Consider the following 56,923-nt stretch of genomic DNA (forward strand, 5'->3'; position numbering starts at 1 on the left):
ACAACATTCAGAAGACGGTAGCGGAGTATTACAAGATTAAGGTGGCGGACCTGCTGTCTAAACGCCGCTCCCGTTCGGTGGCGCGCCCTCGTCAAATGGCGATGGCGCTGGCAAAAGAGCTGACCAACCACAGTCTGCCGGAAATCGGCGACGCGTTTGGCGGCCGCGACCATACCACCGTCCTGCACGCCTGTCGTAAGATTGAGCAACTGCGCGAAGAAAGCCACGATATCAAAGAAGATTTTTCCAATTTAATCAGAACATTATCCTCGTGACGCTATGAAATTTACCGTAGAACGTGAACATTTATTAAAACCGCTGCAACAGGTGAGCGGCCCTTTAGGTGGTCGTCCGACGCTACCGATTCTTGGCAACCTGCTCCTGCAGGTGACTGATGGCGCGCTGTCGCTGACCGGTACCGATCTGGAAATGGAAATGGTCGCGCGCGTGGCGTTGATTCAGCCGCACGAAGTGGGAGCAACAACCGTTCCGGCGCGTAAATTTTTTGATATCTGCCGCGGCCTGCCAGAAGGCGCGGAGATTGCGGTACAGCTGGAAGGCGAGCGTATGCTGGTGCGTTCCGGGCGCAGCCGCTTCTCGCTCTCCACGTTGCCTGCTGCGGATTTCCCTAATCTTGATGACTGGCAGAGTGAAGTTGAATTCACCTTGCCGCAGGCGACGATGAAGCGACTGATTGAGGCAACGCAGTTTTCGATGGCTCACCAGGACGTTCGTTATTACTTAAACGGCATGCTGTTTGAAACCGAAGGTAGCGAACTGCGCACGGTAGCGACCGATGGCCACCGTCTGGCGGTCTGTTCGATGCCGCTGGAAGAGTCGCTGCCGAACCATTCGGTGATCGTGCCGCGTAAAGGGGTGATTGAGCTGATGCGTATGCTCGACGGTGGCGACACGCCGCTGCGCGTGCAGATCGGCAGCAACAACATCCGTGCTCACGTTGGTGACTTTATCTTCACCTCGAAGCTGGTTGATGGCCGTTTCCCTGATTATCGCCGCGTATTGCCGAAGAATCCGGACAAGCATCTGGATGCCGGCTGCGATATTCTCAAGCAGGCATTTGCCCGCGCAGCGATTCTCTCGAACGAGAAATTCCGCGGCGTGCGCCTGTACGTCAGTGAAAATCAGCTGAAAATCACCGCTAATAACCCGGAGCAGGAAGAAGCAGAAGAAATTCTGGATGTCACCTATGCCGGGACTGAGCTGGAAATCGGCTTTAACGTTAGCTATGTGCTGGATGTGCTCAACGCGCTGAAGTGTGAGAACGTACGTATTTTGCTGACCGATTCCGTATCGAGCGTGCAGATTGAGGATGCGGCTTCCCAATCCGCAGCCTATGTCGTCATGCCTATGCGCTTGTAAAGAATATCGGGCTATCTTACTTGTTATTCTGGCTCCGGGCAGTGCTCGCAATCCTCACGTACTTTAGTACGCTCCGGTTGCTGCGCGCTGGCCGTAACCAGACTAACTGCGCCGATAACGCCCTGGTTATGAGCTGATATGTCGCTATCCCGACTTCTAATCAAAGACTTCCGCAATATTGAAAATGCGGATCTCGCTTTATCCCCCGGCTTTAACTTCCTGGTTGGCGCCAACGGCAGCGGTAAAACCAGCGTGCTGGAAGCTATCTATACGCTCGGCCACGGTCGGGCGTTTCGTAGTTTGCAGATTGGCCGCGTGATTCGTCACGAGCAAGAGTCGTTTGTTCTGCACGGCCGCCTGCAGGGTGAAGAACGTGAAGTTTCCATCGGCCTGACCAAAGATAAACAGGGCGACAGTAAGGTCCGTATTGACGGCACCGACGGCCATAAAGTGGCAGAACTGGCGCATCTGATGCCGATGCAGCTGATTACGCCCGAGGGCTTTACTTTACTCAACGGCGGCCCCAAATACAGAAGAGCCTTCCTTGACTGGGGATGCTTTCACAACGAAGCCGGATTCTTTACCGCCTGGAGCAACCTGAAGCGTCTGGTGAAGCAGCGTAACGCCGCGCTGCGTCAGGTCAGTCGCTATGCCCAACTGCGGCCCTGGGATCTGGAATTGATTCCGCTGGCGGAACAAATCAGCCGTTGGCGCGCCGAATATAGCGCCGCTATTGTCGAAGACATGGCGGATACCTGTCGGCAGTTTTTACCGGAGTTTGCCCTCACCTTTTCTTTCCAGCGCGGCTGGGAGAAAGAAACGGATTATGCCGAGGTGCTGGAGAGAAATTTCGAGCGCGATCGTATGTTAACCTACACCGCCCATGGCCCGCACAAAGCGGATTTCCGTATTCGTGCCGACGGTGCGCCGGTGGAAGATACATTGTCACGCGGGCAGCTTAAGCTGCTGATGTGCGCCCTAAGACTGGCGCAAGGCGAGTTCCTGACCCGTGAGAGCGGGCGGCGCTGCCTGTACCTGATAGATGATTTTGCCTCGGAACTCGACGACGCGCGGCGCGGGCTGCTTGCCAGCCGTTTAAAAGCCACGCAGTCGCAGGTTTTCGTCAGCGCCATTAGCGCTGAGCACGTTCTGGACATGTCGGACAAAAATTCGAAGATGTTCACCGTGGAAAAGGGTAAAATAGCGGATTAACCTAAGATAAAATGAGCGAGAAACGTTGATGTCGAATTCTTATGACTCCTCCAGTATCAAAGTCCTGAAAGGGCTGGATGCGGTGCGTAAGCGCCCGGGTATGTATATCGGCGACACGGATGACGGCACCGGTCTGCACCACATGGTATTCGAGGTTGTGGATAACGCTATCGACGAAGCGCTCGCAGGTTACTGTAAAGATATCGTTGTCACCATCCACAGCGATAACTCCGTCTCCGTACAGGATGACGGCCGCGGTATTCCGACCGGTATTCACCCGGAAGAGGGCGTATCGGCGGCGGAAGTGATCATGACCGTCCTGCACGCAGGCGGTAAATTCGACGATAACTCCTATAAAGTTTCCGGCGGCCTGCACGGCGTAGGCGTTTCCGTGGTTAACGCCCTGTCGCAGAAACTGGAACTGGTTATTCAGCGCGACAATAAAATTCACCGTCAGATTTATGCCCACGGCGTGCCGCAGGCCCCGCTGGCTGTGACCGGCGAGACCGAAAAAACCGGTACTATGGTGCGTTTCTGGCCGAGTTATGAAACCTTCACTAACGTTGTTGAATTTGAATATGAAATTCTGGCAAAACGTCTGCGTGAGCTGTCGTTCCTGAACTCCGGGGTTTCTATTCGTCTGCGCGATAAGCGCGACGGTAAAGAAGATCATTTCCACTACGAAGGCGGTATCAAAGCGTTCGTGGAATATCTGAATAAAAATAAAACGCCAATTCACCCGAATATTTTCTATTTCTCCACCGAAAAAGACGGTATCGGCGTTGAAGTGGCGCTGCAGTGGAACGATGGTTTCCAGGAAAATATCTACTGCTTTACCAACAACATTCCGCAGCGCGATGGCGGTACCCACCTTGCGGGCTTCCGTGCGGCGATGACTCGTACCCTGAACGCCTACATGGATAAAGAAGGCTACAGCAAAAAAGCGAAAGTCAGCGCCACCGGTGACGATGCGCGTGAAGGTCTGATTGCCGTGGTTTCCGTGAAGGTGCCGGATCCGAAATTCTCCTCACAGACTAAAGACAAGCTGGTCTCCTCTGAGGTGAAATCGGCGGTAGAACAGCAAATGAACGAACTGCTGAACGAATACCTGCTGGAAAACCCGTCTGACGCCAAAATCGTGGTCGGTAAAATTATCGACGCGGCGCGCGCTCGTGAAGCTGCACGCCGCGCGCGTGAGATGACCCGCCGTAAAGGCGCGCTGGACCTCGCGGGCCTGCCGGGCAAACTGGCGGACTGTCAGGAACGCGATCCTGCTCACTCTGAACTGTACTTAGTGGAAGGGGACTCTGCGGGCGGCTCTGCGAAACAGGGGCGTAACCGTAAGAACCAGGCGATCCTGCCGCTGAAGGGGAAAATCCTCAACGTTGAGAAAGCGCGCTTCGACAAAATGCTCGCCTCTCAGGAAGTGGCAACGCTTATCACCGCGCTGGGCTGCGGTATTGGTCGCGATGAGTACAATCCGGACAAACTGCGCTACCACAGCATCATCATCATGACCGATGCGGACGTTGACGGCTCGCACATTCGTACGCTGCTGTTGACCTTCTTCTATCGTCAGATGCCGGAAATCGTTGAGCGCGGCCACGTCTACATTGCGCAGCCGCCGCTGTACAAAGTGAAGAAAGGCAAGCAGGAACAGTACATTAAAGACGATGAAGCGATGGATCAGTATCAAATCTCTATCGCTCTGGATGGCGCAACCCTGCACACCAACGCCAACGCTCCGGCCTTAGCCGGTGAGCCGCTGGAAAGGCTGGTTGCTGAGTATAACGCCACGCAGAAAATGATCACGCGTATGGAACGTCGTTATCCAAAAGCGCTGCTGAAAGAGCTTATCTATCAGCCGACGCTGGCAGAGGCTGACCTGAGCAACGAACAAACGGTGACCCGCTGGATTAACACCCTGGTGAGCGAGCTGAATGAGAAAGAGCTGCACGGTAGCCAGTGGAAATTTGATATCCGCGAGAACGCTGAGCTGCAGCAGTTTGAGCCTATCGTCCGCGTTCGTACCCACGGTGTGGATACCGACTATCCGCTGGATCACGAGTTTGTCACCGGGCCTGAATACCACCGTATCTGCGCGCTGGGCGAAACGCTGCGCGGCCTGATTGAAGACGATGCCTTCATCGAACGCGGCGAGCGCCGCCAGCCGGTTGCCAGCTTCGAACAGGCGCTGGACTGGTTGGTGAAAGAGTCCCGCCGTGGTCTCTCTATCCAGCGTTATAAAGGTCTTGGCGAGATGAACCCGGATCAGCTGTGGGAAACCACGATGGACCCGGATAGCCGCCGTATGCTGCGTGTGACCGTGAAGGATGCGATTGCCGCCGATCAGCTGTTTACCACCCTGATGGGCGATGCCGTTGAACCGCGCCGCGCCTTTATCGAAGAGAACGCCCTGAAAGCGGCGAACATCGATATTTAATCGTGGCACCGTAGATATCTGCCCGGTTGTGTTTTTGCGCAGCCGGGCGTTTTTTTGCCTGCAAAAGAGGAATCTCCCTCTTTATTCCATCCCCCTTTTCCCCGCTTTCTGTTGCTGTTTTTTGAGCGGAATCGCGTTAGCATGAGTAAGGACTCATCTTACCCGGGGATTTCATGGCTATTAAACTGATTGCAATTGATATGGACGGCACGCTGCTGCTGCCAGACCATACCATTTCACCTGCGGTGAAAACCGCGATTGCCGCAGCCCGCGAACGCGGCGTCAATGTGGTGCTGACCACCGGTCGCCCTTATGCTGGCGTGCACAGCTACCTGAAAGAACTGCATATGGAGCAGCCGGGAGATTACTGCATCACCTATAACGGAGCCCTGGTACAGAAGGCGAGCGACGGCAGTACCGTTGCGCAAACCGCGCTGGGCTACGATGACTATCGCTATCTGGAGCAGCTTTCCCGCGAAGTCGGTTCCCATTTCCATGCGCTCGATCGTAATACCCTGTACACCGCTAACCGCGATGTGAGCTATTACACGGTGCATGAATCCTACGTGGCGACGATCCCGCTGGTCTTCTGCGAAGCGGAAAATATGGATCCGAACATCCAGCTGTTGAAAGTGATGATGATCGACGAACCGGCGGTTCTGGACCAGGCCATCGCTCGCATCCCGGCGGAAGTGAAAGAGAAATATACCGTGCTGAAAAGCGCGCCGTACTTCCTTGAAATTCTTGATAAGCGCGTCACTAAAGGCACCGGCGTGAAATCGCTGGCCGATACGCTGGGTATCAAACCGGAAGAGGTGATGGCGATTGGCGATCAGGAAAATGACATCGCGATGATTGAATATGCTGGCGTCGGCGTGGCGATGGACAACGCGATTCCTGCGGTGAAGGAAGCGGCGAACTTTATCACCAAATCCAATCTGGAAGACGGTGTCGCATATGTCATTGAAAAATATGTACTAAATTAATATCTCTCATACCTGAAGGCCCGCGTTTATCGCGGGTTTTTTTATGCCCTGAGTTTACCTCGCAAAAAAATCCTCAAATCACATTGTCGTTTTTGTGATCTAAATTGTAGTACAACATAATAAAATCGTACTACATTATGTTCGTGGCGATAATGAGTGCTATCACGTTAGTACTACAAAGTTGCGGTCAAATCCGCCTGTCGCGGTAAAGTAGAGAGGTACATCCAGAGCACAAGGACTCTCCATGACTCTCAATAAAACCGATCGCATCGTCATCACGCTGGGCCAGCAGATTGTCAGCGGTAAATACGTTCCCGGCTCCGCGCTGCCAGCGGAAGCGGACCTGTGTGAGGAGTTTGAAACCTCGCGCAATATCATTCGCGAAGTGTTCCGCTCATTGATGGCTAAGCGACTGATTGAAATGAAACGCTATCGCGGCGCGTTCGTCGCTCCGCGCAACCAGTGGAATTATCTCGATACCGACGTTTTGCAGTGGGTGCTGGAAAGTGATTACGACCCACGACTGATTAGCGCGATGAGCGAGGTACGTAACCTGGTCGAGCCGGCGATAGCCCGCTGGGCGGCAGAGCGTGCGACCTCAAGCGACCTGGCGCAAATCGAAGAAGCGCTTAACGACATGATAGCTAACAACCAGGACCGGGAAGCGTTTAACGAGGCGGATATTCGCTATCACGAGGCCGTGTTGCAGTCGGTGCATAACCCGGTGCTGCAGCAGCTAAATGTAGCGATCAGCTCGCTACAGCGGGCGGTATTTGAAAGGACCTGGATGGGTGATGCGGCCAACATGCCGAAAACGCTCCAGGAACATAAGGCGCTGTTTGACGCCATTCGGCATCAGGACAGCGAAGCGGCAGAGCAGGCGGCGCTCACCATGATCGCCAGCTCAACACGAAGGTTAAAGGAAATCACATGACATCTCGCTACATCGCAATTGACTGGGGATCGACAAACCTGCGCGCCTGGCTTTATCAGGGCGACCAGTGCCTGGAGAGCAGGCAATCGGAAGCAGGTGTGACGCGTTTGAATGGACAATCCCCCGCAGCGGTGTTTAGCGAAATAACCGAGGGCTGGTGCGATAGCGCTACCCCGGTAGTGATGGCGGGAATGGTCGGTAGCAACGTGGGCTGGAAGGTTGCTCCCTATCTACCGGTTCCCGTTCATTTTTCCGCCATTGGCGAGCGATTAACGTCCGTCAGAGACAAAGTCTGGATTATTCCCGGACTCTGCGTCACTCGCGACGATAACCACAATGTGATGCGCGGTGAAGAGACCCAACTCCTTGGCGCGCAGTCGCTAGCGCCTTCTTCCGTCTATGTAATGCCCGGCACCCACTGCAAATGGGTGCAGGCTGACCGCCAACAAATCAACGACTTTCGCACGGTGATGACAGGTGAGCTGCATCATCTGCTGCTGCGCCACTCGCTGGTGGGCGCCGGGTTACCAGAACAGATCTCCGCCCCGAATGCTTTTACCGCCGGGCTGGAGCGCGGCCTCCATTCGCCAGATATTCTGCCTCAGCTTTTTGAAGTACGTGCTTCGCACGTGCTGGGCTCATTTCCGCGCGAACATGTCAGCGAATTTCTCTCCGGCCTGCTGATTGGCGCGGAAGTTGCCACCATGAGTAGCCGCTTCGGTGACCTACAGGTCACCATTGTTGCCGGAGATGCGCTGGCAAACCGCTATCAGCAGGCGCTGACCGCAATCGGCCGTCAGACAACAGTGGTGTCAGGTGATACCGCATTTCAGACAGGAATAAGGAGCATCGCTCATGCAGTGGCAAACTAAACTACCGCTTATCGCCATTTTGCGCGGTATTACACCGGAAGAGGCGCTGGAACACGTGGGGGCCGTGATTGACGCCGGATTTGATGCCGTTGAAATCCCACTCAATTCACCGCAGTGGGAAAAAAGCATTCCCGCCGTTGTTGATGCTTATGGTGATAAAGCGTTGATAGGTGCGGGCACCGTGCTAAATCCAGAGCGGGTAGACCAGCTTGCGCAAATGGGTTGCAAGCTTATCGTTACTCCCAACATTCAGCCCGAGGTTATTCGCCGTGCAGTGAGCTACGGCATGACGGTTTGCCCCGGATGCGCGACGGCGACAGAGGCCTTTGCCGCGCTGGACGCCGGTGCTCAGGCGCTGAAAGTGTTCCCTTCCTCGGCTTTTGGCCCTGACTATATCAAAGCGCTAAAAGCTGTTTTGCCGCCGGAGATTCCCGTTTTCGCCGTGGGCGGCGTAACGCCGGAAAATCTGGTCCAGTGGATAAAAGCAGGCTGTATTGGTGCCGGATTAGGCAGCGATCTCTATCGCGCCGGGCAATCCGTAGAGCGAACCGCACAGCAGGCAGCAGCATTTGTTAAAGCGTATCGAGAGGCAGTGCAATGAAAATAACTAAACTCACCACGTATCGTTTACCCCCACGCTGGATGTTTTTAAAGATTGAAACCGATGAAGGCGTGGTTGGCTGGGGTGAACCCGTGATTGAAGGACGCGCGCGAACCGTAGAGGCCGCGGTGCATGAGCTCGGTGATTATCTGATAGGTCAGGACCCGGCGCGGATTAACGACCTGTGGCAGGTGATGTACCGTGCGGGCTTTTATCGCGGCGGGCCGATCCTAATGAGCGCCATCGCCGGTATTGACCAGGCGCTATGGGATATCAAAGGTAAAGTGCTGAATGCGCCGGTCTGGCAGCTGATGGGCGGCCTGGTACGAGACAAAATCAAAGCCTACAGCTGGGTCGGCGGCGATCGTCCGGCAGAAGTGATTGATGGTATCAAGAAACTGCGCGGAATTGGTTTTGATACCTTTAAATTAAATGGCTGCGAAGAGCTGGGACTTATCGATAATTCCCGCGCGGTAGATGCGGCGGTAAATACCGTGGCGCAAATTCGCGAAGCTTTTGGTAATGAAATTGAATTTGGCCTTGATTTCCACGGCCGCGTTAGCGCGCCAATGGCAAAAGTATTAATTAAAGAACTGGAACAGTATCGTCCATTATTTATTGAAGAGCCGGTTCTGGCGGAACAGGCTGAATACTATCCGCGTTTAGCGGCGCAAACCTCGATTCCTATCGCTGCAGGCGAACGAATGTTCTCACGCTTCGAGTTTAAACGCGTGCTGGAAGCCGGCGGCCTGGCTATTTTGCAGCCGGACCTGTCGCACGCTGGCGGTATTACCGAGTGCTATAAAATCGCCGGAATGGCGGAGGCTTATGACGTGGCGCTGGCGCCGCACTGCCCGCTGGGACCTGTTGCATTGGCTGCCTGCCTGCACGTTGACTTTGTTTCCTATAACGCCGTATTCCAGGAGCAAAGCATGGGCATTCACTATAACAAGGGGGCGGAACTGCTCGACTTTGTGAAAAATAAAGAAGACTTCAATATGGAAGGCGGCTTCTTTAAACCGTTAATGAAGCCCGGGCTTGGCGTAGAAATAGATGAAGCGCGGGTGATTGAATTAAGTCAAAACGCGCCGGACTGGCGTAATCCGTTGTGGCGGCATGAGGATGGTTCTGTCGCTGAATGGTAAATGCGCGTCATACTTCGCACTGGTGGTGCGTTGGCTGCATTTTCTTACCCCGGTCACATACTTTTGTATGCTCCCGGGGATGCGAAAACTTGCCGCCTTCCCCCAGCACGAATTATTTAGCGCATTGCAGTTGAGTTATTAATAAAAATTTTAACACACCCTCTGTAAATTACCGGGCATGGTGAGCGGTCTCGCTATGCCCAAAATCTGGAGACAGATTGCGATGGATATTTCAGTTACAGCTGCAAAACCCGGGCGTCGCCGTTATTTGACGCTGATTATGATCTTTATTACCGTGGTGATTTGTTATGTTGATCGCGCCAACCTTGCCGTGGCATCGGCGCATATTCAGGAAGAGTTTGGTATAACCAAAGCGGAAATGGGGTACGTATTTTCGGCTTTTGCGTGGCTTTATACGATTTGCCAGATTCCTGGTGGGTGGTTCCTGGACCGCGTCGGCTCACGGCTGACCTACTTTATCGCCATTCTGGGCTGGTCGGTGGCGACGCTATTCCAGGGGTTTGCTACTGGGCTGATGTCGTTAATTGGCCTGCGCGCTATTACTGGTATTTTTGAAGCGCCAGCGTTTCCGACAAATAACCGTATGGTGACCAGCTGGTTTCCAGAGCACGAGCGCGCATCAGCCGTCGGTTTTTATACCTCAGGGCAGTTTGTCGGATTAGCATTCCTGACGCCATTATTAATCTGGATTCAGGAGATGCTGAGCTGGCACTGGGTATTTATCATCACCGGCGCTATCGGTATTGTCTGGTCATTCATCTGGATTAAGGTCTATCAGCCGCCGCGTCTGACGAAAAGCGTTAGCAAGGCTGAGCTGGATTATATTCGTGATGGCGGTGGTCTGGTGGACGGCGATGCTCCCGTTAAGAAAGAAGCACGTCAGCCGCTGACCAAAGCCGACTGGAAGCTGGTGTTCCACTGTAAGCTGGTAGGCGTTTACCTGGGCCAGTTTGCGGTTACCTCAACACTGTGGTTCTTCCTGACCTGGTTCCCCAACTATCTGACCCAGGAAAAGGGGATTACGGCGCTGAAGGCAGGCTTTATGACCACGGTTCCGTTCCTGGCCGCTTTTGTTGGCGTGCTGCTCTCCGGTTGGCTGGCGGACAGGCTGGTAAGAAAAGGCTTCTCGTTAGGTGCCGCGCGTAAAACGCCTATTATCTGCGGCCTGCTGATCTCCACTTGTATTATGGGGGCCAATTACACCAACGATCCGGTATGGATTATGGTACTGATGGCGTTGGCGTTCTTTGGTAACGGCTTCGCCTCGATTACCTGGTCTCTGGTCTCGTCGCTGGCGCCGATGCGGTTAATTGGGCTGACGGGCGGTATGTTTAATTTCGTCGGCGGACTGGGCGGTATCACCGTTCCGCTGGTGGTGGGTTACCTGGCTCAGGACTATGGTTTTGCCCCTGCGCTGGTCTATATATCCGTGATTGCGCTGGTTGGCGCGCTCTCCTACATCCTGCTGGTGGGCGATGTTAAACGAGTAGGTTAAATCTTTCCGATACTATACCCTGATGCGAAAGTCTCGCATCAGGGTATCTTTATGAAACAAGTCACCTTTGCCCCCCGCCATCATCAGCTTACCAATACCCGCACCTGGACTGCAGATAGCCAGTGGCTGGTTTTTGATGTCCGTCCGTCCGGTGCCTCATTTACCGGCGAAACCATTGAACGCGTCAATGTTGAAAGCGGCGACGTTGAAGTGATCTATCGTGCGACAAACAGCGCGTACGTTGGCGTGGTGACCGTTCATCCATCGGTAGATAAATATGTCTTTATCCACGGCCCGGAAAACCCGGATGAACACTGGCATTACGATTTCCACCATCGTCGCGGCGTAGTGACTTATCAGGGAGAAACGCACAATCTTGATGCGATGGATATCACCGTGCCGTATACGCCAGGGGCGCTGCGCGGTGGCAGCCATGTGCACGTCTTTAGCCCAAACGGCGAGCTGGTCAGCTTTACCTATAACGACCATGTGCTGCATGAACGCGACCCAGCGCTGGATTTGCGCAACGTTGGCGTGGCGGTGCCCTATGGCCCGGTCACGCCGCGTGGGCAGCATCCGCGAGAATATGGCGGTAGCCACTGGTGCGTACTGGTCAGCCGGACAACACCGACGCCCACCCCGGGTAGCGACGACATCAACCGGGCCTACGAAGAGGGCTGGGTCGGCAACCAGGCGCTGGCGTTTATCGGCGATACGTTATCGGTAAATGGCGATAAAGTACCGGAGCTGTTTATTGTTGATCTGCCTAAGACCGAACAGGGCTGGAAGCAGTCGGGCGATGCGCCGCTGGCAGGGACTGAAGCGACGATGCCCGCGCCTCCGGCTGGCGTTGTTCAGCATCGCTTAACGTTTACTCATGAGCGCCGTTACCCTGGGCTTGCGAATACGCCGCGCCACTGGGTGCGAGCTAACCCACAGGCAACGGATATCGCTTTTCTGATGCGCGACGATGACGGAGTGGTTCAGATGTGGCTCATTTCGGTACAGGGCGGCGAACCGCGCCAGTTGACGCATGGCCGTTCGGATATCCAGTCGGCGTTTAACTGGCATCCGTCTGGAGAATGGCTGGGCTTTGTTGTGGAAAATCGCATTGCGCTTTGCAATGCGCAGAGCGGGGAAATCACCTTCCTGACCGACGCGCATGAAAATCCGCCATCGGGCGATGCGATCGTCTTTTCGCCAGACGGCAAACAGCTTGCCTGGATGGAGGAAGTGGACGGTTACCGCCAGCTATGGGTAACCGCAACAGCGCGTTGAATTATGGGTTAGGCATCCGCGCTGGCGGGATCACCGAATTGGTCGCCAGCGTCTCTTTTTCGCTCTTTTCTACGCGCGATTTGACCGAGCTATCGGTACGGAACATATCCCACGGCAGCAGCAGCGTGTCCATCACGGCAGTCAGCGGCATATCCAGGGCCACGAGGGATTTAGTCCCCCAGTTAGCGTCGCTGTCCCCGAGCATTTGCGCGCTGGCGCGCGTTCCCGGATAGGTTCCTTCTTTACCGCCGGTATGTGACATCACGCTGGAGCAACCGCCCAAACTTATCATCCCGCTGAGCAGGACCAGCTTTAACAGACCGTTTTTCATTATTCTTCCGTCATCGTTACGGGCGTTGATAGAACCTTCTACGTACATATCGGTTATATCGGGCCATTCCATGGATGCATAGTGCCATTGCGCCGCACTGTGGCGGGCGTCGCACTTTGCCTTTTGTGCTGTCACTCCAGTCTAAGCAATAGACCACAAACTGCAAAAAAAAATTGCCCTGTTGGCCTTGAAAACACCATGGATATACCCATTTTAGGAATGTGTCCCGCAGAGAATACGCCGAATGGGTATTCTGGGTAATAACGACCTGTCCATGATGGAAGGTCAGATAATTCTCGCTGATTTCAGGAGCTATGTATTATGCGTAATTTCGATCTCTCCCCGTTGTATCGCTCTGCTATTGGTTTCGACCGCCTTTTCAATCTGTTAGAAAATAATCAAAGCCAGAGTAATGGCGGCTACCCTCCGTACAACGTTGAATTAGTCGACGAAAACAACTACCGCATCGCGATTGCCGTTGCCGGTTTTGCTGAGAGCGAACTGGAAATTACCGCTCAGGATAATCTGCTGATCGTAAAAGGCGCTCACGCCGCTGAGCAAAAAGAACGTACTTATCTGTATCAGGGGATCGCTGAACGCAATTTTGAGCGTAAATTCCAGCTCGCGGAAAATATCCATATTCGCGGCGCCAACCTGGTAAACGGTCTGCTGTATATTGACCTTGAACGAGTTATTCCTGAAGCGAATAAACCGCGCCGTATCGAAATCAACTAATTTCGTCGGGCCGCTAACGTGGCCCGGTATTAATGTAAAAATCTGCCCGCCGTCAGGGGGCAAATGCGAATCCACAGGATTTGCAGATATCTACTCGCTTCTTAGAAGGAGAAACACAATGCGTAACTACGATTTATCCCCACTGCTGCGTCAATGGATCGGTTTTGACAAACTGGCCAACGCCCTGCAAACCGCCGGTGAAAGCCAGAGCTTCCCACCCTATAACATTGAGAAAAGTGACGATAACCACTATCGCATTACCCTTGCGCTGGCTGGTTTCCGTCAGGAAGATTTGGATATTCAGCTGGAAGGTACGCGTCTGACGGTAAAAGGCGCGCCACAGCAGCCGGAAAAAGAGACCAAATGGCTGCACCAGGGGCTGGTTAACCAGGCCTTTAGCCTGAGCTTCACGCTCGCTGAAAATATGGAAGTCTCCGGGGCAACCTTTACCAACGGCCTGCTACATATCGATTTGACCCGTAACGAGCCGGAGCAAATAGCCGCGCAGCGCATTGCTATCAGCGAGCGTCCCGCGCTGGATAGCTAATTAAGCGAACCACTCATAAGGCCCCGATTTTCGGGGCTTTTTTGTGCGTGGGAGCTCATAAAATGCCCTTGCTGCAACAGATGTTTCAGTTTAAAAAATAATCATATTTTATAGGCTCACTGAAACAAAGGATATGTAATGAACGAACAGCAGCCATTCGAAGCGATTAAAAATAGAGATGAGGCGGGAAGAGAGTACTGGTCTGCCCGAGCATTAGCAAAACTGCTTGAATACTCGGAATATCGCCACTTTAATCCTGTGATTATTAAAGCAACTGAAGCATGTGCGAATAGTGGACATGCTATTAGCGACCATTTCGAGGAGATCCTCGCTATGGTCCAAATTGGTTCCGGTGCACAGCGAGAACTTAAAGATATAAAGCTCTCCCGCTACGCCTGCTATCTGGTTGTACAAAATGGCGATCCGTCAAAACCGGTGATTGCCGCAGGGCAAACCTACTTTGCGTTGCAAACTCGTCGCCAGGAGCTGGAAGACGATCAAACATTTAAATCTCTACGAGAGGATGAAAAGCGGCTATTTCTGCGCAATGAACTCACAGAGCATAATAAACATCTGGTTGAAACGGCTCAGCAGGCTGGCGTGGAGACAACGCTGGATTTCGCTATCTTTCAAAATCATGGCTATAAAGGCCTCTACGGCGGTCTGGATCAAAAAGCGATTCATGAGCGTAAAGGCCTAAAGAAAAGCCAAAAAATCCTCGATCATATGGGGTCTACTGAACTCGCAGCTAACCTGTTTCGCGCCACTCAAACGGAAGAAAAACTACGCCGGGATGAGGTTGATACGAAGCAACTGGCTAATCAAACCCACTATGAAGTTGGGCAAAAGGTGCGTCAGACTATCAAAGATCTTGGCGGCACTATGCCGGAAGCGCTTCCTTCTCCGGAGAAAAGTATTCAGCAGCTAAAAATCGCCGCGAAAAAGAAAGATGCTCCTGAGCCGTAAGCCTGATCCCGTGATTATTGTGCGCCAGGCGGCATACAGCCCATTCGCTACCGGTCATAATCCTCTTTGTTCGTAATGTTATTCACAGGGAAGAAACTATGAGTGATATAGCATTGACCGTTAGCGTCCTGGCGCTGGTGGCGGTAGTCGGATTGTGGATCGGCAATGTAAAAGTGCGTGGTGTCGGCTTTGGTATCGGAGGCGTGCTGTTTGGCGGCATCATCGTCGGCCACTTTGTGGATCAGGCGGGCATTGCCCTCAGTAGCCCAATGCTGCACTTTATTCAGGAATTCGGCCTGATTCTCTTCGTGTATACCATCGGTATCCAGGTGGGTCCGGGCTTCTTCGCCTCGCTGCGCGTCTCCGGCCTGCGACTTAACCTCTTTGCAATTCTGATAGTGATTCTCGGCGGCCTGGTCACCGCGGTCCTGCATAAACTGTTCGATATACCTCTCCCCGTGGTGCTTGGTATCTTCTCCGGGGCCGTCACCAACACCCCTGCGCTGGGTGCCGGGCAGCAGATTCTGCGCGACCTTGGCGTACCTTTTGATACCGTCGACCAGATGGGGATGAGTTATGCGATGGCTTACCCGTTCGGCATCTGCGGCATACTGCTGACCATGTGGCTGGTCCGGCTGTTTTTCCGCATTAACGTCGAAAAAGAGGCCCAGCAGTTTGATGAGAACAGCGGCAACGGTCACGCTCATCTCCAGACTCTCAACGTGCGGGTCGAAAACCCCAACCTGAACAATATGGCGATTCAGGATGTCCCGATGCTTAACAGCGATAAGCTGATTTGCTCGCGACTCAAGCGTGAGGAGATGCTGATGGTGCCTGCGCCGAATACCCTGATTCAGCTTGGCGACCTGCTGCATCTGGTCGGGCGACCAGAGGATTTACACAACGCTCAACTGGTGATTGGTAAGGAGGTTGCCACCTCGCTCTCGACGCGTGGTACCGATTTAAAAGTTGAGCGCGTGGTGGTGACCAACGAAAAGGTGCTGGGCAAAAGAATTCGCGACCTGCACTTTAAACAGCGTTATGACGTGGTTATTTCACGGCTTAATCGTGCCGGGGTTGAGCTGGTTGCTACCAGTAGCTCCAGTCTGCAATTTGGTGACATTCTGAATCTGGTGGGCCGCCCTGAGGCGATTGACGCAGTTGCCGCCGAGCTTGGCAACGCCCAGCAAAAACTCCAGCAGGTGCAGATGCTGCCGGTGTTTATTGGTATCGGTTTAGGCGTGCTGCTGGGCTCTATACCGCTGTTTATTCCGGGTTTCCCGGCGGCGCTGAAGCTGGGTCTGGCCGGCGGGCCGCTAATTATGGCGCTGATTCTCGGGCGTATCGGCAGTATCGGTAAGCTGTACTGGTTTATGCCGCCCAGCGCCAACCTCGCGCTACGCGAGTTGGGCATTGTGCTGTTCCTGGCGGTGGTTGGGCTGAAATCCGGCGGCGATTTTGTGGCGACGCTGATTGAAGGCGACGGTATGAGCTGGATTGCCTACGGTATCTTTATCACCGCCATACCGCTACTGGCGGTTGGTATTCTGGCGCGTATGTTGGCGAAGATGAACTATCTGACCCTGTGCGGTATGCTGGCCGGTTCAATGACCGACCCGCCGGCTCTGGCATTTGCCAACAACCTGCATGCCACCAGCGGCGCGGCGGCGCTCTCCTATGCCACCGTTTATCCGCTGGTCATGTTCTTACGCATTATTACCCCGCAGCTACTGGCGGTGCTGTTCTGGGGAATGGGTTAACGGATTTTCCGCGTGGACGCGCCGCAGATGGTAGTCCACCTGATACACGCTGGCGTTACGGAACATCACCGAGTAGTTAAGAAACTCGCCGCTGTCGCTGTAGGAAAGGGAGGTAATGCGCAGCAGCGGCGTTTGTTCTGGTACGTTCATCGATTGCGCCAGCTGCTTGTCCGCCAGCACTGGCGACAGCGTTTCATAGTTACCGCTGATGGTTATCCCGCACTCCTTCTCGATATAATCAAACTTCGATCCCTCCAGATGCACCAACGACAGATTACGAAACAGCTTTACCGGCATATAGCTGTCTTCCAGCATTAGCGGTTTGCCATCGACATAGCGCACCCGGCGCGAGAAGTAGATCCGTTCATCAATTTGTATCCGCAGCAGGCTGGCGATAGCCGGAGGTGCGGGCATCACCTCGAAAACCAGTACCCGGCTCACTACCTCCTTACCATGCTTGCGTAGTACCTCGGCCAGCCCGGTCAGATTGGTGGTTTCGTGATGTAAATCTTTGCGGGCGACATAGGTACCGGAACCGTGCCGACGCACCACCAGCCCCCAGGTGACCAGCAGATCGATGGCTTTACGGATGGTCATGCGCGCGACGCCGAACTCTGCCGCCAGCTTTTTTTCGCCTGGAAGCGGGCTGCCGATATCGAAATCGGAGGAATTCAGCCGCAGACGCAATCTGTCGGCAATGGATTTATAGATCACCAGTAGACCTCTATTCACTATGTTGAAAACGATGATGAATGGACGATTTTCTATAAAAATTAAATTAATACATAAAGATAAAAACTATTCGTCATGGTGATTTCATCAGCTGAATTCAGAATGTCTAATTTTTTATAAAAAAGTAGACAACATTGACGTAATTAAAACCATGAAAGCGATCACGAATCGCAACGGCGCCGCATGTTGCCGTTCGGGCAAATTTCTATCCTCGTTTCAGGCCAGTACAAATAGTTACCCTGAATAATTCACCGCTGTACGTGGAGTCTGACGGGTATGAATAAGGCCACTCACCCTACGAGTTGTTACATGAGGATTTTCAAATGCTCAGTCAAATACAACGCTTTGGCGGCGCCATGTTTACCCCGGTTTTGCTCTTTCCTTTCGCCGGGATCGTGGTGGGTATCGCCATTATGCTGCGCAACCCGATGTTCGTCGGCGAAGCGCTCACCGCACCAGATAGTTTATTTGCTCAGATCGTTCACATCATTGAAGAGGGCGGCTGGACCGTCTTTCGTAATATGCCGCTGATTTTTGCCGTCGGTCTGCCGATCGGCCTGGCGAAACAGGCTCAGGGCCGGGCCTGCCTGGCGGTACTGGTGAGTTTTCTCACCTGGAACTATTTCATCAACGCCATGGGGATGACCTGGGGCCACTTCTTCGGCGTCGACTTTTCCGTTGAACCGACGGCAGGCAGCGGCCTGACGATGATGGCTGGGATTAAAACGCTCGATACCAGCATTATCGGCGCGATCGTTATTTCCGGGCTGGTGACCGCCCTGCATAACCGCTATTTCGATAAACCGTTGCCGGTTTTCCTCGGCATCTTTCAGGGCTCCTCGTTTGTGGTGATTGTCGCGTTTCTGGCAATGATCCCCTGCGCCTGGCTCACCCTGCTCGGCTGGCCAAAAGTGCAGATGGGCATTGAATCGCTACAGGCCTTTTTACGCTCTGCCGGGGCGCTGGGCGTCTGGGTCTATATCTTCCTCGAACGCATCCTGATCCCGACCGGTTTACACCACTTTGTCTATGGTCCGTTCATCTTCGGTCCGGCAGTAGTGGAGGGCGGCATTCAGGTCTACTGGGCGCAGCATTTACAGGAGTTCAGCCAGAGCACTGAGGCGCTGAAAACCCTGTTCCCGGAAGGCGGATTTGCGCTGCACGGTAACTCAAAGGTCTTTGGTTCGGTGGGCATTGCGCTGGCGCTTTACTTTACCGCCGCGCCGGAAAACCGCGTCAAAGTCGCCGGGCTGCTAATTCCTGCCACTTTGACCGCCATGCTGGTGGGGATAACCGAACCCCTGGAATTCACCTTCCTGTTCATCTCGCCGCTACTGTTTGCCGTTCATGCGGTACTGGCGGCCACCATGGCGACGGTGATGTATATCTGCGGCGTCGTGGGCAACTTTGGCGGCGGCCTGCTTGACCAGTTCCTGCCGCAAAACTGGATCCCGATGTTCCACAATCACGCGTCGATGATGTTTATCCAGATAGGCGTTGGCGTGTGCTTCACCGCGCTCTACTTCGTCATCTTCCGCACGTTGATTTTGCGCCTGAACCTGAAAACACCTGGCCGCGAAGACAGTGAAATCAAGCTCTACAGCAAGGCCGATTACCAGGCCGCTCGCGGTAAAACCAGCGCCGCAGGGGCGACGGATACCAAACTGGGCCAGGCCGCAGGCTTCCTGCAGGCATTGGGCGGGGCGGGCAATATCGAGAGTATCAATAACTGCGCCACCCGGCTGCGCATCGCGCTGGTCGACATGGCGAAAACGCAAAGTGATGACGTGTTTAAAGCGCTGGGTGCCCACGGCGTTGTGCGTCGCGGCAACGGGATTCAGGTCATTGTCGGCCTGCATGTTCCCCAGGTCCGCGACCAGCTTGAAACCCTGATGAAAGATTCTCTACAGACCGAACAAACCACCATGACGGAGGCAGTATCATGAAAAAATTCTCAGTTGTTATCGCAGGCGGCGGCAGTACTTTTACCCCGGGCATCGTACTGATGCTGTTAGCAAACCAGGATCGCTTCCCGCTGCGGGCGCTGAAATTTTACGACAACGACGGCGCGCGTCAGGAGACCATCGCCGAGGCATGCAAAGTGATCCTCAAAGAGCAGGCGCCGGAGATTGAATTCAGCTACACCACCGATCCGCAGGCGGCCTTTACCGACGTTGATTTCGTGATGGCGCACATTCGCGTGGGCAAATATCCGATGCGTGAAAAAGACGAAAAAATCCCGCTGCGCCACGGCGTATTGGGCCAGGAAACCTGCGGCCCAGGCGGTATTGCCTACGGTATGCGCTCTATCGGCGGCGTACTCGAGCTGGTGGATTACATGGAAAAATATTCGCCGAACGCCTGGATGCTCAACTACTCCAACCCGGCGGCGATTGTGGCGGAAGCGACCCGTCGCCTGCGTCCGAACGCTAAAATTCTCAACATTTGCGATATGCCGATCGGCATTGAAGGGCGGATGGCGCAAATCGTCGGCCTGAAGGACCGTAAGCAGATGCGCGTGCGCTACTACGGGCTAAACCACTTTGGCTGGTGGACCTCAATTGAAGATCTGCAAGGTAACGATCTGATGCCGAAGCTGCGCGAACATGTGGCGAAATATGGCTATGTTCCGCCATCTAACGACCCGCACACCGAGGCGAGCTGGAACGACACTTTTGCTAAGGCGAGAGACGTGCAGGCGCTGGATCCGGATACGATGCCGAATACTTACCTCAAGTATTATCTGTTCCCGGACTACGTGGTGGCGCACTCTAATCCGGAACGTACCCGCGCGAACGAAGTGATGGATCATCGTGAGAAAAACGTCTTCAGCGCCTGTCGGGCGATTATTGAAGCGGGTAACTCTTCCGCAGGCGATCTGGAAATCGACGAACATGCTTCCTATATCGTCGATCTGGCGGCGGCTATTGCCTTTAATACCCAGGAACGCATGCTGCTGATTGTGCCGAACAACGGTGCGATTCATAACTTTGATGCCGATGCGATGGTGGAAATTCCGTGCCTGGTCGGCCATAACGGACCGGAGCCGTTAACGGTTGGCGATATTCCGCATTTCCAGAAAGGGATGATGAGCCAGCAGGTGGCGGTAGAAAAACTGGTGGTGGATGCCTGGGAACATCGTTCTTACCACAAGCTGTGGCAGGCGATTGCGTTGTCGAAAACCGTGCCGAGCGCATCGGTTGCCAAAGCGATTCTTGATGACCTGATTGCGGCCAACAAAGAGTACTGGCCGGAACTGCATTAATCCTGCTGACCGGCATCCATGGGGTGCCGGTCATTCATTTTTAGCACCTCTGAGGGCGCGTAGCCGAAGCGGCGTTTAAACGCCTTGCTGAAATGAAAAGAGTCAAAGAAGTTCAGCATCCCCGCAACCTTACTTACGGTATTTCCCTCCTGCTTCAATAACGACTGAGCCAGTTCCAGTTGGGCATTCAGGTAATACTCTTTTGGCGTTTTTCCGGTATAGCGTAGAAACAGGCGTCGTAGCCAGGGCTCGCTGCACTGCATGGCGTTAGCCATGTCGGCCACGCTCCAGCGCTTCTGCGGATTGGCGTGCAGAGTGGCAATCAGATTTTCCAGCTTTTGCAGCTGACGATCTTTATCGCCATTCTCGGCAATCAGGCAAATCCACTGATAGATTATTTTCGTCAGATAGGCGACGGCCAGGTTATTCTTCAGCGGATCGCGGTCTGCAATCAGCGCCGCCACTTCGTTGAGTTCTTTATTAAAAGTATCGCCCTGATAAATAGTGCCGACCTGTAATATCGGAATCGGCATCAGCGTGGTAGGAATAAATTCCATCCAGTACTGCTCCCAGACTAATCCAACGCAGTGATAGGATTTAATCTCGATGGGTTTTAAAAATATGACGCAGTTCCCATTCAGCGTAATTTCAGAGTGATCTTTTAAATATATTTTTCCGCATCCCTGAACGGTATATATCGCCACCCAGGAGTTGGCGATAAGCGGTTTCTTTTTATCACGAGGCCAGCTGACCCGATAGCTTTCATCGGCAAGGGTATGCCATAGGGAGAGCAGTGAAATCCCGCTTGAGATCACATTTTCTTCCAGAACTAACGGAATGTTATACGTAGTTTCGTTTTTTACATGCGAAATTTGTATTTTTCCATTCATTTTAATTTCTCGTCGGCCAATCATGCCTGCAACCTGATGAGGTGAATTTAGCAAAAAATAGCCGCTCAGGGATACAGTACATCTCATTTTATATAAATCATCGCCTTACCTGGATAAAACGCTATTACCTATGTACCTGATAGCGCCGGGATATAATGACAAACAAGGGCTACAAGATGAATGCTATACAAATTTTGAGCTTTGTCGGTTTTACACTGCTGGTGGCTATCATTACCTGGTTCAAGGTAAGAAAAGCGGATACCGGCTCGCAGCAGGGCTATTTCCTTGCTGGTCGTTCGCTGAAGGCACCGGTCATTGCCGCCTCGCTGATGTTAACCAACTTATCGACCGAACAGCTGGTTGGGTTATCCGGACAGGCCTATAAAAGCGGCATGTCCGTCATGGGCTGGGAAGTGACTTCGGCGGTGACGCTGATCTTCCTGGCGCTGATCTTCCTCCCCCGCTACTTGCAGCGCGGCATTGCTACCATCCCTGACTTTCTTGAGGAGCGCTACGATAAAACCACGCGTATTATCATCGACTTCTGCTTTCTGATCGCCACCGGCGTCTGCTTCCTGCCTATTGTTCTCTACTCCGGCGCGCTGGCGTTAAATAGTCTATTTCATATCGGTGATTCATTAGGTTTAACCCAGGGAGCCGCAATCTGGCTGCTGGTGGTTTTATTGGGCCTGGCAGGGATTCTCTATGCCGTTATCGGCGGGATGCGCGCAATGGCGATTGCCGACTCCATCAACGGTATCGGCCTGGTGATCGGCGGCCTGATGGTCCCGGTATTCGGACTGATGGCGATGGGCAAGGGCAGTTTTTTACAGGGTATTGAGCAGCTAACCACGGTGCATGCTGAGAAACTCAACTCCATCGGCAGCAGCACAGATCCTTTACCCATTGGGGCTGCGTTCACCGGTCTGATTCTGGTGAACACCTTCTACTGGTGTACTAACCAGGGGATTGTGCAGCGCACGCTGGCGTCAAAAAGCCTGGCGGAAGGGCAGAAAGGGGCGCTGCTGACGGCGGTTCTGAAAATGCTCGACCCGCTGATTCTGGTGCTCCCGGGTTTAATCGCTTTTCATCTCTATCAGGACCTGCCGAGTGCGGATATGGCCTATCCGACGCTGGTCAATAAGGTGATGCCGCTTCCGCTGGTCGGCTTTTTTGGCGCAGTGTTGTTTGGCGCGGTTATCAGCACCTTCAACGGCTTTTTAAACAGCGCCAGCACCCTGTTCAGCATGGGGATTTATCGGCGCATCATCAACGAAAATGCCCAGCCGGAACAGCTGGTGCGCGTTGGGCGTAAATTTGGCCTGTTTATCGCAGTGATCTCGGTGATTGTCGCGCCGTGGATCGCCAATGCGCCGCAGGGCCTGTATAGCTGGATGAAACAGCTCAACGGTATTTATAACGTGCCGCTGGTGACGATCATCATTATGGGCTTCTTCTTCCCGCGCATTCCTGCGCTGGCGGCTAAAGTGGCGATGGGGCTGGGTATCGTCAGCTACATCACTATCAACTACCTGGTGAAGTTTGATTTCCACTTCCTCTACGTGCTGGCCTGCACCTTCTGCATCAACGTGGTGGTGATGCTGATTATCGGCTTTATCAAACCTCGCGCGACGCCGTTTAAATTCCGTGATGCGTTCGCCGTGGATATGCAGCCGTGGCGGCACGTGAAGATTGCTTCGGTGGGCATCCTGTTCGCCATGATCGGCGTTTACGCAGGACTCGCTGAATTCGGCGGCTACGGCACTCGCTGGCTGGCTGTGACCAGTTACTCCATCACCGCGGCAGTCGTTATTTATCTGATCTACAGCAGTTGGCGGGAACGTCGCCCCGTTACGGCCGCCTATGCTACCGACGTTAAGGAAAAACCATGAGTCGCCCTAATTTCCTGTTCATTATGACCGATACCCAGGCCACTAATATGGTGGGCTGCTACAGCGGTAAGCCGCTGAATACCAATAATATTGATAGCCTTGCAGCGGAAGGGATCCGCTTCAATTCCGCCTACACCTGCTCGCCGGTATGCACCCCGGCGCGCGCCGGGCTGTTTACCGGGATTTACGCTAATCAGTCCGGCCCGTGGACCAATAACGTCGCGCCGGGAAAAAACATCTCCACCATGGGGCGCTACTTTAAAGATGCGGGCTACCACACTTGCTATATCGGCAAGTGGCACCTTGATGGCCACGACTATTTTGGTACCGGCGAGTGCCCGTCGGAGTGGGATGCCGACTACTGGTTTGATGGCGCGAATTACCTCGCGGAACTGACCGAGGAAGAGATTAGCCTGTGGCGCAACGGCCTGAACAGCGTAGAGGATTTACAGCGGCACGGTATCGATGAAACCTTCACCTGGGCGCACCGCATCAGCAACCGGGCGGTTGATTTTCTCCACCAACCCGCGCGCGCCGACGAGCCGTTCCTGATGGTGGTTTCCTATGACGAGCCGCACCATCCGTTTACCTGCCCGGTGGAATATCTGCAGAAGTATCAGGACTTTTATTACGACCTCGGGCCGAAGGCTCATGATTCGTTGAGCAATAAACCGGAACACCATCGGTTATGGTCGCAGGCGATGCCGTCTCCGGTAGGTGACGATGGGCGCTATCACCATCCGCTCTATTTTGCCTGCAACGACTTTGTCGATGACCAGATTGGCCGGGTGATTAACGCCTTAACCCCGGAGCAACGGGACAACACCTGGGTGATTTACACCTCCGATCACGGCGAGATGATGGGGGCGCATAAGCTCATCAGTAAAGGCGCGGCGATGTATGACGACATTACCCGTATCCCGCTGATTATGCGCCCGCCGCAGGGAAAACCCGCGCAGGTCGACACGCCGGTCAGCCATATCGACCTGCTGCCGACGATGATGGCGCTGGCGGGTATCGATAAGCCGGATATCCTGCCGGGGGAAAACATCCTGCAAGCCGAAACGCCGCGCGGCGTGATGGTGGAATTCAACCGTTATGAGATTGAGCATGACAGCTTTGGCGGTTTTATCCCGGTACGTTGCTGGGTAACGGATGAGTACAAACTGGTACTCAATCTGTTTACCACTGATGAACTGTATGACCGAAAAAACGACCCGGATGAGCTGTATAATCTGATTGATAGCTCCGACTTCGCCGACGTTCGCTGCCAAATGCATGATGCGCTGCTGGACTATATGGATAAAATCCGCGATCCGTTCCGCACTTATCAGTGGAGCCTGCGCCCGTGGCGGACGGAAGCCCAACCGCGCTGGATGGGTGCTTTCCGCCCGCGCCCGCAGGATGGCTACTCGCCGGTGGTCCGTGACTACGATACTGGCTTGCCGACCCAGGGTGTGAAGGTTGAGGAGAAGAAACAGAAGTTTTGACGAATTTCGCCACTGCTGAAAACTGGTCTGGTAGCCCGACCCTAAGAGGCTATCAGGCCTGAACTTTCTCTGAAATGGGGCGATTATTAATGCCTTCCGCTTTACCTCTCAGGTAGAATCGCCGGTATTTTACGCAACCGGGAACCCATCAAGGAGTCATGATGAAAATATCCCGCCTTGGCGAAGCGCCGGACTACCGTTTCTCGCTGGCCAACGAACGTACCTTTCTGGCATGGATCCGCACTTCGCTCGGATTTCTGGCCGGAGGGGTCGGGCTGGACCAGCTGGCGCCGGATTTCGCCACGCCGCTGATTCGCGAAGTTCTCGCCCTACTGTTGTGCCTGTTTGCCGGTGGTCTGGCGATTTACGGCTATTTGCGCTGGCTGAGCAATGAAAAGGCGATGCGGCTCAAGCAGGACCTTCCCTACACCCGCACGCTGCTGCTGATCAGTATTCTGCTGACGATAGTTATCGTGGTGGTCATGGTGCTGGTGCTTTATGCCGGATAATCGCCGGGCGCGTCGCGAGAACGACCCAGGACTGCAGCCGGAGCGCACGTCTCTGGCCTGGTTTCGCACACTTTTAGGCTATGGCGCGCTGCTGGCGCTGGCGATTAAGCACCAGTGGCATCAGGCGGGGCTACCGTTCTGGATCTCACTGTGCATACTGCCGTTTGTCGCCATCATTCTCTGGCGCTATACCCGCAGCCGCAATTTGATGGATGTTGAGCAGAGTGATTTCGTTCAGCGGCAGGCGGTTCGTGACAAATTTTTGATCGCATTCGCAGTACTTTCCCTGTCGTTATTGTTTGCTGTAACCCATATAAGACAGGTGATTTTGTTTATTAAGGATGTGACATGACAGGATGTCAGGCTGACTATGGTGACGATCAGCACTGCGGCAACTGCAAATCTCTGGTGGGCGATATCCCGGTGCAGGAAGTGGTTATCCATCGTCAGGATTGTGAAAACCCCGAGCGTGTCTACCTTCAGTTGAGCGCGAAGGGCGCCGTGGCTATCAAGTTTATTCCTCATTTACAACCTGCTGACGCCCGGTTATGGGGGGATTTTCTCTGCGCGGTGTTTGCTATTTGGGTTAAAGAAGACGCGAACCGCATTGTGGTGCCGCTGTTTGAGGCCACGCTACGCGCCTGGCGCGGTGAGGCGGTGCGTTATGCTAACAATCCGCCGGGTCCGGCCTGCGCGGGCTGCGCCTGGCTAAGATTATGCGGCGGCGGCTGTCCGCAACTGCGTCTGGAGGATGGCTCCAATGCGCTATGCGAAGGGTACCGCCAGTTTTATAGCTGGAGCGCCCCCTATATGCGCGTCCTGCGCGATTTACTCAACCAGCATCGCTCACCGGTTGAACTGATGCATCTGCTGCGCTAAAAAAATGGCGACGAAAGCACCTCTTCGTCGCCATTTTGTTTACCCGTCGACTGGCTTAACGTCCCTTCGCCAGATACTGCGCCATCTCCTCTTCCGGTACCATACCGCCGCCGGTCGCCCACACCAGATGGGTGGCGTTCTGCATTTGCTCAGCGGTGAAACCGTGCATCTGCTGATACGCCCGGCTGGCGCACACCCGCTGCGGCCCGGCCATTCCCGCCAGGGCGGACGGCTCCAGGCGAATACCCTCTTCCTCGGCTAACCAACCCAGCATGTCGTACATGGTCTGGTCATCGAGAGAATAGAACCCATCCAGCAGGCGCTCCATTGCCCGGCCGACGAAGCCTGATGCGCGGCCTACCGCAAGACCGTCGGCGGCGGTCAGATTATCGATACCCAGATCCTGAACCGAAATCTCATCATGCAGGCCGGTATAGACCCCCAGCAGCATACAAGGCGAGTGGGTCGGCTCGGCGAAGAAGCAGTGCACGTGGTCGCCGAAGGCCAGCTTCAGGCCAAAGGCCACTCCACCGGGGCCGCCGCCAACGCCGCAGGGCAGATACACAAATAGCGGATGTTCGGCGTCGACAACGCGTCCTTCGCGGGCAAACTGTGTTTTTAATCGCTCACCAGCCACGGCGTAGCCGAGGAACAGGGTGCGCGAGTTCTCATCATCAATAAAGAAGCAGTTCGGGTCCGATTCGGCGGCTTTACGCCCCTGCTCGACCGCCACGCCGTAATCCTCTTCGTACTCCACAACCGTTACGCCGTGGCTGCGCAGTTTGGCCTTTTTCCACGCACGGGCGTCGGCGGACATATGTACCGTCACCTTAAAGCCGATGCGCGCGCTCATAATGCCAATCGACATCCCCAGATTGCCCGTGGAGCCGACGGCAATGCTGTACTGACTAAAGAACTGCCTGAATTCTGGGGTCAGCAGCTTGCGGTAGTCGTCCGAAGTTTTTAACAACCCTGCGTTGATAGCCAGCTTCTCCGCGTGGGTCAGCACCTCGTAAATACCGCCGCGGGCCTTAATGGAGCCGGAAATCGGCAGATGGCTGTCTTTTTTCAGCAGCAGGTCGCCGCAAATCGTCTGGCTAAAGGCTTGTTCCAGCCGCGCTTTCATTGCCGGGATAGCCACCAGCTCAGACTCGATAATACCCCCGGTCGCGGCAGTTTCCGGGAAGGCTTCCGCCAGATACGGCGCAAAACGATCGAGCCTGGCGTGGGCGTCCTGAACGTCTTCTGTTGTCAGGCCAACGTAGGGTAAACCTTCCGCCAGCGACGTTGTTGACGGGTTAAACCAGGTGGTTTCTTTCAGGGCAATCAGCTCCTTCAGCAGAGGAAACTGTGCGATTAAAGTAGTCATGTCAGCGTTTTTCATATTACGTCTCTTTGCGCTCAGATGATGAAAGAAAGCAGGAATGTACCGGCCAGTGCAAGCAGCGAAGCAATAAAGGTCGCCGTTGTATAGTATTTGAACGTCTCGTTGAGGCTTGCGCCGCAATACTGTTTAACCAGCCAGAACAGCGAATCCGTTACGATAGTGCAGCCAATCGCGCCTGAGCCGATGGCGATAGCGATGATTTCCGGGCTCACGCCGGGATAGAGCGGCAGCATTGGTGCGACGATGGCGGTTGCGCCCATCATCGCCACGGTAGCGGAACCGACCGCGGCATGCAGAATCAGCGCCACCAGCCAGGCCAGCAGAATCGGGTGCATATCCAGATTCGACAGAATGACCGCCAGCGTATCGGCCAGGCCGCTGGTTTTCAGAATGGCGTTGAAGGCCCCGCCAGCGCCGATAATCAGCAGAATATTAGCAATCGAACCGAAGCAGTTTTCCGTATGCGTCAGCAGGGTGCCCATCCCCATATCCTGGCGGATGCCCAGCACGTAATAGGCGACAAAGACGGCGATAAACATCGCGGTGATCGGGTTGCCGATAAACTCCAGCAGCATGTACAGCGTGCCGCCTTTAGTCATGTTCAGTTCGGCAACGGTTTTCACCAGCATCAGACCGATTGGCAGCAGCACCGTAAACAGCGTGGCGCCGAGCGATGGCAGAGTCTCTTCTTTACGCACTTCGAGGTTAGAAAACTCAGCCGGAACCGCTTTAAACGGCAGGCGGTTGCCGAGCAGCCGCAGGAACAGCGGGCCGCCGACCAGTGAAGCCAGCAGGCCCACCAGCAGACCGTAAACGATAACGGTACCGATATCCGCGCCCAGCTTGTTGGCAACGAACAGCGCCGCCGGATGCGGAGGCACCACGCAGTGGACTGCCATCAGCGCCGTACACAGCGGGATTGCCAGCTTAAGCAGCGACGTGTTGGTCTTTTTGGCGATGGAAAATGCCAGCGGGATCAGCAGAACGACGCCCACTTCAACGAATAGCGTGATCCCGCAAATCAGGCCCACCAGCACCATAATGACATCCGCCGACAGCCAGCGGCAGCGTTGGAGCGTCAGGCCGATACGTTCCGCCGCGCCGGAAACCTCCATCATCTTGCCGAGAATGGTCCCCAGCCCAATCACCGCCGCCAGGAAGCCCAGCGTACCGCCGATCCCGCTCTCAATGGCGTTAACCATATCCAGCGGGCTCATCCCCATCATGGCGCCAACGAAAAAACTCGCCAGCAGCAGCGCCAGGAATGGGTGAAACTTTAGTTTGACGATAGTTAATACAATCAACACGATGCTGATAAGCAGCGTGCTCACAACCCAGATCTGAGATTCCATACCCCACCTCGCCTGTGAATAATCTGTGGTTATTGAACAGAAAAACAGCATGCGCTGACAAACGATATAAATGGCGTTTCAGATGAATTAGATTGAATCAAAATGGTGATTTGGCTCTAAATTAGCGGTCTTAATGTGCTATGAATCACTTTTATTCACCTTTGGTGCAAGGTCAGGGCGAAAATTTTCTTACAATCGACGCCAAAAAGCGAAGGAGCAAGAAATGGAGACGCTAAAAGATCTGGGCAACCGGCTGCTTAACGGCTGGCAGCTGTCGAAGCTCTATACCTTTGAAGTCGCTGCCCGGCATGAGTCGTTTGCCCTGGCGGCGGAAGAGCTGTCGCTGACGCCGAGTGCGGTCAGTCACCGTATCAATCAGTTGGAAGAAGAGCTGGGAATTCAGCTGTTTGTGCGATCGCATCGCAAGGTGGAACTGACGCATGAAGGCAAGCGGGTGTTCTGGGCGCTGAAATCCTCGCTGGATAGCCTGAATCAGGAGATTCTGGATATTAAAAACCAGGAACTGTCGGGGACGCTAACGGTCTACTCGCGCCCTTCCATCGCCCAGTGCTGGCTGGTTCCGGCGCTGGGCGATTTTACCCGCCGCTATCCGTCGATATCGCTCACCGTGTTGACCGGCAACGATAACGTCAATATGCAGCGCGCAGGGATCGACCTGGCTATCTACTTTGATGACGTACCTTCATCGCAGCTAAGCCATCATTTTCTGATGGATGAGTCCATCGTACCGGTTTGTACGGCGGATTACGCGCGCCGGCATCAGCTCCAGCAGAATCCAGGTAATCTTCGCCACTGTACGCTGCTGCACGACAGGCAGGCCTGGAGCAACGATTCCGGTACCGATGAATGGTTCAGCTGGGCGCAGCAGTTTGGTATTGATTTGCCGCAATCGTCGGGGATTGGCTTCGATCGTTCGGATTTAGCCGTTATTGCGGCGATGAATCACGTCGGCGTGGCGATGGGACGTAAACGGCTGGTACAAAAGCGCCTCGACAGCGGGGAGCTGATTGCGCCGTTCGGCGACATGATGCTGAAATGCCACCAGCACTATTACGTGACGACCCTGCCGGGCCGTCAGTGGCCGAAAATCGATGCGTTTATCAACTGGTTGCAGAGCCAGGCGCAATGATGATGCCTGAGTTTCCGGCCACATCTCACCGTTACCTTTGGCTCATCCTGCGGGCGATGCGCTCAAGCTTAATCATTAGCAGCAGCGTGACGCCCACCAGCACGATGGTCAGCGCTGAACCATCGGCAATGTTGCCGCGGTCGGTGAGGCTAAAAATAGTGACCGGCAGCGTCGTCCAGCCCGGTGGATAGATCATCACCGTTGCGCCCAGTTCACCCATCGACAGCGACAGGCTCAGCGCCAGCGCGGAGATCATCCATGGCGTCATCAGCGGCAGCGTAACGTAGCGCAGGCGATACCACGGCGATGCCCCAAGACTGGAGGCGACGTTTTCGATATCGGCGGAAATCCGCGCCAGTCCTGTGGAAACGTTGCTGAAGGTAAAGGCGGAAATCAGTACGAAGTGCGCCGCCAGCACGATCCCGAAGGTGCCGTTCATCTGTAGCGGCCCCTGGCTGAAAGCCACCAGAATACCTAAACCCACGGATACCGAGGGAATAGCGCTCGGCAAATAGAACATCAGCCCAAGATATTTTTGCAGCTTTGCGTTGTACTGGCGCAGGGCCAGCGCTGCCCACATGCCGCACAGCAGGGCGAACAGGCTGGCGCAGAACCCCACCATCAGGCTGGAAAAGAGTGAATCCCATGCCGCGCCGCGAAACGCGTTAACAAAATGCCCAAGGGTAAAACCGGACGGCAGCAGCCCGTTCCACTGCTGGCTCAGGCTGGACATCAAAATCACCGCCAGCGGCAGAAAAAAGAACCCGGCAAACAGCGTCACCGCCAGCGCGCCCGCCGCAGTGCGGCCTTTACGCGACCAAATCAACATCGTTAGCTCCTCACGCCGGTACGCGCGGCGGCCAGCCGATAGAGTATAAATAACCCCAGCGATAGCAGAATATTAATCAGCGCAATCATGCAGGCCACGCTGTAGTCCGATTCAAGAATGGCTTTGCTGTAAACCATCATCGGCAAGGTATTGACTCCCTTAGCGCCGATAAACAGCACAATGCCAAACTCGTTGGTGGTCAGCAGAAGACACAGGCTACCGCCTGCCATTAGCGCCGGGAGCACCGCCGGGAAAATCACCTGCGCGATGACCCGCAGCGGATGAGCGCCGAGAATGCTCGCCGCCTCAAGCTGGCTTTTATCAATCTGACGCAGTCCGGCCATCAGCGGGCGCATCACCAGCGGCGTGAAGACGGTGATTTCTGCAAGAATAACTCCCTGAATTGAATAGAGAAAATCGACAGGCGGCAGTTCGAAAGCAAACAGCGACATCAGCGTGCCGTTCAACAGCCCCGCAGAACCGTAGATAAAGGTGAAAGCAAGGGTGATGAGAAAAGTCGGCAAGGCGATAAAGGTATCAATCACCCGACTAATCAGCTGGCTGCCGGGAAACGGGATAAACACCAGAATCAGCGCCAGCACGCTGCCGAGCAGCAGGCAGCCCAGCGTGGCGCAAACCGCGATTTGCAGCGTATTGAGCAACGCGCTAATAAAACGCCGGGATCCCACCACCTGCCAGAAGGTTTCCAGGCCCAGATGACCGCGGGTATCGCGCAGCGCCTGTTCAGCGATCAGCAGCAGCGGGTAGAAAAATAGCGTCACCAGTACCAGCAGCGGCGGCAGTAGCCACAGAAGAGGCCGCAGGTTCAGGGGGGAGCGCACAAGCGTGAGCGTTTGCGACATCATTACACCTCGATCAGGACCGCATCATTGGGTTCAAAATAGAGCGCCAGCTTGTCGCCCGCTCGCGGCAGCGGATCCACGTGGGTCATTACGATGCGTACCGCTTCCCCCGCGACGTCGCATAACAGGTGGGTCAAATCCCCCTGCCAGTGCACCGACGTCAGGGTGGCGTTAAGTCGGTTGCTGGTGGCCGTTCGCGGCGCGAGGCTCATATGTTGAGGACGAATACACAGCAGCTTATTGTTGCCGTGCTGACCGCCATGGCTGAAGGCATTAATCAGCCCGCCGCCGCAGCTAACGCTGACCAGCCCCGGCCCCGAGGTATCTTTCAGCGCCGTCGCCTGCAGAATATTGGCGCGCCCGAGAAACTCTGCGGCAAAGCGGTTGGGTGGATAGTGGTAGAGCGGGTGCGTTTCGCCGTGGGCAATCAGCGAACCGTCTTTCATAATGCCAATTTTGTCCGCCAGGGTCAGGGCTTCGGTCTGATCGTGGGTGACGTAGAGAATCGTCAGCTCCGGCAGCTCGCGGTGCAGGCGGGCAATTTCCTCCACCATGTTATGGCGAATTTGCGCATCCAGCGCCGAGAGCGGCTCATCAAGCAGTAATACTCTCGGACGAACGGCGATAGCGCGGGCAATGGCGACGCGTTGCTGCTGGCCGCCGGAAAGCTGGTGCGGATAGCGGCTGGCGTAATCCGTCATGCCGACGATTTTCAGCGCTTCTTTAACCCGTTCAGCGATCAGCGCTTTCGGTTGCTTCTGTGCCCGCAGGCCAAAAGCAACGTTATCTTCCACCTTCATATGCGGGAAAAGGGCGTAGTTTTGCACCACCATGCCGAGGCCGCGTTTATACGGCGGCAGGTGGGTAATGTCGGTATCGCCAAGCAAAATCCGACCGCCCGCAGGCTGCACAAATCCGGCAATCGCTCGTAGCACCGTGGTTTTCCCGGAACCTGAGGGGCCGATCAGCGCCAGCACTTCGCCCGGTTCAATGGTCAATGTCAGCGGCTTCAGTACCACGTTGCCGTGGTAAGAAACGCGCAGTGAGTCGAGAGTAATCCCGGTGGTTCCCGCCAGCGACGGGGAGTGGGAAGCGGTCGTTTTCATCAACATCATGCTTACTCGCTGTCCGTCACTTTGTGCCAGCGGGCAATATCCGCCGACAGTGAAACCGCCACGTCGTCCCAGTCAGCCTCCCAGCTCTTCACGCCGTCGAGCGCCGCTTTCGCCGCTTTGAAGTTGTTATCTTCCGGCGCGACATCGCTGCGTACCGGCAGCCCCCAGGAGAGCGCGCTGACGCTGGCCTGAGCCGGTTTATCGAGCAGGAAGTTAATCAGCTTTTTGCCGTTTTCACCGTTCGGTGCGTTCTGTACCAGGCCGACGGTGTAGGGCAGCGCCAGCGCGCTGCGTTCGCCTTTGGCATCCGCTGGCCAGAAGATTTGTACGTTCGGGTTACGTGCCATCTGAGACAGGTTCATTTGCAGGTCACCGTTAGCGACGTACAGCTCGCCTTTGTTGACCAGCGCGGTCAGCTTGCCGGTGGAAGCCGACGGGCCGACGTTGTTCGCCTGAAGTTTACCGAGATAGTCGAAGCCCGCATCTTTACTCCCCAGACTGTGGAACGCCTGCAGCATCACGGCGGTGCCGTCGCCCGCCTGTCCCGGCGTGGAGTATTGCAGTTTGTTTTTGAAGCGATTATCGAGCAGATCCTGCCAGCTGGCCGGGGCAGTCTTCAGCAGCTTGCTGTTATAGATGAAGGTCAGGTAGTTGTTAACCAGCGGCGAGTAGCGGTCGTGGACGCCGGGGATCTGTTCGCTGCCCTGCGGCTTAAATTCGGCTAGCAGCTGCTCTTTGGCGGCGCGCTGAATAAACGGCGGAACCGTCACCAGCACGTCAGCCTGCGGGTTGGTGCGCTCTTTCGCCAGGCGCTCGACAATCGCCCCGGATCCGCCTTCAACGTACTGCACTTTGATACCCGTTGCTTTGGTGAAGGCATCGAACTGATTTTTGTACCAGCTGTTGTCACCGTCGTGCAGACCGTCGGCGGAATAGACGGTCACCACACTATCGGCCCAAACCGGGGCGCTGGCGAGCGTGATAACAGATAGCAGAGCAAGTTTGGAGAGTTTCATCTTATCAGCCTCATCGGATGGTGATTTTTATGGTCTATACCAGATTGATTTTTACGCTACCGAGGGTTTGTGACAAAACGATGAATGAAGTGTGTCGAAAGGGTTAAAAACAGGAGGGCGTTGCATTTCCCGGAGGCGGCGCTTGACGCGCCTGTCCGGGCTACCAAACCAGCAGGCTGCTGTGAACCTGTAGCCCGGTCAGCGCAGCGCCACCGGGAAGCATGATGCAGAGGATTTGAACGCGGAGGCCGATCCCGGAGGCGGCGCTTGACGCGCCTGTCCAGGCTACCAAACCAGCAGGCTGCTGTGAACCTGTAGCCCGGTCAGCGCAGCGCCACCGGGAAGCATGATGCAGAGGATTTCAATGCGGAGGCCGATCCCGGAGGCGGCGCTTGACGCGCCTGTCCGGGCTACCAAACCAGCAGGCTGCTGTGAGCTTGTAGCCCGGTCAGCGCAGCGCCACCGGGAAGCATGACGCAGAGGATTTTAACGCGGAGGCCGATCCCGGAGGCGGCGCTTGACGCGCCTGTCCGGGCTACCAAACCAGCAGGCTGCTGTGAACCTGTAGCCCGGGTAAGGCGTTAGCCGCGACCCGGGGAAAACCCACGTGCGGAGCCAATAAAATCAATGCGTATCGACTTCAATACGCAGGCTATCGTGACGCCAGTACTCGATATCGTAATCGAGAATTCGACCGTGCTGATCGTAGTTGAGGCGGCGCAGCAGCAACGCCGGACGCCCTTCCATCACCCCCAGCGCTTCGGCAGCCTGCGGCGGCATAGAGGTCGGCCAGAACGACAAATGCATGCTGGTATATATCAGGCCATAGTGGGCCTGATAAATCTCAGTCAGGCTGCCGTTAAGATCGTGGCGCAGCAGCTCCGGAACCCTGGCGGGCAGACAGTGGTTTTCACAGTAGCAAATTGCCCGCCCATCGGCATGGCGCAGACGAGTGAGCAGGTAAACCTGATCAAACGGTTGTAGCGCCAGCGGTGTCATCACATCCAGCGGAACCGCGGCTAAACGCCCGTCCAGCAGCACCGTTTTCGGCTCCCGGCCCTGCTCCAGACACAGCTTATGGAAGTTGGTATTTTGCGTCGGATCCAGCCACAGACGCTCCGGCGTTACGAACCAGCCGCGGCGGTCGGCGCGGTAGATTACGCCGCTGGCCTCAAGCTGCGCCAGGCTCTCGCGCACCGTAATACGGGTCGTGTTGAACAGCGCGCACAGCTCGCGCTCGGATGGCAGCTTGTCGCCGCTCTTCAGCGCGCCGTTTTGAATACGCGCCTGAAGCTGCGCCTTGATCAGCAGATACTGCGGAGTCTCGCCAGAGGGTGATTTCATGTTCGCTCGCGGCTAAATTTGATGCGGCCATTATACATAACCAGATGAATTTTTTGTTGCAGCACCACTTTCCCTTTGACCTTTTCAGGCGACGATCGTCATTATAAAAAATATCTGGTATAGACCAAATGGTGAAAAAGATGACCACCCGCAATTATCTGCTGCTGACCCCCGGCCCGCTGACCACCTCCCGTACGGTAAAAGAGGCCATGCTTTTCGATAGCTGTACCTGGGACGACGACTACAACCTTGGCGTGGTTCAGGCCATCCGCCAACACCTGGTTGAGCTGGCGACGCCAGCCGCGGGCTACACTTCGGTGTTGCTGCAAGGTAGCGGTAGCTACGCGGTTGAGGCGGTGCTCGGCAGCGTTATCGGCGCACAGGGCAAGGTGCTGATTATCAGCAATGGTGCTTACGGCGCGCGCATGATTGAAATGGCTGAACTGATGAACATCGCGTATTCCCCATACGACTGCGGCGAGGTGGCGCGCCCGGACGCGGCGGCGATCGAACAGATCCTGCAAACCGACCCGGCGATCACGCATATTGCGATGGTGCACAGTGAAACCACCACCGGGATGCTTAACCCGATTGAAGACGTTGCAGCATTGGCGAAACAGTACGGCAAACGTTATATCGTCGATGCCATGAGCAGCTTCGGCGGCATTCCCATGGACGTTGCCGCGTTGAATATTGATTACCTGATCAGCTCCGCCAACAAATGCATCCAGGGGGTTCCTGGATTTGCGTTCGTCATCGCCCGGGAAGCTGAACTGGCTACCTGCAAAGGCCGTTCGCGCTCGCTGTCGCTGGACCTCTACGCCCAGTGGCGCTGCATGGAGGATAATCACGGCAAGTGGCGTTTTACCTCGCCGACCCATACCGTGCTGGCCTTCGCCCAGGCGCTGAAGGAGCTGGCGGAAGAAGGTGGCGTGAGCGCGCGCCACCAGCGTTACAGCACGAATCAGCGGCGTCTGGTGGCGGGAATGCGCGAGTTAGGTTTCCAGCCGCTGCTCGATGACAGCCTGCATTCGCCGATTATTACCGCGTTTTACTCCCCGAGTGCCCCGCAGTATCGCTTTAAAGATTTCTATCAACGGCTCAAAGAGCAGGGGTTCGTTATCTATCCGGGCAAAGTATCGCAGAGCGACTGCTTTCGCATCGGCAACATCGGTGAAGTGTACGACGCCGACATTACCGCCCTGCTGGCGGCCATCAAAAACGCCATGTACTGGCAATATTAAGGAACTGCCATGAACCGTATTAACGCCGTTATTCTTGACTGGGCAGGTACTACCGTCGATTTTGGCTCTTTTGCGCCAACGCAGATTTTCGTTGAAGCCTTTCGCCAGGCCTTTGATGTGGAAATTACCCTTGAAGAGGCGCGAGTACCAATGGGCCTCGGAAAATGGCAACACATTGAAGCGCTGGGAAAATTGCCTGCCGTGGACGCTCGCTGGCAGGCGAAGTTTGGCCGCGCGATGACCGCCGCCGATATTGATGCTATCTATGCCGCCTTTATGCCGCTGCAAATCGCCAAAGTCGTCGATTTTTCCGCGCCGATCGCCGGGGTTATCGACACAATTGCCTCGCTTCGGGCTGACGGCGTGAAGATTGGTTCCTGCTCCGGCTACCCGCGTCCGGTGATGGAAAAACTGGTCCCCGCAGCCGCCGCGCAAGGCTATGCGCCAGACTATTGGGTGGCGACGGACGATCTCGCCGCCGGAGGACGTCCCGGTCCGTGGATGGCGTTACAGAACGTGATTGCTTTAGGGATCGATGCGGTTGCTCACTGCGTGAAGGTCGATGATTCCGCGCCAGGCATTACCGAGGGATTAAACGCCGGGATGTGGAGCGTGGGCCTGGCGGTTTCCGGCAACGAGTTCGGCGCCGCCTGGGAGGAGTATCAGCAGATGACCGCCGAAGAGATCGCCACCCGTCGCGAACATGCCGTCGGGAAGCTGTACGCCGCCGGAGCGCACTATGTGGTGGATACGCTGGCGGATTTGCCTGGCGTGATTGCCGCCATCAACGCCCGTCTGGCAAACGGCGAACGTCCGTAGACTTCACCATCTTTCCCCGGGCGGCATAAACGCGTCGCCCGGCGATCTCTTGTCACCCTTGCGATAACTCCCCGCTGTTCTCATACCGAAATCCGGCTCTTTTTAGCAAATATGACCATCCTGTAATGCCGATCACACTTTACCGCTGGTAACGGATTTGTTCAGGAAAGACAGCCGGATCATTAAGCTTTTTTTTCCACGCCCGGAATATATTAACGCTATTCCAGTCACCAGCATTGGCGAATAACGAAACCACGGAGAAAGCTAAATATGGCAGGTCTTTATTATGGTGTGGCCTATTACGATGAGTACATTCGTGAGGAGCGCCTGGAAAAAGATATCGAGATGATGGTTGCCGCTGGCATTAACGTTGTCAGAATTGCGGAATCCACCTGGAGCACGCTGGAGCCTGAAGAGAATACGTTTAATTTCTACCATATCGATCGCGTGCTCGACGCCATGCACCGCGCGGGCATCTCCGTTATTATCGGCACGCCAACCTACGCCATCCCAGGCTGGCTGGCGCGCAAGCACCCGGATGCGCTGGTCACCACGCCAGGTGGTCATGAAAAATATGGCCGTCGGCAGATTATGGATATCGTTAACCCGCATTTTCTTCAGCATGCCGAAAAGGTTATTCGCGCTCTGCTTAATCATGTTCACCATCATCCGGCTATTATTGGCTATCAGGTTGATAATGAAACAAAGCATTATGACAATACCGGCGAATATATAGAGACGGCGTTTAAAGCATCATTGAAAAAACAGTTCCCGGATATCCGCCAGATGAACGATGCCTTTGGGCTTGAGTACTGGAGCAATCGCATTGATTGCTGGGAAGATTTTCCCCCTGTCGCCAGCACTATCAACGCCAGCCTCGGCTGCGCTTTTGCCCGTTTTCGTCGGGAGAAGGTCGCGGAGTATCTGGCCTGGCAGGCCGATATCGTGCGGGAATACGCGCGGCCAGAGCAGTTTGTTACGCAAAACTTCGATTTTGAATGGCGCGGTTATTCTTTTGGCCTTCAGCCGCAGGTCGATCATTTCTCTGCCGCGCAGGCAATGAGCGTTGTCAGCGTCGACGTTTATCACCCAGGTCAGGATCATCTTAGCGGACGGGAAATAGCCTTCAGCGGCGATATGGCGAGAAACCTGAAAAATGGGCGCAATTATTATGTTATGGAGACGCAGGCTCAGGGTTTTGCCAAATGGACGCCGTGGCCCGGTCAATTGCGTTTGCAGGCATTCAGCCATATCGCCAGCGGCGCCAGCATGGTTTCTTACTGGCACTGGCATTCCATCCACAACTCCTATGAAACCTACTGGAAAGGGCTTATCAGCCATGATTTCGCCCCAGGACCTACTTACCAGGAGGCGATGACTATCGGTCAGGAGATGGCTCAGTTGTCCGGCGTTCTTAACGAACTGCGCGTGGAAAACGATGTCGCGATTCTGGTCAGCAATGATGCGATGGAAGCCATGAACTGGTTTAAACCCGATACTCCGCAGCCCGGGCTGAACAACCACGGTCATTACATTTACAACGATATCCTGCGACGGTTCTGGGATGCGCTTTATGACAATAATGTCGCGGTGGATATCATCAACACCCTTGACCCGCAGAGCAGTCAATACAAGGTCGTGGTTATCCCGGCGCTCTACTGTGCAACTGATGAACAGCTTGAGCGTATCAACCAGTTTGTTGAAAACGGCGGCAAAGTACTGATTGGCTTTAAGTCCGGATTTTGTGATGAGAATGTCAGGGTGCGCGCTGAAACCCAGCCTGCAATACTGAATAAATGCTGCGGCGTCAGCTATAGCCAGTTCGTCATTCCAGAAAACGTGGGGCTTCGGGCCGAAGCAGAGACGTTGATTTGCGCCCCTGATGAACGCCCGGAAATGTGGATGGAGTTGCTGACTCCGAACACTGAAAAGACCGCCGTTCTGCTGCGTTATGACCACCCGGTCTGGGGACAATATGCCGCCGCCACGCTGTCGAATTACGGTAAAGGGCAAGCGCTCTATGTTGGCTGTTTGCCCTCCAGTAAGGTGATATTCGACCTGTTTAGCACGCTCTCGTCAGATACGCCGCTGGTCTCCTCTACGCCAGAGTATCAGTGGCCGCTGGTTGTTCGCCGCGCCGTAAACAGCCAGGGCGAGGCGGTGCAATTTATTTTCAATTATTGCGCCACGCCTGCAACAATCAGTACTGAGGCCGAAGTGACGGAACCACTGAGCGGGAAACGGTATCATCAGGGAGAACACGTTGAGATTGATGCCTGGGGCATGCGGTTGTTTGTGAAATCACGGTAATTTTCGCGAGGTGGTGTATGTGTTTTACCTTTGATGCGTATCTGGTGGCTGGATTCACACCGGTTATCCGCAGCGGTCCTCTCGATACCCCGATAGACCGTCCGGACGGAATGGAAGGGTATATTATTAATATTACCGTGAGGGGAAAAGCGTGGGTAAAAACCAAAGAAGGCACATACATTACCTGCGAAAAGAATGACTTACTCATTTTTCCACCCGGCGTGCCACATCATTATGGGCGAGATGAAAACAGCGATTGCTGGGATCACTTTTGGATTTACTTTATTCCCCGTCCTTATTGGCATAATTGGCTCACCTGGCAAGGTAGTGAAGGTGAACCAGGCAAACTTACGTTAAAAAGTGAGCTCGATGGTGAATTAATGAAGACGCTGTTCAGCGAGGCGATTACCTTCTTTTCTGAAGGCGACGCGCTGTCAGAGGCGATATCGATGAACGTCCTTGAACGTATCATCCTGAATTGTTATCGACTACAGGAAGATACACAGAAGAAAACGCGCGATGCCAGAGTGGAGGAGGTCTGTCTCTATTTGAACCGGCATATCACCGAAGATTTGAGCATCGCCGACCTCGCCGCGCAGGTCTGCTTGTCGCCGTCTCGTCTGTCTCATTTGTTCCGCGAAGAGACCGGGCAGACCATTAATGAATGGAAAGAAGAACAGCGGATATATCGCGCTAAAAATATGCTGCAAAATACCGTGCTGTCTATCTCTGATATTGCACAATTAAGCGGATATAACGATGCCTTTTATTTCTCAAGAATTTTTCGTCGCCACTGCGGAGTCTCCCCTCGGCGATATAGAAATAATTATATCAAGCTTATTCCGGATAAAAGCAGCAACTCCAGTGGCACTTGAATTTTAATATACCCTAAATAATTCGAGTTGCAGGACAAGGCACTTGTGCCTTGAACAGCGCTTGCGCTGGCCCCGAAGGGGCGAGGCCATAGGCCGAGTAACGCGGAAAGGGAGTGAATCCCGATGAGCTTACTCTGGTAAGTGATTCGGGTGAACGAGCGCAGTCAACACACCTGCAACTTGAAGTATGACGGGTATAAACACTACCTTTAAAATAAAAGGTTTACTCTAATGAACACGAATAGCACCGATAAAACCATTAATTTGGGTGGGTGGTCTGCGTCAGTCAGTAATGAAAAACAGCCGAAACCCCCAGTACTTTTAGGTCTTGCCGTCGGAATCGGCGCGCTGCTGTGGCTGGCTCCGTTTATGGGGCTCAATTCCGTTCTGAACCCGGCCAAGCTCAGTCGAATTATCGGTGGGGGGTCAGAGGTTAATAATTTTCTTGCTCTGCTTGGCACTCTTGGCGCGGTCACCTCAACGATTACCACCATTATTATCGGCGCGCTGTCTGACCTCACGCGCTCCCGCTGGGGCCGCCGGACGCCGTGGATTTTATCCGGCTCGGTCCTGACCGCCCTGGTGATGGTGGGTCTGGGAATGATTGAAACCAAAGAGCAACTGTGGATTTTTATCCTTCTCTGGTGCTTATTACAGACCTTTATAAACTTTGTTGTTGCACCGCTGATTGCCGTCATTGCTGACCGCATCGCGCCAAAACACCGGGGGTTAATTTCCTCTATTTATGCGGCGGGTTTTATCATCGGTCAGTACGGCGGCCCGGTGGTTGGCGGGTTCTTTCTTAGCGATAGCCATCCAGAGCTAGTCAATACCGGTTATTACGTTCTGGCGGTGGCGATGCTGCTCTCCGGCCCGATTGCGGCAGTCATCATCAAAGAGCCATCCAGCCTCGGCATGCCGCGGCAAAAAATCAACCGCAGCAACTTTGCCCAGTACTTTATTTTTCCGGTACGCAATGCGCGCGACTTTTACCTGGCGCTGTTTGGCAAAATGCTGATTGCCATCACCATTACCGCTTTTAGCGTTTATCAGCTCTTTTTCCTGACCAGCGGAATGGGGCTCAATAGCGCCGATGCCGGGAAGTATATTTCCCTGGCGGGGGTCGCCACGATGATAACCGCGCTGATCTTTGCGCCTATTTCCGGCCCGATTTCCGACAAACTGCGCACTCGCAAAAAGCCGGTGTTTCTCGCCGCCGTGTTGATTGCCGCCGGGACGGTGATCCCGTTTATTTACGGGCAGCCCGCGGCGATGATCTGGTACGGAGTTATTGCGGGTATTGGTTCGGGGATTTTCTTTTCGGTCGATCAAGCACTGAATCTGGAGGTGCTGCCTAATCCCGAAAACTCGGCAAAAGACCTCGGCATCCTGAATTTTGCCAATACCGGTGCGCAAATTCTTGGGCCCGTATTAGGCGCGATTCTGTTTAGCGTGGTGGGTAACCAGTACCTGCCCATCCTGCCTATTCTGGCCGTTATCGCGCTGGCAGGTGGGGGACTGATTATGATGATAAAACAGGTAGATTGAACGTTATCCCCCGGCGAGCACTGCGCCGTCGGGGGCAAATCTTTATGATGAAATCCGCACTTTCGTCGCCACCAGCAGGCCGGTGAGCAGCATCAAAGTACCGGAAATCACCAGCGGTGACAGCAGGCCGAGATGGTCTAACGCCACGCCGCCGACCGCCGCGCCGCAGGTATTGGCTAACTGGATCACCGCCACCTGAATCGACCCGGCTTTCTCTGCCTGATCGGAAAGGGAGCGAGTGATCCACGTTGACCAGCCTACCGGTACCAGGGCGAAGGCAAAGCCCCAGATAACCGCCACCGTCGACGATACAATTTTACTCTCTCCCCACAGCACCAGCACCGCAGCGCTGATGGCCAGCACCACTGGCGCAATCGCCAGTGCCGCTTTTACTGAACGTTTGAGCAGCATGGAAGAGAGCGAGGTGCCAACAAAGCTGGCGATACCGAAGCTCAGCAGCACCAGCGTCAGGCCGTCAACGTCGAAGCCCGCGAGGGTCATATATACCGGGCGAATATAGGTAAAGAAGGCGAACTGACCGGCGAAGGCCATAAAGATGGCGCACATCCCGGCCATCACGCCGGGACGCTTCAGCAGGCCGAGCATATTTTGCTGCTGCGACGACGACTCGCCCGGCAGCGAAGGCAGCGCCTTCAGCACCCAAATCGTACAGACCACGCCCATTACCGCCGCGGCGTTAAAAACGTTACGCCAGCCGATAATCCCGCCAAGGAAGCTGCCCAACGGCGCGGCGATCACTAATGCTATCGACACTGCACCAAAAATTACCGATAGCGCTTTGGGCACCACGCGCATCGGCACCAGCCGCATGGTCAACGACGCCGACATCGCCCAAAAGCCGCCCAGTGCCAGGCCAAGGCAGGCGCGTCCCACCAGCAGTAACGCAAAGCTGTTAGCAAAGGAGACCAGCAGACAGGAGACAGTCAGCAAGACTGAAAACAGAATCACCACGTAGCGGCGGTCGGTACTGCGAATAATCGAAGTGATAAACAGGCTGGCAAACATCGCCACGAACGCGGTGGTGGTGACCGATTGCCCGGCGACGCCTTCAGAAATACCCAGATCCTGCGCCATCGGCGTGAGCAGGCTCACCGGCAGGAATTCAACGGTAATCAGGCAGGCAACGCAGAAGGCCACTGCAAAAACCGCCGACCAGTTTGGTCGCGCCGCCGGGCTGGCGTGTGGCGTGGATGCATTCGAAGGAGTCATAAGTTACCTGCAGGGTTGAATACGGAGAAGCCGCGCAGTGTAACATTTTAAATGTGACGAATTTAACGTTTTGACAACTTTTCAGGCTTTTCAAAGCGCTTGCGTGGCTGCTCGCATAATCAGAAAAACGTGTTTTTAGGTATTTAAGAAGAGTAAGAGGAAGAAATATTATAGCACCTGGTGCTATATTTAAGGTTACAGGATGTCAGCCGATGCGTGTTTTCAAAACTAAATGGTTTACCAGGGAAGCCCGAACCCATGCAATTGATGATGATGAATTATGTACAGCGATTGAGGCAACCATTCAGGGAAAAGCAGATAACCTTGGTGGCGGGGTTTACAAAAAACGCCTCAATAAGAATCGCGATCGCGCAATTATCCTGGCAAAGGGGGCTGAGCATTGGTTTTACACGTTTTTATGCGCCAAACAGGATATCACCAATATCGATAATCGAGAGCTAGCGGCATTCCGTGAGTTAGCCAGGCATTATTCCCTTCTCAGCGAGGAGAAAATGGCCGTATTGGTTAAGCGAAAAGAATTGGTGGAGATTTGTCATGATTGCAAAAACTAAATTCAAAAGCCCAGCTTTTGAAGCTATCCATAGCGCCGCTGCGGGTTTGTACAGTGTTGATGCCATTCCACAGGAGACAATGCGCAGCTTCGATGAAGCCTGTCTCAACAACGTAAGCGATTTTCAACCTGGTGAAATTAAGGCTTTGCGGGAGCATTTCAACGTCAGCCAGCCCGTTTTTGCGCGCTATCTGAACACCAGCGTTTCCACGATCCAAAAATGGGAAAGCGGGGCAAAACGCCCCGGTGGGCTGGCGCTGAAATTACTCAACATCGTGCAAAAACATGGGCTAGAGGTGCTGGCGTAATAGATTACTCCGGGCCACTATCGATTATTTAGCCTTATGCGCCGCTGTCACCAGACCGCAAATCCACTCCTGATGCCCATTAATCATCGGATTGGGTACGGTGCGCGCCAGCTCCTGCGCCGGTACGCCTTTCTGCGACTCCTGGGTCAAAATACGCACCCGCCCGCCGGGTAAATCCTCAAACAGCCAGGCGTGGATCACGTCGAGGCGCGTAGTCTCATCGCCTTCCGCCCAGCCGTGCCAGGCCACGCGCGCTGCTTGTCCGGCGACCGGTGGAACGTACTCGGTGACCTGTGCTTCAATCGGGAAGCCGAAAGTGGAGAAACGAAAGCGGGCGTTGGCGCTCAGCTTCGGGCCGCTGCCGTCGTGAAAACGAATATCGGCGACGTTGCTGTAGTAGCTCGGCCACAGGGTGGTATCGTCGAGCTGCGCCCAGATTTGTGCTGCCGTCAGGCCGCTGACGATGATTTCGTTGGAAGCGAAGTTATCGGTGGTGCCCGGCAGGTAATCTTGCGGCCAGATGATGGCGCTTTGTTGCGATGGCTGTTGCATGGTGAACCTCGTCAGTGTGTGTTTTAACGAGGTCAACTATGCGCCGCAGAGTGATATAAATCGAATCACCATCTTTTATAAACATCATTAAAAATAGTGATATCAGTGTAGCCAGTGGACGCCATCTTCCGGTAAAAACAGCGTGTTATAGCGTTCTTGCAGAGCATGCAGCTCGCTGATTTCCGGCTCCAGCTCGCGGAGGAAACCTTGCGCGAGGCGGATTTGCGCTTCGGTAATCGGTGCTGCAAGGCGGGCCTTTTGCATCAACCGATACCAGTAGTGCAGGTTTTGCTCGCTGCCGTCAACGATCCCCACCTGCCAGATAAGCAGCACCTGAGCGGCATTTTGCAGATGCGCTTCATTAGGCCGCTCAAGGTAGCGCAGATACTCGTGACCGGCGGTTTTTCCCAGCTGATCGATCATCGATTCCAGCGGCACCGGCGTAATGCCTAATCGTTCGCTCAGACGGCGAATTGCACGGCGTGAATCAGAGGTAAGCACCCGAAATCCCACAACAAATACCACTATCAGCGTGGCCAGTCCTAACCAGATCATGCATCCTCTCACTTAATCGCAGCCCCACTATCATAATGGGAATTTGCCTGCTGTCGACTGCCGGACGTACCATAATGTGACTTATCGCGGCTGCGGATAGCTATCATGAAATCTGATATCAGAAACCTCGATCTTAACCTGCTGAAAACGCTGGATGCGCTGCTCGATGAACGCAGCGTCACCCGGGCGGCGACGCGGCTTTCGCTCACCCAACCGGCGGTGAGCGGTATGCTGACCCGGCTGCGCGAAGCCTTTAACGACCCGCTGTTTATCCGCGCCCCGCACGGGATGGTGCCGACCCTGCGCGCTCAGGCGCTGGCCTCGCCGGTTAAACAGCTGCTGACCGATGCCGAAGCCCTGCTGCAGCCCGCTGTTTTCGAACCGCTCAATGCTGATTTCACCTGGACTATTGCCGCCACCGACTATGCGCTGAAAGCGGTGATCGTGCCGTTTATCGCGGCTCTGAAGCCGCTGGCGCCGGGCATCCGCGTGCGCATTATTCCGGAATCGCCCGCCACGCTGTTCGCTCAGACCGAACGCGGCGAAGTGGATATCGCGCTGCTGACGCCGCATTCCACGCCGCCGGATCTGCACAGCCGGGCGCTGTATCAGGAAGAGTATGTGTGCCTGATGCGCGCGGATCACCCGCAGGCTGCCGCGCCGCTGACCCTGGATTTATTCTGCGAGCTGGAGCATGTGCTGGTCTCCTGGCAGGGCGATAGTTTTCGCGGCGTGACTGATGACGCGCTGGCGGCGCTGGGTCGTTCCCGGCGAGTTGGGCTGTCGGTGAGCAGTTTTCTGGTTCTGCCGGAGGTGCTGGCGGTCAGCGATATGATAGCCGTGGTGCCGCGTCGGCTGGCGAAGATGGCATCAGGGATGAAAATCGCCCCGCCGCCGTTGGCGATACCCGGTTTTACCAAAAGCATGGCCTGGCATGAACGCAGCCATCGTGACCCGGCGCAGCAGTGGCTGCGGGAGCTGTTGCACCAGACGGCCCAGCAGGAAGCATAAAAAAGCCCGGCGCAAAGGCCGGGCAAAGTGACTCACACCCAATGACTCAGGCAGTCTGCAAAGTTTGTGTCTTTTTCTGGCGGCGGATTTTACGTTCTTCAAAGACCGCAACGATAGCCATCAGGCAGATACAGCCGATAGCCGCCGCATCCAGCGCGGCAAAGGTGCCCGCCCAGCCGGTGAGGCCGAAAATCGGCGTACCGTCGGCAATCATCCCAAGACCGAGCTTGGCGAAACTGTCGCCGATCAGATAGGCGAAGGTGCCTTTAATCCCATCGGCAGCGCCAATCGCTTTTTTCGGCACAAAGCCTACCGCGGCAACGCCGATCAGCAGCTGCGGGCCAAACACCAGGAAGCCGAGTGCGAACAGCGATGCCAGGTAGACGTACTGATTGCTGGCGTGCTGATAAACCCCGAGGGTAGCAATAATCAGCGCCAGCGCAACGCAGGCCACCAGTGCGCGGCGTCCGTTAGCCAGGTCCGACAACCAACCCCACAGCAGCGTGCCGACCAGCGCGCCCACCTCAAACAGGGTAAAGCCCTGAATTGCCACTTCTTTAGAAAGCTTCAGCTCCTGGAAAGCATAAACGGTGGACCATTGGTCGATACCGATACGTACGACGTACAGGAAGATATTGGAGAAGCACAGCAGCCAGATGACTTTGTTCTTCAGCACGTACTCGACGAAGATCTGCCATTTAGTCATGGCGTTTTCTTCTGTCTCTTTGTCTTCTTCGCTGATCTCTTCGCCAAACAGCTCTTCGGCGTTGCCGAGGCCGTAGGATTCCGGGGAGTCGCTACCAAAGCGCAGGCCGATAAAACCCACAATCAGCGCGATAATCGACGGGAAGATAAACATACCGATGACGTGACCGTCGAACAGGTAGTTGGCACCAAACAGCGCCACGCCCGCCGCGCCCGCGCCGCCGAGGTTGTGGGAAATATTCCAAAAGCCGAGGAAGGTGCCGCGCTTACGCCGAGGCGTCCACTTGGTGATGGTCGAATAGCTGCACGAACCGCCGGTGCTCTGGAAGAAGCCGCTCAGGGCGTAGAAAGCAATCATCAGGAACAGGCTGGTCGACCCCGCGCCCATGCTGGCGCTGAAGCCAAGCATACAGATGGCGGAGAGGATGAGCATAAATGGCAGGAACTGCTTGGTGTTCTTGCCGTCGGCGTAGTAGGAGACCAGCGTTTTACCTACGCCGTAGGTGATGGAGAAGCCCAGGCCAATCATCCCCAACTGCGTCATGCTCAACCCGTAGGTGGAGATCATGTCGTTCTGCGCGATATTAAAGTTCTTGCGAATCAGATACATGGTCAGGTAGCCGATGAAAACCACCAGGTACGACTGCATGAACGGTTTGAACCACATTTTGCGCCGCGCTTCGAGCGGCAGATCCAGGGTTGGCTTGCGCACCTGGTTTAGAAAGGCCAGCATTTGACACTCCCGAGCTAATTTTTATACCTGCGAATGGCAGGCATTGTAAAAATCAGCCAGGTGACACGCCTGAGACAGCGTCCAGGCGAAACCGGGAAAATTTCTTAGTTTTACGCCATTCGACTGAGAAAGGTGAAGTCGGTCACGCTTCGCGCGGTACCTGGGCGTTTAAAAACGGCAGCAGCAGCAGGGCGGAAATACCGGCCGCAATGGCGATTACCACAAAGAATCCAGTCCAGTGCCAAATCTCCATCACCTGCGCCAGCGGCCAGCCGGAGAGCGATGCACCCAAATAGGCAAACAGACCAACAAAGCCGGTTGCCGCCCCCGCCGCCTCTTTGTGCGAGCACTCCGCCGCCGCCATGCCGATCAGCATCTGCGGGCCAAAAACGAAAAAACCGGTGGTAAAGAAGCAGGCCGCCTGCATCACGTAGCTGGCGAACGGCATCAGCCACAGGCCGCCAACGGAGAGCAAAATCCCGGCGGCGAAAATCAGATTCATTGGCCCACGATTACCGTTAAATAACTTGTCAGAACCCCAGCCCGCCACCAGCGCGCCGATAAATCCCCCCAACTCGAACATGGTCACCGCTGAGTTGGCAGTCACCAGATCGACGCCGAGGGTCTCCGACATATACAGGTTGCCCCAGTCGTTAATCGCCGCCCGCACCACGTACACCAGCACGTAACACAGGGAGAGCAGCCAGATATAGGGGTTCAGCAGCACGTATTTGGTGAGGATCTCTTTACGGGTCAGCCCCGCACCTTCCTGCTGCTGGGCTATCTCCAGCTCATCGTGCCGCCAGTCGCCCACCGCCGGTAGCCCTACCACCTGCGGCCGGTCGCGTAGCCGCCAGCAGAGGAACAGCCCGGCGAGGATCGCCAACATCCCGGCAATCATCATCCCCGTTCGCCAGCCGTAGTGCAGTGCTGCCGCGCCAACCACCATCGGGATCAGCGCCCCGCCAACGTTGTGCGCCGTATTCCACAGCGCCCACCAGCCGCCGCGTTCGGTACGCGAATACCATGTCGTCAACAGGCGGGCGCATACCGGCGATCCCCAGCCCTGAAAAAAGGCGTTCAGCGCCCACAACAGCGCGAAGGCCCACAGCGAAGTGGAAAAACCGAACAGAATATTGACGACGCCGGTAGCCACCAGGCCGATGCCCATAAAATAGCGGGCGTTAGAGCGGTCGCTGACGATACCGGAGAAAAATTTCGATAAGCCGTAGGTGATGTAGAACAGCGTTGCCAGCAGGCCGATGTCGCTGCGCGTCAGCACGTTGCTGGCGAGGATTTCCGGTACGGCGGCATTAAAGCTTTTACGGGTGAAGTAAAACAGCGCGTAGCCCAGCCAGATGGTCAGCAAAATATGCCGACGCCAGTAGCGATAGCGCTCGTCCAGCGCCTGTTTATCGACTATCGGTTGAGCGTCCGGCGGGGATTTCAGAAAGGCAAACATCATCGTTCCTCAGGCGTAGCGCAGCGGCAGGCTGACACAAACGCGGGTGCCATGGGTGCAGGAGATGGTTAAGCTGCCGCCCAGCGCCGTAACGCGCTCGCGCATGCCGGTAAGGCCGAAGCCCTGCAGGCCGGAGCCTGGGGGCAGGCCGCAGCCGTCATCTTCCAGTACCAGCATCAGCCGCTGCTCCTGCTGCCAGCCCTGTAACGTAACGGCGCTGGCGCTGGCATGTTTGACGATATTATTCAGCCCCTCCTGGCAGACGCGGAACAGGGTGACGCGCTGGTTTTCACTTAGCAGCGACTCATCAATGCGCCACTCCAGGTGGCTGACCATACCGCGATCCTCCAGCTCCATTTCACGCATCAGCGAACGTACCGCCTGCTCAAGAGTGAGGTCATCCAATTGACGCGGACGCAGGCGGCCCAGCAGACGGCGTACCGAGTCGTAGACGCCGAGTGAGAGCTGCTCAATCAGCTGGCCGCTTTGCCGGACGCTGGCGTTGTTCGGTGCCAGACGCTGCACAATCCCCGCCTGGGTGCGAATCGCGGTGATGGTCTGGCCGATATCATCGTGCAGCTCGCGGGCCACCTCGCGGCGCACGCTCTCTTCGGTTTCCAGCAGGCGCTCTGCCAGACGCTGGTTGCGCACCAGCTCACTTTGCAGAGATTGATTCAACTCGCGTAGCCGCTGAATTCCGGCCCCCAATAGCAGCCCCATCAGGCTTTGCGCCAGCAGCGAAAGCAGTAAATCAACCGGATGATCGTGCCAGGTCTGGCTGGCAATCAGCGCGATGGCGTTCATCAATGTCGCAATCAGCGCGCCCTGCCAGCCGTAGTGCCAGGCGAGAGCGATGATCGGCAGTGCCAGGCAGAAGGGGGTAAAACGCGAGAGTTCGGCAGGCAGCCCGAGCTGTAACCAGAGGCTGATGGTAAACAGCAGCAGATACCAGATAAGGTGCCGCCCGCGCCAGTTCACCGGCTGCGAAACCAGCGATGGCCCCAGCGGCCGCCAGACTGTACTGGTGAGATAGTGCCAGATAACCAGGCAGGTCGGTGCCAGCGTCAGGCCGCCGGTCAGGGTTAGCAGTAGCGCATTCAGCCCCTCTTTGCCTTCCGCCAGCCACGGCAGCGACTGGAGCAGCGCGGCGGCGATAAGCGCTGCTCCCTGACGCAGTAGGGTGAGCCAGTCGCGCTGATGACGATAGCGCGAGATCAGCGCCACCGGCAGAAGGGTCAGCAGGCTTCCGGTCATCAATATTATCGGGTGAGCCAGCGCCACTTCCTGCGCCAGCCAGAAGAGAAGCAGCCACTCCGCGCCCAGCAATACTGGCCAGTAGCCGCGTGGGCATTGCAGCATCAGGCCAAGACGCAGGCCGAAGGGAAATAGCAATACCGCAAGGTCTGGCCGCTCCACCAGGTGCAGGCTGATGCTCCACAGGCAGAACCAGGCGGCACAGAAGATAAAGAAACAGCCGATTACCGAGAGCAGTCGGGAGAGAATCGCTTTCATTGCCAGCTATCGAACATCCGGCGCGCCAGCTCGACGTCGTTACTGACACCGAGTTTTTCCAGCAGATTAGCGCGATGGACGTGAACGGTTTTCGGCGACAGCCCCAGTTCAGCAGCAATCTCTTTTACCGCCATCCCCTGCGCCAGCTTTTCCGCCACTTCGCGTTCGCGTTTGGTGAGCGGGTCCCGCCGCCCGGCCGCCAGCTTTATGGCGATATCCGGCGTCAGGTAGCAGCCGCCTGTCGCCACCGTGCGTACGGCGGCGATCAGTTCATCCGGACTGCATCGCTTGGAGAGAAAACCGCGCGCTCCGGCGTTCAATGCCTGCTCTACCAGCGCCGGACTGTCATGGACTGACAGCATGACGACAGCCATCCCTTTCGGTAATTGGCTCAGCAGCTCAAGCCCGGAGATATCCGGCATCGAGATATCGCAAATGCAGACCTGCACGCCGCGACCGGGCAGTCCCGCCAGCGCCTCGCGCCCGGAACCAAATTCGGCGACGACCTGGAAATCCGCCTCTAGTCCCAGCAGTTGGGCAAAGCCGGAGCGGACGATAAGGTGATCGTCGATAAGGGCGATAGTGGTCATGGCGATTCCTGGCGGGTTAAAAAACGCGCTTACCTTAACGATATAAACTTCATCCTTCAAGCTGCCTCTGCTCCTCTCAGTCACTTACTGAAGTAAGCGCCTGGGGATTCTCAGATTTTTGCCTTGACGACACGCGGCTTGTGTAGCCAGCACGTCATTCACAACGGCGGGAGAGATATTTAATTTTTATGTCTTATTGGCGTAATCGCAATATAATCCTGAAAATCATTCACACGTGAAATACATTATGATTATTTCTGCCAAAGCTCACTGAGTATATTATGTACAGATCTTAACCTGCGTGATATTGTCCCTAAAGAATCAGTAAGGGAATATATATGCATCGACAACCTCACCTCGCAAAACAGACTATTGATGCGCGTTTACTCGACCAAATCAATAAAAAAACGCAGAGTAAAACAGATAAGCTATCGCATAGCAGTAAATTAGCTTATATCAACGATGACTACTGCGAGATTACACGTAATTACACTTCATTTTATGGGATGAACATCCTGGGTATTGCGCTATTCTTACCTGTCGTTATTTTATGCTTTGGCGCGGTGTTTTTTTTCTTATATGACACGATATTTAATTTTGAAACATATCTTGAACTCTGGAGTTCCAGGCCAAACGATCACCTCCTGCTACATTTTGCGTTTTTCGTTATATTTTTTATGACGTTTACCTTCGCGGCCATTGTTAATTACTTTATCTTCGCTCCCCGACACTATCCCGTTCGTTTTAATCGAAAAACTGGCAAGGTTTATGTTTGCGATTATGTTATGTACAGTATTACTTATAAATTAACCTATACTTTTTGGTGGTATCATCCTTTTTATAAGCGAACAAAACCCGAATACAAAGAGTATGACTGGAGCCAGATACAAGCCATCAGTATCTATTCACGCAATAAGCACTCATCATACTCGACAATTCGCTGTGTTGTGTATGACTCCAGCATCAGCACCACTATGATCGATTCCTTTAACCTGATATCGACCGACGCAGGTACGGACGCGATGTTTATGCCTAACTACAAGCTGTGGCTATGGATTAGTAACTATATGAATTTCAACGATGCGTTATTAGATACATCCGTTAATACGAAAGTGGGCATTTATGGCCGTGAAGTAAAGTGGCCTGATGATATGGATAAAATATCTAAAGCATCGTCTTTGGATGAGTACAGAAAAATCTGCTCTGAATAAACCCAGAGCAGATTTTCTTCCCGGCAAGAATATTTCTACCGGGAAGATGAGTTACTCAAAAAAGACGGCAATTTTGCTGAACATGGACGGATCGGACTGGTTGCGTACCACTTTCTCAACGTCTTCCAGCTTTTCGATCTGGCTAATCATCTGCCCGAGGCGCTGATCGTCGTTGACCAATAGCCAGATGCGGCTCTGATTGCTGTCCTGAATCGGCAGGCAAAGAATGCCTTCCACGTTGAAGGCGCGGCGGGCGAACAGGCCGCAAACGTGGGTCATTACGCCAGGATGGTTGCGCACGGTGAGCTGTAGAATAACGTTTTCATGAGTCGCTTGTTGCATGGCTTATTCCCCCACCATTTCAGTATTGGCCGCACCCGGCGGTACCATTGGATACACTTTTTCTTCGGCATCGATACGCACGTGGATCAGCGCCGGGCCTGGGCGGTCAATAATCGCCTGCAGCGCCGCCTGCGGGTCGGCTTCGTTATTTAAATCACAGGTTTGCAGGCCGAAACCGGCGGCGATCTGCATAAAGTTGATCATTCCCGGGTAGGTAGCGGCAAACACGCCCTGCTTATAGAACATGCTCTGCTGCTGATGAACCAGCCCCAGGGCTTCGTTATTCATCAGGATGATTTTCACATCCAGCTGATTTTCCGCCGCCGTCGCCATCTCCTGGATATTCATCATCAGGCTGCCGTCGCCAGAGAAGCAGATAACCTTGCGCTGAGGATTCACCAGCGCCGCGCCAACCGCCGCGGGCAGACCAAAGCCCATGGTGCCCAATCCGCCGGAGGTCAGCCACTGGCGCGGACGGTTCAGCGGATAAGCCTGAGCGGTCCACATTTGATGCTGGCCCACATCAGTGGTCACGATCGCTTCATCGTCAACACAGGCGGCCACGGCGTTAATCAGGCCATAATGGCTGAGCGGATCTTTCTCCTGCGGGATGTTGCAGGGGAATTCACGCTGCAAATCTGCCACCAGCTGCAGCCATTCGCTGCGCGGCTGCGCCTTGACCTGCGGAATCAACTGAGTCAGCACCTCAGCAACATCACCCTGAATCGCCACGTGCGGCTGCTTGATTTTACCCAGCTCTGAGCGGTCGATATCGACATGAATAATCTTCGCGTTCGGGCAGAACTGCTCGGTTTTACCAATCGCCCGGTCATCAAAACGTGCACCTAAAACAATCAGTAAATCAGCTTCTTGCAGAATAAAGTTGGTACTGCGCGCGCCGTGCATCCCCAGCATGCCCAGCGACAGCGGGTGCGCTTTCGGCAGCATCCCCAGCGCCATCAGGGTCAGGGTGGTTGGCAGGTTGGCCTTCTCCGCCAGCTGGCGAATTTGCTCAGGAGCGTTAATCACCCCACCGCCCAGATAGAGTACCGGACGCTGTGCGGCGTTAATCATCGCCGCCGCTTCGCATACGCTGGCGCTGTCGAACTCCGGGGCCGCCATGCGGGTTCCCGGTTCTGGCAGGACGTCCAGCTCAATGGTCGCCGACTGAACATCCTTAGGAATATCTATCCACACCGGCCCCGGTCGCCCGGACTGCGCGATGCGAAACGCGTCGCTCATCACCTGCGGCAGTTCAGCGATATTGCGCACCAGGTAGTTGTGCTTAGTGATGGGGATAGAAATACCGTAGGTGTCGACTTCCTGGAAAGCGTCGGTGCCGATCATCGAAGCCGGAACCTGGCCGGTAATGCAAACCAGCGGAATCGAATCCAGGCGAGCGTCGGCGATAGCGGTGATCAGGTTGGTGGCTCCCGGGCCGCTACAGGCCATACACACCGCCGGTTTACCCTCGGTACGCGCCATGCCCTGGGCGATAAACCCCGCGCCCTGTTCGTGACGTGCCAGAATGTGGCGAATCTGCGTGCTTTGGCTTAATGCGTCGTAGATAGGAAGAATGGAGCCGCCCGGAATGCCGCTGACCGTGGTGATCCCCTGACGCTCCAGTAAATGAACGACTAACTGTGCGCCAGTGAAGCGCGTTTTTTGTGATGTTGTGCCCGAACTTGCCATGCTCCAGTCCTTTTATTCTGGGCCGACTTTACGCGTCGTACTTCACGTTGCTGGTGCGTTGGCTGCGCTTGGTCACCCCAGTCACGTACCTATGTACGCTCCTGGGGATTCGCTCACTTGCCGCTTTCCTGCAACCCGAATTACTTAGCGTATCCGGGCGGGGCTCTTAAACGAAAAACCCCGCTCGGTTTGCGCCGGCGGGGTTTGGAATTCGTGTTGTTCCGGACCCTACGGCGCGTTGCCGACGACGACCACCACAGACACGACGACCACCGCGGCAGGCGCGGTTAGTAGTAGAGTCGAAGTCAGGATGGATGCGTTCATTAGGGACCTGTTGTCTTAAAAAAGTGAATGAATTTATACAAACACAGCTTTTGTCATTTCACAACGGATTTATTTTCAACCAGGAGAAACTGCGTGAAGGATCACATTAATTTGCGGAGGGATAGAAACAAAAAACCCCGCGCGCGGCGAGGTCTTTTGAACAATGTCTTTGCGGTTGGTAGCCGCGAGTACACTGTATTACGTCAACGACAAAAGTATACGCGATCGACGAAGAAGGCGCAATTTCATGACGGTTTTTGCTGATCTAGAGTATGGATCGCACTCGCAGATTTGTCCAAAATATACTGTTCATTTATACAGTAATCATTCTATACTGATGGGGTACGCAGAGTGACATCTGGGGGCCGCACTTTTACCGGCGCAATGAAGTCCTGGCTGAAACGGGTGGTGCCGTCAGCGCCTTAACCCCAGAAGAGCACACTGTGTTACGTCAACAAATACCCTGAATAACTTGGGTTGTAGCCGACAGGCGGCACCTGAAATATGACGGGTATACCCTGGCTGGCAACAGGCGGCGGAAAGGTACGCCAGCCGGTCGTGCTCCTGAACCAGAGGAGACGCGTATGGGCGGAGTGGATATCGTTGTTCTGATCCTGAAACTCATGGTTGCCGTGTTGCAACTACTTGATGCAGTCCTGAAGCAGTTCCGCTGATTCAGGTTCAAGTCGCACCTGGGAGGGGCGGGAAACCGCCCCTCTACAGGCTAACCTGATGGAGAAAACCATGGCACCGCTGTTGATTGCCGCAATAACCCCAGACGATCCCGGTTTTACGGCGCTGCGAGTCGAAAGCCTGGCGCAAAATTACAATATGCTCCGCCGCCTGCAGAGAACTGGCAAAGTGGGGAAAACCGCTTTAACGCCCCGGGAGAAAAGCTGCTGGGTGCCTTTGCGTATGGGCAGCTGGTCGGCGTGTGCGGGCTGAACATCGACCCTTTTAGCCAGCAGCCGCGGGCCGGGCGCATCCGCCATTTATATATCGGTGAGCGCCACCGTCGACAGGGGATTGGGCACCAGCTGCTGGTTTCGGTTATCACTCACTCCGGCGCCAGCTTTGATTTTCTCAACACCCATGCGCCGTCAACGGCCTGGTCGTTTTATGAAAATCTGGGATTTCGCCCGGTGTACGATGAGCCTCAGGTCACGCATCGCCTGTTCTGCTCACTTTAGCCATCGCTGGCTGCCGGGGAGAGCGCATGTTACAGTTCAGTGACGATTTATTCCCCATATCCGGGCCGTAATGACCATCACCGTATTCTGTATTTTGCTGTTCGCTGCTCTGCTTCACGCCAGCTGGAACGCTATCGTTAAAGCGAGCGGCGATAAGATGTATGCGGCAATCGGCGTTAGTGGCTCAGCCGCATTAATCGCCCTCGTTTTACTCCCGTTTGCCCCACAACCCACACTCGCCAGCGTGCCGTTTCTTGCCGTCTCCTGTGCGTTACAGGTGGTGTACACCGTGCTGGTGGCGAAAACCTACCAGGTCTCGGATATGAGCCAGACCTATCCGCTGATGCGCGGAACCGCGCCGCTGCTGGTGGCGATAATCAGCGTCACTTTCCTTGGCGACCACCTCTCGTCGCTGGCGTGGCTGGGAATTGGCGTCATTTGCCTGGCGATTCTGGCGATGGCTTTTAACGGTCGATCCAGTTCAAGTACTGGCATCGTACTAGCGCTGATTAACGCCTGTTTTATTGCCGGTTACACGCTGGTGGACGGAACCGGAGTGCGGCTTTCAGAAACCGCGCTGGGCTATACGCTGTGGACCTTTTTCATGAACGGTTTTTGTCTACTGAGCTGGGCGATGATCGCCCGACGTCCGCAGGCCAGCCGCTATTTACGCCAGCACTGGAAGAAGGGAATGGTCGGCGGCATCGGTACCATGGGCTC

General features: G+C 55.0%; 54 protein-coding genes, 1 pseudogene and 1 other annotated feature (2 of these 56 cut by a window edge). Of the genes and pseudogenes, 35 read left to right on the forward strand and 20 right to left on the reverse strand.

Annotated elements, in window-relative coordinates; genetic code table 11:
• The 11 genes from dnaA to FN082_RS12025 all read left to right on the forward strand — a co-directional run.
• Window positions 1-275: the end of a chromosomal replication initiator protein DnaA gene (gene dnaA / locus FN082_RS11975; RefSeq protein ID WP_139538479.1), read on the forward strand. The gene continues 1,126 nt to the left of window position 1, outside the view; the window shows 275 of its 1,401 coding nt (coding positions 1,127-1,401); its start codon lies off the left edge, out of view; it ends in the stop codon at window positions 273-275.
• Between the two features lie 4 nt (window positions 276-279).
• On the forward strand, window positions 280-1,380 hold the full coding sequence (gene dnaN / locus FN082_RS11980; protein WP_139538478.1) for a DNA polymerase III subunit beta: 1,101 nt from the start codon (window positions 280-282) through the stop codon (window positions 1,378-1,380).
• 138 nt (window positions 1,381-1,518) lie between these two features.
• Entirely contained in the window at window positions 1,519-2,592 is a 1,074-nt protein-coding gene (gene recF / locus FN082_RS11985; protein ID WP_139538477.1) for a DNA replication/repair protein RecF, read from the forward strand.
• A gap of 28 nt (window positions 2,593-2,620) precedes the next feature.
• The gene (gene gyrB, locus FN082_RS11990) at window positions 2,621-5,035 is read left to right on the forward strand and encodes a DNA topoisomerase (ATP-hydrolyzing) subunit B (RefSeq protein WP_139538476.1); all 2,415 of its coding nucleotides are present in this window, start codon (window positions 2,621-2,623) and stop codon (window positions 5,033-5,035) included.
• A 173-nt stretch (window positions 5,036-5,208) separates the two neighbouring features.
• Window positions 5,209-6,021: a sugar-phosphatase gene (yidA, locus tag FN082_RS11995; RefSeq protein WP_139538475.1), complete on the forward strand. Its 813-nt coding sequence runs from the start codon at window positions 5,209-5,211 to the stop codon at window positions 6,019-6,021.
• Between the two features lie 244 nt (window positions 6,022-6,265).
• A complete protein-coding gene (dgoR, locus tag FN082_RS12000) occupies window positions 6,266-6,955 on the forward strand; it encodes a D-galactonate utilization transcriptional regulator DgoR (protein WP_112215626.1) in 690 nt (229 codons plus the stop codon).
• The gene (locus FN082_RS12005) at window positions 6,952-7,827 is read left to right on the forward strand and encodes a 2-dehydro-3-deoxygalactonokinase (RefSeq protein WP_142981622.1); all 876 of its coding nucleotides are present in this window, start codon (window positions 6,952-6,954) and stop codon (window positions 7,825-7,827) included. The genes dgoR and FN082_RS12005 overlap by 4 nt, the downstream gene beginning before the upstream one ends.
• Window positions 7,811-8,428: a 2-dehydro-3-deoxy-6-phosphogalactonate aldolase gene (locus FN082_RS12010; RefSeq protein WP_139538473.1), complete on the forward strand. Its 618-nt coding sequence runs from the start codon at window positions 7,811-7,813 to the stop codon at window positions 8,426-8,428. Before FN082_RS12005 ends, FN082_RS12010 begins: the two co-directional genes overlap by 17 nt.
• Window positions 8,425-9,573: a galactonate dehydratase gene (gene dgoD / locus FN082_RS12015; protein ID WP_139538472.1), complete on the forward strand. Its 1,149-nt coding sequence runs from the start codon at window positions 8,425-8,427 to the stop codon at window positions 9,571-9,573. Before FN082_RS12010 ends, dgoD begins: the two co-directional genes overlap by 4 nt.
• Before the next feature lie 178 nt (window positions 9,574-9,751).
• The gene (locus tag FN082_RS12020) at window positions 9,752-11,089 is read left to right on the forward strand and encodes an MFS transporter (protein WP_185932116.1); all 1,338 of its coding nucleotides are present in this window, start codon (window positions 9,752-9,754) and stop codon (window positions 11,087-11,089) included.
• Between the two features lie 51 nt (window positions 11,090-11,140).
• On the forward strand, window positions 11,141-12,367 hold the full coding sequence (locus FN082_RS12025) for a DUF3748 domain-containing protein (RefSeq protein WP_139538470.1): 1,227 nt from the start codon (window positions 11,141-11,143) through the stop codon (window positions 12,365-12,367).
• A gap of 1 nt (window position 12,368) precedes the next feature.
• Here the strand turns inward: FN082_RS12025 and FN082_RS12030 are convergent, their stop codons facing one another.
• Complete coding sequence (locus tag FN082_RS12030) at window positions 12,369-12,698, reverse strand: YceK/YidQ family lipoprotein (protein WP_180349552.1); 330 nt, start codon at window positions 12,696-12,698, stop codon at window positions 12,369-12,371.
• 252 nt (window positions 12,699-12,950) lie between these two features.
• Window positions 12,951-13,026, forward strand: a sequence feature (ROSE (Repression Of Heat Shock gene Expression) occurs in the 5'-region of heat shock genes and acts as an RNA thermometer to modulate expression.).
• Here FN082_RS12030 and ibpA point away from each other — a divergent pair.
• From ibpA to FN082_RS12050, 4 genes are all read left to right on the forward strand, one after another.
• Window positions 13,020-13,433, forward strand: a complete 414-nt coding sequence (gene ibpA / locus FN082_RS12035; RefSeq protein WP_004126917.1) for a small heat shock chaperone IbpA — start codon at window positions 13,020-13,022, stop codon at window positions 13,431-13,433. (Overlaps the previous feature by 7 nt.)
• 118 nt (window positions 13,434-13,551) lie before the next feature.
• Window positions 13,552-13,980 carry a small heat shock chaperone IbpB gene (ibpB, locus tag FN082_RS12040; protein WP_139538469.1) on the forward strand — a complete coding sequence of 143 codons (429 nt, stop codon included), beginning with the start codon at window positions 13,552-13,554 and terminating at the stop codon, window positions 13,978-13,980.
• Window positions 13,981-14,118: 138 nt separating this feature from the next.
• Window positions 14,119-14,946, forward strand: coding sequence for a DNA damage-inducible protein D (gene dinD, locus FN082_RS12045; RefSeq protein WP_139538468.1), 828 nt, complete (start codon window positions 14,119-14,121; stop codon window positions 14,944-14,946).
• A 98-nt stretch (window positions 14,947-15,044) separates the two neighbouring features.
• Window positions 15,045-16,706: a putative transporter gene (locus FN082_RS12050; RefSeq protein WP_139538467.1), complete on the forward strand. Its 1,662-nt coding sequence runs from the start codon at window positions 15,045-15,047 to the stop codon at window positions 16,704-16,706.
• Here FN082_RS12050 and FN082_RS12055 read toward each other — a convergent pair.
• Entirely contained in the window at window positions 16,674-17,420 is a 747-nt protein-coding gene (locus FN082_RS12055; protein ID WP_139538466.1) for a GntR family transcriptional regulator, read from the reverse strand. The two genes, FN082_RS12050 and FN082_RS12055, sit on opposite strands and share 33 nt — an antisense overlap.
• Window positions 17,421-17,761: 341 nt before the next feature.
• Between FN082_RS12055 and FN082_RS12060 the strand changes: the two genes are divergently transcribed.
• Window positions 17,762-19,384, forward strand: coding sequence for an alpha-glucoside-specific PTS transporter subunit IIBC (locus FN082_RS12060; RefSeq protein WP_142464222.1), 1,623 nt, complete (start codon window positions 17,762-17,764; stop codon window positions 19,382-19,384).
• Window positions 19,381-20,703 carry a 6-phospho-alpha-glucosidase gene (locus FN082_RS12065; RefSeq protein ID WP_139538464.1) on the forward strand — a complete coding sequence of 441 codons (1,323 nt, stop codon included), beginning with the start codon at window positions 19,381-19,383 and terminating at the stop codon, window positions 20,701-20,703. The genes FN082_RS12060 and FN082_RS12065 overlap by 4 nt, the downstream gene beginning before the upstream one ends.
• Here the strand turns inward: FN082_RS12065 and FN082_RS12070 are convergent.
• Entirely contained in the window at window positions 20,700-21,593 is an 894-nt protein-coding gene (locus FN082_RS12070; protein ID WP_139538463.1) for a helix-turn-helix transcriptional regulator, read from the reverse strand. The two genes, FN082_RS12065 and FN082_RS12070, sit on opposite strands and share 4 nt — an antisense overlap.
• A 176-nt stretch (window positions 21,594-21,769) precedes the next feature.
• Between FN082_RS12070 and FN082_RS12075 the strand changes: the two genes are divergently transcribed.
• From FN082_RS12075 to FN082_RS12095, 5 genes are all read left to right on the forward strand, one after another.
• Complete coding sequence (locus tag FN082_RS12075) at window positions 21,770-23,485, forward strand: solute:sodium symporter family transporter (protein WP_142981624.1); 1,716 nt, start codon at window positions 21,770-21,772, stop codon at window positions 23,483-23,485.
• A complete protein-coding gene (locus FN082_RS12080) occupies window positions 23,482-24,975 on the forward strand; it encodes a sulfatase-like hydrolase/transferase (RefSeq protein WP_139538461.1) in 1,494 nt (497 codons plus the stop codon). Before FN082_RS12075 ends, FN082_RS12080 begins: the two co-directional genes overlap by 4 nt.
• A gap of 161 nt (window positions 24,976-25,136) precedes the next feature.
• Complete coding sequence (locus FN082_RS12085; RefSeq protein ID WP_139538525.1) at window positions 25,137-25,484, forward strand: YidH family protein; 348 nt, start codon at window positions 25,137-25,139, stop codon at window positions 25,482-25,484.
• A complete protein-coding gene (locus tag FN082_RS12090; protein WP_139538460.1) occupies window positions 25,474-25,836 on the forward strand; it encodes a DUF202 domain-containing protein in 363 nt (120 codons plus the stop codon). The genes FN082_RS12085 and FN082_RS12090 overlap by 11 nt, the downstream gene beginning before the upstream one ends.
• Window positions 25,833-26,363, forward strand: a complete 531-nt coding sequence (locus FN082_RS12095) for a radical SAM protein (RefSeq protein WP_139538459.1) — start codon at window positions 25,833-25,835, stop codon at window positions 26,361-26,363. The genes FN082_RS12090 and FN082_RS12095 overlap by 4 nt, the downstream gene beginning before the upstream one ends.
• A 55-nt stretch (window positions 26,364-26,418) precedes the next feature.
• On the opposite strand, the gene dsdA is transcribed toward FN082_RS12095, so the two are convergent.
• Together dsdA and dsdX are read right to left on the reverse strand one after the other, a co-directional pair.
• Window positions 26,419-27,747 carry a D-serine ammonia-lyase gene (dsdA, locus tag FN082_RS12100; RefSeq protein WP_139538458.1) on the reverse strand — a complete coding sequence of 443 codons (1,329 nt, stop codon included), beginning with the start codon at window positions 27,745-27,747 and terminating at the stop codon, window positions 26,419-26,421.
• A gap of 17 nt (window positions 27,748-27,764) precedes the next feature.
• Complete coding sequence (gene dsdX, locus FN082_RS12105; protein ID WP_139538457.1) at window positions 27,765-29,102, reverse strand: D-serine transporter DsdX; 1,338 nt, start codon at window positions 29,100-29,102, stop codon at window positions 27,765-27,767.
• Between the two features lie 223 nt (window positions 29,103-29,325).
• Here dsdX and dsdC point away from each other — a divergent pair, with 223 nt between their 5' ends.
• Window positions 29,326-30,252, forward strand: a complete 927-nt coding sequence (dsdC, locus tag FN082_RS12110; RefSeq protein WP_139538456.1) for a DNA-binding transcriptional regulator DsdC — start codon at window positions 29,326-29,328, stop codon at window positions 30,250-30,252.
• Window positions 30,253-30,283: 31 nt separating this feature from the next.
• Here dsdC and phnV read toward each other — a convergent pair whose 3' ends face one another.
• The 5 genes from phnV to phnR form a co-directional block, all read right to left on the reverse strand.
• Complete coding sequence (phnV, locus tag FN082_RS12115; RefSeq protein ID WP_139538455.1) at window positions 30,284-31,081, reverse strand: 2-aminoethylphosphonate ABC transport system, membrane component PhnV; 798 nt, start codon at window positions 31,079-31,081, stop codon at window positions 30,284-30,286.
• A gap of 2 nt (window positions 31,082-31,083) precedes the next feature.
• A complete protein-coding gene (phnU, locus tag FN082_RS12120) occupies window positions 31,084-31,944 on the reverse strand; it encodes a 2-aminoethylphosphonate ABC transporter permease subunit (RefSeq protein ID WP_139538454.1) in 861 nt (286 codons plus the stop codon).
• Between the two features lie 2 nt (window positions 31,945-31,946).
• Window positions 31,947-33,056: a 2-aminoethylphosphonate ABC transport system ATP-binding subunit PhnT gene (phnT, locus tag FN082_RS12125; RefSeq protein ID WP_139538524.1), complete on the reverse strand. Its 1,110-nt coding sequence runs from the start codon at window positions 33,054-33,056 to the stop codon at window positions 31,947-31,949.
• A gap of 5 nt (window positions 33,057-33,061) precedes the next feature.
• A complete protein-coding gene (gene phnS / locus FN082_RS12130; protein ID WP_142981625.1) occupies window positions 33,062-34,075 on the reverse strand; it encodes a 2-aminoethylphosphonate ABC transporter substrate-binding protein in 1,014 nt (337 codons plus the stop codon).
• Window positions 34,076-34,699: 624 nt separating this feature from the next.
• On the reverse strand, window positions 34,700-35,419 hold the full coding sequence (phnR, locus tag FN082_RS12135; protein WP_139538452.1) for a phosphonate utilization transcriptional regulator PhnR: 720 nt from the start codon (window positions 35,417-35,419) through the stop codon (window positions 34,700-34,702).
• A gap of 140 nt (window positions 35,420-35,559) precedes the next feature.
• Here phnR and phnW point away from each other — a divergent pair, with 140 nt between their 5' ends.
• The 5 genes from phnW to FN082_RS12160 all read left to right on the forward strand — a co-directional run bounded on the left by phnW (window position 35,560) and on the right by FN082_RS12160 (window position 42,215).
• Window positions 35,560-36,663, forward strand: coding sequence for a 2-aminoethylphosphonate--pyruvate transaminase (gene phnW / locus FN082_RS12140; protein ID WP_142981626.1), 1,104 nt, complete (start codon window positions 35,560-35,562; stop codon window positions 36,661-36,663).
• A gap of 9 nt (window positions 36,664-36,672) precedes the next feature.
• A complete protein-coding gene (phnX, locus tag FN082_RS12145) occupies window positions 36,673-37,482 on the forward strand; it encodes a phosphonoacetaldehyde hydrolase (RefSeq protein WP_139538450.1) in 810 nt (269 codons plus the stop codon).
• Between the two features lie 270 nt (window positions 37,483-37,752).
• Window positions 37,753-39,792, forward strand: a complete 2,040-nt coding sequence (locus tag FN082_RS12150) for a beta-galactosidase (RefSeq protein ID WP_139538449.1) — start codon at window positions 37,753-37,755, stop codon at window positions 39,790-39,792.
• 17 nt (window positions 39,793-39,809) lie between these two features.
• Window positions 39,810-40,667 (forward strand): arabinose operon transcriptional regulator AraC, encoded by an 858-nt coding sequence (araC, locus tag FN082_RS12155; RefSeq protein ID WP_142981627.1) that lies wholly within the window; start codon window positions 39,810-39,812, stop codon window positions 40,665-40,667.
• 231 nt (window positions 40,668-40,898) lie between these two features.
• Window positions 40,899-42,215 carry an MFS transporter gene (locus FN082_RS12160; RefSeq protein WP_142981628.1) on the forward strand — a complete coding sequence of 439 codons (1,317 nt, stop codon included), beginning with the start codon at window positions 40,899-40,901 and terminating at the stop codon, window positions 42,213-42,215.
• Window positions 42,216-42,257: 42 nt separating this feature from the next.
• Here FN082_RS12160 and nepI read toward each other — a convergent pair whose 3' ends face one another.
• Window positions 42,258-43,445 carry a purine ribonucleoside efflux pump NepI gene (nepI, locus tag FN082_RS12165; RefSeq protein ID WP_142981629.1) on the reverse strand — a complete coding sequence of 396 codons (1,188 nt, stop codon included), beginning with the start codon at window positions 43,443-43,445 and terminating at the stop codon, window positions 42,258-42,260.
• A 212-nt stretch (window positions 43,446-43,657) separates the two neighbouring features.
• On the opposite strand from nepI, the gene FN082_RS12170 reads away from it, so the two are divergent.
• Both FN082_RS12170 and FN082_RS12175 read left to right on the forward strand, forming a co-directional pair.
• On the forward strand, window positions 43,658-44,017 hold the full coding sequence (locus tag FN082_RS12170; protein ID WP_142981630.1) for a type II toxin-antitoxin system RelE/ParE family toxin: 360 nt from the start codon (window positions 43,658-43,660) through the stop codon (window positions 44,015-44,017).
• Complete coding sequence (locus FN082_RS12175; RefSeq protein WP_142981631.1) at window positions 44,001-44,324, forward strand: helix-turn-helix domain-containing protein; 324 nt, start codon at window positions 44,001-44,003, stop codon at window positions 44,322-44,324. The genes FN082_RS12170 and FN082_RS12175 overlap by 17 nt, the downstream gene beginning before the upstream one ends.
• A gap of 24 nt (window positions 44,325-44,348) precedes the next feature.
• Here the strand turns inward: FN082_RS12175 and FN082_RS12180 are convergent, their stop codons facing one another.
• Both FN082_RS12180 and FN082_RS12185 read right to left on the reverse strand, forming a co-directional pair.
• On the reverse strand, window positions 44,349-44,876 hold the full coding sequence (locus FN082_RS12180) for an SRPBCC domain-containing protein (RefSeq protein WP_139538443.1): 528 nt from the start codon (window positions 44,874-44,876) through the stop codon (window positions 44,349-44,351).
• 102 nt (window positions 44,877-44,978) lie between these two features.
• The gene (locus tag FN082_RS12185) at window positions 44,979-45,431 is read right to left on the reverse strand and encodes a DUF1198 domain-containing protein (protein ID WP_112216093.1); all 453 of its coding nucleotides are present in this window, start codon (window positions 45,429-45,431) and stop codon (window positions 44,979-44,981) included.
• A 105-nt stretch (window positions 45,432-45,536) separates the two neighbouring features.
• Here FN082_RS12185 and FN082_RS12190 point away from each other — a divergent pair, with 105 nt between their 5' ends.
• Complete coding sequence (locus FN082_RS12190) at window positions 45,537-46,442, forward strand: LysR family transcriptional regulator (RefSeq protein ID WP_142981632.1); 906 nt, start codon at window positions 45,537-45,539, stop codon at window positions 46,440-46,442.
• A gap of 46 nt (window positions 46,443-46,488) precedes the next feature.
• On the opposite strand, the gene uhpT is transcribed toward FN082_RS12190, so the two are convergent.
• The 4 genes from uhpT to uhpA all read right to left on the reverse strand — a co-directional run bounded on the left by uhpT (window position 46,489) and on the right by uhpA (window position 51,444).
• On the reverse strand, window positions 46,489-47,880 hold the full coding sequence (gene uhpT / locus FN082_RS12195) for a hexose-6-phosphate:phosphate antiporter (RefSeq protein ID WP_004126843.1): 1,392 nt from the start codon (window positions 47,878-47,880) through the stop codon (window positions 46,489-46,491).
• A gap of 142 nt (window positions 47,881-48,022) precedes the next feature.
• Complete coding sequence (gene uhpC / locus FN082_RS12200) at window positions 48,023-49,342, reverse strand: MFS transporter (RefSeq protein WP_142464209.1); 1,320 nt, start codon at window positions 49,340-49,342, stop codon at window positions 48,023-48,025.
• A gap of 9 nt (window positions 49,343-49,351) precedes the next feature.
• Window positions 49,352-50,833: a signal transduction histidine-protein kinase/phosphatase UhpB gene (uhpB, locus tag FN082_RS12205; RefSeq protein ID WP_185932120.1), complete on the reverse strand. Its 1,482-nt coding sequence runs from the start codon at window positions 50,831-50,833 to the stop codon at window positions 49,352-49,354.
• Window positions 50,834-50,850: 17 nt separating this feature from the next.
• On the reverse strand, window positions 50,851-51,444 hold the full coding sequence (gene uhpA / locus FN082_RS12210) for a transcriptional regulator UhpA (RefSeq protein ID WP_142464207.1): 594 nt from the start codon (window positions 51,442-51,444) through the stop codon (window positions 50,851-50,853).
• 338 nt (window positions 51,445-51,782) lie between these two features.
• Here uhpA and FN082_RS12215 point away from each other — a divergent pair, with 338 nt between their 5' ends.
• The gene (locus tag FN082_RS12215; RefSeq protein ID WP_142465546.1) at window positions 51,783-52,655 is read left to right on the forward strand and encodes a DUF6708 domain-containing protein; all 873 of its coding nucleotides are present in this window, start codon (window positions 51,783-51,785) and stop codon (window positions 52,653-52,655) included.
• A 51-nt stretch (window positions 52,656-52,706) separates the two neighbouring features.
• Here the strand turns inward: FN082_RS12215 and ilvN are convergent, their stop codons facing one another.
• From ilvN to ivbL, 3 genes are all read right to left on the reverse strand, one after another.
• Window positions 52,707-52,997, reverse strand: coding sequence for an acetolactate synthase small subunit (gene ilvN, locus FN082_RS12220; RefSeq protein ID WP_004107116.1), 291 nt, complete (start codon window positions 52,995-52,997; stop codon window positions 52,707-52,709).
• Between the two features lie 3 nt (window positions 52,998-53,000).
• Window positions 53,001-54,689 (reverse strand): acetolactate synthase large subunit, encoded by a 1,689-nt coding sequence (gene ilvB, locus FN082_RS12225; protein WP_142981634.1) that lies wholly within the window; start codon window positions 54,687-54,689, stop codon window positions 53,001-53,003.
• Between the two features lie 228 nt (window positions 54,690-54,917).
• The gene (ivbL, locus tag FN082_RS12230; protein ID WP_112216085.1) at window positions 54,918-55,013 is read right to left on the reverse strand and encodes an ilvB operon leader peptide IvbL; all 96 of its coding nucleotides are present in this window, start codon (window positions 55,011-55,013) and stop codon (window positions 54,918-54,920) included.
• Between the two features lie 584 nt (window positions 55,014-55,597).
• Here ivbL and tisB point away from each other — a divergent pair.
• The 3 genes and pseudogenes from tisB to FN082_RS12245 form a co-directional block, all read left to right on the forward strand.
• Window positions 55,598-55,687 (forward strand): type I toxin-antitoxin system toxin TisB, encoded by a 90-nt coding sequence (gene tisB / locus FN082_RS12235; RefSeq protein WP_004107126.1) that lies wholly within the window; start codon window positions 55,598-55,600, stop codon window positions 55,685-55,687.
• 70 nt (window positions 55,688-55,757) lie between these two features.
• Window positions 55,758-56,203, forward strand: a pseudogene (locus FN082_RS12240) (GNAT family N-acetyltransferase).
• A gap of 70 nt (window positions 56,204-56,273) precedes the next feature.
• Window positions 56,274-56,923 carry the 5' portion of a DMT family transporter gene (locus FN082_RS12245; RefSeq protein WP_142464204.1) on the forward strand. 184 nt of this gene lie beyond the right edge of the window, so 650 of the gene's 834 nt are visible here — the first part of the coding sequence; it begins with the start codon at window positions 56,274-56,276; the stop codon falls past the right edge of the window.

This window comes from Klebsiella spallanzanii, assembly GCF_902158555.1.
Classification (GTDB): domain Bacteria; phylum Pseudomonadota; class Gammaproteobacteria; order Enterobacterales; family Enterobacteriaceae; genus Klebsiella; species Klebsiella spallanzanii.

Bases quoted from the DNA above. Each gene is read 5' to 3' on its own strand.
- dnaN (WP_139538478.1), top strand. From the start codon at position 280: ATGAAATTTACCGTAGAACGTGAACATTTATTAAAACCGCTGCAACAG.
- recF (WP_139538477.1), top strand. From the start codon at position 1,519: ATGTCGCTATCCCGACTTCTAATCAAAGACTTCCGCAATATTGAAAAT.
- gyrB (WP_139538476.1), top strand. From the start codon at position 2,621: ATGTCGAATTCTTATGACTCCTCCAGTATCAAAGTCCTGAAAGGGCTG.
- yidA (WP_139538475.1), top strand. From the start codon at position 5,209: ATGGCTATTAAACTGATTGCAATTGATATGGACGGCACGCTGCTGCTG.
- dgoR (WP_112215626.1), top strand. From the start codon at position 6,266: ATGACTCTCAATAAAACCGATCGCATCGTCATCACGCTGGGCCAGCAG.
- FN082_RS12005 (WP_142981622.1), top strand. From the start codon at position 6,952: ATGACATCTCGCTACATCGCAATTGACTGGGGATCGACAAACCTGCGC.
- FN082_RS12010 (WP_139538473.1), top strand. From the start codon at position 7,811: ATGCAGTGGCAAACTAAACTACCGCTTATCGCCATTTTGCGCGGTATT.
- dgoD (WP_139538472.1), top strand. From the start codon at position 8,425: ATGAAAATAACTAAACTCACCACGTATCGTTTACCCCCACGCTGGATG.
- FN082_RS12020 (WP_185932116.1), top strand. From the start codon at position 9,752: ATGGTGAGCGGTCTCGCTATGCCCAAAATCTGGAGACAGATTGCGATG.
- FN082_RS12025 (WP_139538470.1), top strand. From the start codon at position 11,141: ATGAAACAAGTCACCTTTGCCCCCCGCCATCATCAGCTTACCAATACC.
- FN082_RS12030 (WP_180349552.1), bottom strand. From the start codon at position 12,698: ATGAAAAACGGTCTGTTAAAGCTGGTCCTGCTCAGCGGGATGATAAGT.
- ibpA (WP_004126917.1), top strand. From the start codon at position 13,020: ATGCGTAATTTCGATCTCTCCCCGTTGTATCGCTCTGCTATTGGTTTC.
- ibpB (WP_139538469.1), top strand. From the start codon at position 13,552: ATGCGTAACTACGATTTATCCCCACTGCTGCGTCAATGGATCGGTTTT.
- dinD (WP_139538468.1), top strand. From the start codon at position 14,119: ATGAACGAACAGCAGCCATTCGAAGCGATTAAAAATAGAGATGAGGCG.
- FN082_RS12050 (WP_139538467.1), top strand. From the start codon at position 15,045: ATGAGTGATATAGCATTGACCGTTAGCGTCCTGGCGCTGGTGGCGGTA.
- FN082_RS12060 (WP_142464222.1), top strand. From the start codon at position 17,762: ATGCTCAGTCAAATACAACGCTTTGGCGGCGCCATGTTTACCCCGGTT.
- FN082_RS12065 (WP_139538464.1), top strand. From the start codon at position 19,381: ATGAAAAAATTCTCAGTTGTTATCGCAGGCGGCGGCAGTACTTTTACC.
- FN082_RS12070 (WP_139538463.1), bottom strand. From the start codon at position 21,593: ATGAATGGAAAAATACAAATTTCGCATGTAAAAAACGAAACTACGTAT.
- FN082_RS12075 (WP_142981624.1), top strand. From the start codon at position 21,770: ATGAATGCTATACAAATTTTGAGCTTTGTCGGTTTTACACTGCTGGTG.
- FN082_RS12080 (WP_139538461.1), top strand. From the start codon at position 23,482: ATGAGTCGCCCTAATTTCCTGTTCATTATGACCGATACCCAGGCCACT.
- FN082_RS12085 (WP_139538525.1), top strand. From the start codon at position 25,137: ATGAAAATATCCCGCCTTGGCGAAGCGCCGGACTACCGTTTCTCGCTG.
- FN082_RS12090 (WP_139538460.1), top strand. From the start codon at position 25,474: ATGCCGGATAATCGCCGGGCGCGTCGCGAGAACGACCCAGGACTGCAG.
- FN082_RS12095 (WP_139538459.1), top strand. From the start codon at position 25,833: ATGACAGGATGTCAGGCTGACTATGGTGACGATCAGCACTGCGGCAAC.
- dsdA (WP_139538458.1), bottom strand. From the start codon at position 27,747: ATGAAAAACGCTGACATGACTACTTTAATCGCACAGTTTCCTCTGCTG.
- dsdX (WP_139538457.1), bottom strand. From the start codon at position 29,102: ATGGAATCTCAGATCTGGGTTGTGAGCACGCTGCTTATCAGCATCGTG.
- dsdC (WP_139538456.1), top strand. From the start codon at position 29,326: ATGGAGACGCTAAAAGATCTGGGCAACCGGCTGCTTAACGGCTGGCAG.
- phnV (WP_139538455.1), bottom strand. From the start codon at position 31,081: ATGTTGATTTGGTCGCGTAAAGGCCGCACTGCGGCGGGCGCGCTGGCG.
- phnU (WP_139538454.1), bottom strand. From the start codon at position 31,944: ATGTCGCAAACGCTCACGCTTGTGCGCTCCCCCCTGAACCTGCGGCCT.
- phnT (WP_139538524.1), bottom strand. From the start codon at position 33,056: ATGTTGATGAAAACGACCGCTTCCCACTCCCCGTCGCTGGCGGGAACC.
- phnS (WP_142981625.1), bottom strand. From the start codon at position 34,075: ATGAAACTCTCCAAACTTGCTCTGCTATCTGTTATCACGCTCGCCAGC.
- phnR (WP_139538452.1), bottom strand. From the start codon at position 35,419: ATGAAATCACCCTCTGGCGAGACTCCGCAGTATCTGCTGATCAAGGCG.
- phnW (WP_142981626.1), top strand. From the start codon at position 35,560: ATGACCACCCGCAATTATCTGCTGCTGACCCCCGGCCCGCTGACCACC.
- phnX (WP_139538450.1), top strand. From the start codon at position 36,673: ATGAACCGTATTAACGCCGTTATTCTTGACTGGGCAGGTACTACCGTC.
- FN082_RS12150 (WP_139538449.1), top strand. From the start codon at position 37,753: ATGGCAGGTCTTTATTATGGTGTGGCCTATTACGATGAGTACATTCGT.
- araC (WP_142981627.1), top strand. From the start codon at position 39,810: ATGTGTTTTACCTTTGATGCGTATCTGGTGGCTGGATTCACACCGGTT.
- FN082_RS12160 (WP_142981628.1), top strand. From the start codon at position 40,899: ATGAACACGAATAGCACCGATAAAACCATTAATTTGGGTGGGTGGTCT.
- nepI (WP_142981629.1), bottom strand. From the start codon at position 43,445: ATGACTCCTTCGAATGCATCCACGCCACACGCCAGCCCGGCGGCGCGA.
- FN082_RS12170 (WP_142981630.1), top strand. From the start codon at position 43,658: ATGCGTGTTTTCAAAACTAAATGGTTTACCAGGGAAGCCCGAACCCAT.
- FN082_RS12175 (WP_142981631.1), top strand. From the start codon at position 44,001: ATGATTGCAAAAACTAAATTCAAAAGCCCAGCTTTTGAAGCTATCCAT.
- FN082_RS12180 (WP_139538443.1), bottom strand. From the start codon at position 44,876: ATGCAACAGCCATCGCAACAAAGCGCCATCATCTGGCCGCAAGATTAC.
- FN082_RS12185 (WP_112216093.1), bottom strand. From the start codon at position 45,431: ATGATCTGGTTAGGACTGGCCACGCTGATAGTGGTATTTGTTGTGGGA.
- FN082_RS12190 (WP_142981632.1), top strand. From the start codon at position 45,537: ATGAAATCTGATATCAGAAACCTCGATCTTAACCTGCTGAAAACGCTG.
- uhpT (WP_004126843.1), bottom strand. From the start codon at position 47,880: ATGCTGGCCTTTCTAAACCAGGTGCGCAAGCCAACCCTGGATCTGCCG.
- uhpC (WP_142464209.1), bottom strand. From the start codon at position 49,342: ATGTTTGCCTTTCTGAAATCCCCGCCGGACGCTCAACCGATAGTCGAT.
- uhpA (WP_142464207.1), bottom strand. From the start codon at position 51,444: ATGACCACTATCGCCCTTATCGACGATCACCTTATCGTCCGCTCCGGC.
- FN082_RS12215 (WP_142465546.1), top strand. From the start codon at position 51,783: ATGCATCGACAACCTCACCTCGCAAAACAGACTATTGATGCGCGTTTA.
- ilvN (WP_004107116.1), bottom strand. From the start codon at position 52,997: ATGCAACAAGCGACTCATGAAAACGTTATTCTACAGCTCACCGTGCGC.
- ilvB (WP_142981634.1), bottom strand. From the start codon at position 54,689: ATGGCAAGTTCGGGCACAACATCACAAAAAACGCGCTTCACTGGCGCA.
- ivbL (WP_112216085.1), bottom strand. From the start codon at position 55,013: ATGAACGCATCCATCCTGACTTCGACTCTACTACTAACCGCGCCTGCC.
- tisB (WP_004107126.1), top strand. From the start codon at position 55,598: ATGGGCGGAGTGGATATCGTTGTTCTGATCCTGAAACTCATGGTTGCC.